Here is a 57,671-nt window from a genome sequence, read left to right as displayed (position 1 = left end):
TCTCTGCAGTATTTTTAAGTCCAGTGGGGCCATTTTTTACAGCAGGGGGTGAACGTTTATTTATTCCATTTGGTTTACACCATGTATGGAACGTTTTGTTTAGATTCACTGAAGCGGGTGGGACTTATATTATTGATGGCCAAACCTTTGTTGGTGTTGTCCCTGCATTAACTGAAGTACTATTTAACCAAGGCCCGGATAGCGAATATTGGGCGATGATGCCAAGTTTGACTCGCTTTATGGCGCAGCAACAAATGTTGGTTACATTGTTCCTATTCCCTGCAATTGCGCTTGCTATATATAAAACATCGAAGAAAGAAAACCGCGCAGAAGTGAAATCCATGCTTGTCACCATGGTATTAACGGCAATGCTTGGTAACGTCACTGAGCCACTCGAATTTACCTTCGTATTCATTGCGCCATTACTGTATTTAATTTATGCCATTATTGTCGGTATCGGTGCGGTGTTACTTTCATTGGCTGAGGTCGGTATCGGTTATATTCGTGGAACCGTCTTTGATTTTACTATCTTTGGGCTGCTGTACGAGCACACTAACTGGATCTTCCTTGTTATTATCGGCAGCTGTTTAGCCGTCGTCACTTACTTTATTTTCTACTGGGCAATTATTAAATTTGATATTAAAACTCCTGGTCGTGAAGAATCTAGTAATCTGAAAAATACCTTAATTAAAGAAAAACGATATGGCGAAATCGCAGAAATTTTAATCCAAGCATTAGGTGGAAAACAAAATATTCGTAATGTAGACAACTGTATTACTCGTATGCGTATTGATGTTGGAGAAGTTAACCAAATTGATAAAGATTTAATGTTGGAATCAGGATGTACCGCATTCTTCTTTCCATCGGCAAACCACGTCCATGTCGTATATGGACCAAAGGTTGAGTTCGTTCGCAATGCTGTTGATGAAGCAATGAAGAAATAAAGAAGGGATACGAAATGAGAGCATTATACGATTCTAAAAGTAAAACTATCGATGACCGTGGAATTAAAGACTTATTGTCTGATGAAGCAAAATATTCTACTTGGTTAATGTTTGAATCCATGTTGGCCCAAGCTCAAGCTGAACTGGGATTTATTCCTCAATCAGCGGCAAATGAAATTAAAGAAAAGGCCGTAATCGAAAATATCGATTTTGAAGAAATGAGCCGTATTTACCAGAAAATAGGTCATGGCTTTGTACCTTTCTTAAAAGTTTTAGTGAATGCTTGCTCTGAGGAAAGTGGTAAATATATCCATTATGGAATTACCACACAAAATATTCAGCAAAGTTCACAGCTGTATATGATGAAAACCGTACACCATAAATTTATGTTGTTACTGGGTGAAATTATCGAAAACTTGGCGGATTTAGCTGAAAGAACCAAACATATGGTGATGCCGGGAAGAACGCATGGACGCCATGCAATCCCGATAACCTACGGCTATAAAGTTTCAGTGTGGATCAGTGACTTTATTGACTGTTATCAGCGGATGCAAGAGTGTGAAAAACGCGTTTTCACTATCATGATGGGTGGTGCAGTCGGTGCATTTAACTCGATGCCTGGTGTTGGTATGGCGGTACAAAAGCGTGTCGCTGAGCTGGTGGGGATGGAAGCCATGGAAGTACCCTCCAGAAATTTGAGTACCCATAAGCTTGAATATATGGCAAATTTAGCGTTAATGGCGAATATTTGCCATAAAATCGGCGAAGAGGTCTATAGCACGACGTTAGAAGAAATTGCAGAAGTTTCTGAAGGGTTTACCAAAGGAACAGTAGGCAGTAGTACTATGCCACATAAAATAAACCCGAAACTGGCAAAGGGAATTATCGCTAACTCGCAGAAATTATATTCCTTACCAAGTGTTGGTATGTATTCCGCGGTAAGGCCTTATGAAGGTGATAGTAGTTCTTATATGTTATTTGATGGGTTAATCGAAGAAGCTTTGGAATTAACCACTGAAATTTTATTAAGAACTGAGGAGCTTTCGAGGACGATTGTGCCACATGAAGAGAGAATGCTTCATAATGTATTGAGAAATAAAGGTCTTGATAATACTGAATATGTCATGATGAAGATGGCGGAAAAATTAGGTAAAGATAAAGCTCATTCCCTTCTGTATGAAGAAGCCATTAAAACGGCAGCGGATGGGGAGGATTTCTACACTAATTTAACCAAAAATAGTGTGATATCAGCAGCGTTCAGTAATGACGAAATTAAAGCCATGCTCGACCCGAGGTCTTATATTGGCTTATCTGTCGAAATTGCTGAAAAAGAAGCAAAACGTGGATTAGCAATTGCCCAAGAAATTAAGCAACAATATCAATAGGTATTTTTAGTATATTATATAAAAATATTTAAAATAAAGGCCTATCTATTATATAAATAGGCCTTTATTTGTTTATTCGCCAGCGAGTGCTCTTGGGAATAATAAATTATTTTCTAGGTTAATATGATTCATTAAGTCATCAATCAATTCATTGATACCATTATACAATACACGCCAGGTAGTACAGGCTTCTGGTGGTGGTGTGACATTATCGGTAATGCCTTTAATGGCCTCTAAGATATCACCAGCATCATCATGTTCTTGTTCCATCACGCTAATTGGCGCTGCTGCATTTCGACCCATCCCGTTTTTTATCATAGGGAATAAAACGCGTTCCTCTTTCATCATATGGCTAGTTAATTCTTCCAGTAATGCTTCTAAGTATTTTGATAAACCTTTTGGCACGCTTGGCTTATTTGCATGAACGCGTTCAACTTTTTGTGCTTGTAAAATAAGCTCAGGTAATTGTTCTCTATGCCTATCATGATAGCGAACAATGATAAAATCGATAATTTCACCGAGCGGAGCTTTACGCCAGTCTTTTTCTAACGTTTCTGTGGCTAATTTAGCTAATTGGCTTTCTAATAGGTCTATATCTAAATTTAATTTTTCTGCACTGCGGCTGAGTGTCTGTTTTCCACCACAACAGTAATCCATATTATATTGGCGGAATAAAGAAGAGGCTCTAGGAATAGATAATGCGAGTTGTCCAAGTGTTTTATCTCTAAATTGCATATGAGGTATCCTCTAAAAAATCATAAAATTCTGATGCTATTTTGTTAGTTAATTTATGCAGGTAATGCCCATTGGCGAGCAATATTACGTCCATACTCACGGCAGTCATCTAATGTTTTTGTGTCTGGTTTCCATTTTGCTTTTAAAGATAATGCGGTATCAAAACCGGCATCCATCAAACGTGTTTGAACACGATCAACAGCGCCACCATTCCAGCCAAAACTCCCAAAAGCAGCGGCTTTTTTATTTAAAAAACGTAAGCCAGTAATTTCTTCAAGCATACCTGCTATTTTGGGCATCATGACATTATTCATGGTTGAGGTACCGACTAATGCAGCCTTGGAGCGAAAAACATGAGTAATAATGTCGTTTTTATCACTGCGTGCAACGTTAAATATTTTAACTGCGACATTAGGGTCGGCCTCATTGATGCCTTGAGCGATTGCATCCGCCATTAAACGGGTATTATTTGACATGGTATCGTAGAAAATAGTGATGCGATCTTCTTGGTAATCTGCTGCCCACTTCAAATATAATTCAATGATTTGATTTGGGTTATTACGCCATACTACCCCGTGTGACGTGGCTATCATATCGACAGGTAGGTTAAAGCCTAAAATTTCATTTATTTTTGGCATTACTAAGCGGCTAAATGGTGTAAGAATATTGGCATAGTAGCGTTGGCATTGCTCAAATAATTCATTTTGGTCGACCTCATCATTAAATAATCGCTCATCACAATAGTGCTGCCCGAAAGCATCATTACTAAAAAGCACTGCATCTTCAGTAAAATAAGTCATCATACTGTCAGGCCAATGTAGCATTGGAGTTTCAATGAAAATCAATTGCTTATTGTTACCTATATCGAGCGTATCGCCTGTTTTAACGATCTTAAAATTCCACTCAGGGTGGTGGTGGTGACCATTTATTGAATCAATAGCATTGGCGGTGCAATAGATCGGGGTATTAGGAATAAAGCGCATTAATTCAGTTAGTGCACCAGCATGATCTTCTTCTGCGTGGTTAATCACGATATAGTCAATATCATTTAAATCAATTTGTGAGCGTAAGTTTTCAACAAATTCACGACTAAATTTATGATCGACAGTATCAATAAGGACATTTTTTTCTTCGCGGATTAAATAGCTATTATAACTACTCCCCTTTAATGTTTTATATTCAGTACCATGAAAATCACGTACTTCCCAATCACGTTGACCCACCCAATGAATATTATTTTTTACATGAATCGCCATATTAATTTTATCCTGTATTTTTTAAAGTATAGGAATATATAATCAATATTCATGCCAACATTTAATACATTGATTTTTAAATAAATTTAAATAAATATTTTTAATTTATAGTCATAATGACTGTATCAATAATCGTCATTATGACTATAATTATTGTCAAATTGACTATGGGGAGTAGATCATGGGTTTTTCTGTTGAAGCATTAGCAAAGATTGCAATAGAATTACAAGATGGTATGGAACATGCGGATCGGTTTCAGCGTTTAATTACCACATTAAGGCAATCATTAGGGTGCGATGCTTGTGCGTTATTGCGCTATGAACCAGGTCAATTTATTCCCTTAGCAATTGATGGATTAATGGCTGATGTTTTAGGTCGCCGATTCTTTTTGGCGGGGCACCCTCGGCTTGAAGCAATTGCAAGAGCTGGCGATGTAGTACGTTTTCCTGCGGATAGCCAGCTTCCTGATCCATACGATGGGTTAATTCCTCATCATCAGCACTTAAAAGTCCATGCTTGTGTCGGTTTACCTTTGTATGCGGGGCAAAATCTTATTGGTGCATTAACATTAGATGGTATGGAACCTGACCAATTCGATGCATTTAATAATGAGTCACTTAGGTTAATTGCTGCATTAGCTGCCGGGGCATTAAATAATGCATTACTTATTGAACAGCTTGAAAACCAAAATATATTGTCGAGTAAACCTATACGATTTAAACCGTCAGGAGAAACCGAAATCATCGGTTTATCTCTTCGTATGCAGCAACTAAAAAAGGAAATCGATATTGTTGCTGCGTCAGAATTAAATGTTCTGGTTAGCGGAGAAACGGGAACAGGAAAAGAATTAGTTGTTAAATCCATTCATGAAAAATCCCTTCGAGCAGATCATCCTCTTATTTATTTAAACTGTGCGGCATTACCTGAGAGTGTGGCAGAAAGTGAATTATTCGGCCATGTTAAAGGGGCTTTTACGGGAGCAATTAGTCACCGTAGTGGTAAATTTGAAATGGCAGATAATGGCACTTTATTTTTAGATGAAATTGGAGAGTTATCATTAGCATTACAGGCAAAATTACTGCGAGTATTGCAATATGGTGATATTCAACGTGTTGGTGATGATCGCAGTTTACGCGTTAATGTCCGTGTATTAGCGGCAACTAATCGTGATCTACGCGAAGAAGTATTAGAGGGGCGGTTTAGGGCAGATTTATTCCATCGTTTAAGCGTATTTCCTCTATTTGTTCCCCCATTAAAGGAACGTGGTGAAGATATTATTTTATTAGCTGGATATTTTTGTGAGCAATATCGTCAGCGTTTTGGTTTATCTAGTGTGGTGCTGAGTTCTTCATTACAACGGTATTTACTCAACTATTCATGGCCAGGAAATGTACGTGAATTGGAACATGCGATTCATCGTGCCGTTGTCCTTGCTCGTGCCTCAATTGACACTGGTGATATTATCTTACAGCCTCAATTTTTTATCTTTGATAACAATGAGTACGAGTTTACGGAAACCTCAAAGAAAGTAATACCATTAACTAAAAACTTACGTGAAGCAACAGATGACTTTCAGCGTAAAGTCATTACACAAGTACTGGAACAAAACCATCATAATTGGTCTGCATGCGCTAGAGAATTATCTTTAGATATTGCTAACTTACATCGACTAGCTAAACGATTAGGCCTGAAATAAAGTATTAAGGGCATCGTAATGTTGCCCTTAGGATCTTAATTTTTTAATCCTTTAATAATTAGCTGTAGCCCGTCAGCAAATCTAACATCGTAGTTATTAGCAAACAACATTTCTTTAGCTTCCCATGTATAGGGATATTTATCTTTAGATAATTGGTTAAACTCAGATTCTTTGTTGATTAAATCACTGTCTGCTGAAAAGGTGGAAGCTTGTTGCTCGATACAACAACCTAAAATGAAATAAAATACGGTCATAGTGCAACTAGCTGCTTTCTCTGCAGATATTCCTGTCTGCATAAAAGTTTTGATCAAAGCATTATTAATGCGTAGTACATTGTTAGAAATAACATATGTTCCAGCAAAAACGCGAGCCCCATCTCTGTGCTGCAGTAATGCATTTCTTAGTTGCGATGTGATTTCAATAAGGTTGGTTACCCAATCACTGCGATATGGAAAATCCACAGCCACCATTGCCACAATATGGTCAGCCATACCTTCGAGTAAAGCCTGCTTGTTACTAAAATGCCAATATAGTGATGCGGCCTTAATATTTAGCGCATCAGCAAGCTTCCGCATGGTTAACCCTTCTATTCCTTCTGTATTAAGTAGGGTCAATGCTGTTTCAAGTACTTGTAAACGTGTGATTTTTGGAGTTCTCATTAATAATTCTCATTTAGCACTTTATTATCTAACAGTGTTAGTTTAACATACTTTATCAGCCTAACGTTGTTAGATTGATGATGTTATTTATTCTATTGAAAATATTTAATAGGGTTACTGAGTGGGATTGAGGTTAGTCCAATGACAACAAAAAAAGCGAACACTTTTTCACAAAAGATAATTTTTCTCACGCCTTGGCTTAGCGTGTTATGCATTGGTTGTTTAATTTTTTTGACGACTTTAAATTGGGGGCAATGGCAAGGTAGTCGACGTTATCAAGAATCAAATAATGCTTATATTAAAGCGGACTCAGCGATATTAAAATCACGAATGACAGGCTATGTTTCTCGTATCTTAGTTGATGATTACCAATTTGTTCGACACGGCGATGTCATAGCAGAAATTAATAATCAAGAAGAGCGTTTCAAGCAAGAGATCGCGCAAGCTAATTACCAAAAAGCTCAACAGCAATTAAGTAATTTAGCCAATGAAATTAAAGAACAAGACCTTACTGTTGAAATGCTATTGAATCGTTATCAAGCAGCAACTATTGAAGTGCAACAAATGAAACGGAGCCCATTACTGCGAAAATCATTAATTAATAGTGGGGCGATCACTCAGCAAAATTATTTGGATGCTAATTCGGATTTACAGCGGTTAATTAAGTTAGAGCTGGCAGCGAAAGCACAGTGGGAACAGGCGAAACAGTCACGGCATGTATTAAATCAGCAAGAAAAAATACGAATTGCTGAACGAGATGTGGCTTTGGCAAATTTCAAACAAGCAGAGACACAAGTCTCCTATGCGACCATTACAGCTCCGTTTGATGGGCAACTTAATAAAGTGAAATTAAATATTGGTAGCCTCGTGACTCCAGGAACAGAAATTGTCACTGTGACACCCAATAAAATCCCTTACATTATTGCTAATTTAAAAGAAACCCAACTCAAAAATGTTTATACGGGGCAAACTGTTTCTGTTTCGGTTGATGCCTTTCCTGACGTTATATTTAAAGGGGTTGTGCGTGATATTGGCGCACAAAGCAGTGGCGAGTCAGCATTAATTCCTGCTGATAATAGCAGCGGGAATTTTACTAAAGTTGTTCAACGCATCCCTGTTTATATTAATTTTTTATCTGGGCAGAATAATTTAACACGACTCCGCCCAGGTATGTCCGTGGTTGTTAATATCGATACTCAAAGTACGGATAAAAAAGGTGAATAAGATGTTTGCCAACTTATTTCAAGGAACAAAGGAAATAAGACCCTTGTTAGCGGTGGTTTCTGTATTTTTAGGTGCTATTTTGTCAACATTATTTATTCGTATGTTTTCCCTTTCATTGGCAGATATTCGAGGAGTATTTGCACTCGATGTGCAAGAGGGAACATGGCTAAATATTGCTTTAAATGCTGCACAATTAGCGAGTATGACATTAACACCTTGGTTTATGGTGGTATTTGGTGCAGAAAGAATACTCATGGCGACGAGTGCTACTCTATTAGGTATTTTTTGCTGTTTTCCTTTCATTGCAGGGAATTATGGGCTAGCAGAGTTATTAGTGGTACATAGTATTATTGGATTTAATTTAGGCGTTTATTTACCCATGACAATTTCCTTAGCGCTAAGGAATTTACAACCGAGTATGTGGTTAATTGTCATGGCGGCTTATAGCTTAAGAGTTTCTCTAGGAATGGATGTTGGAGTTGGGGTATCAGGAGCATTTATTGACATTATTGGGTGGCAATGGCTGTATTGGGGATGTGCATTTTTTACTGTATTTATTTTTATATTGGCATGGAAAGGGCTACCGTTAAGTGAGATTAATCAGGCGCTATACGCTCAAACAGATTGGGGAGGAATGATACTTAAAATTTGTAGTTTATTGTTACTGTATGTTGGCGTTGTTCAGGGGGAAACCTTAGGCTGGAGTGACTCTGGATTTATTATTTCTAGCCTAGTTAGCAGTGTTATTTTATTTGGCATTTTTATGATACGAGCCTTATATTTTGATAATACCTTTGCTCACCCACGTTGGTTAACAAATCGCAATTTATGTATTTGTTTTATTATTGCGTGTTTATACGGGGTTTTAATGCTAGCTAATTCCTTGTTTATTCCATCATTTTTATCTTCTATTGGCGGATTAAAATCATATCAAATTGGTGAAATTACCAATTTTGCGTTTATCGTCTATTTATTGTTTAGCCCCGTGGCAGTCTGGCTTGCCAAACGTATTGATGCACGATTATTGATGATCGTTGGCGTGGTTTTTATTGGGTACAGCTGTGTACTAGGAATGCAGCTGGATTATCAATGGAGGATTGATGAATTTGTTCCCTTATTGACGATACAATCCATTGGCGAGTGCTTGGTGTTAATTGGTTTGATTTCCTCATTTGTTGTGAATATGCAGCCACAATTTGCATTACATTTAGGTGCCTATGTTTCAATTGCAAGAGTATTAATGCCAGCTTTAGCTGGCGCACTAATGAACACGTATTTACGCATTACATTTGATGGATCTTTCGATGCAAAGCGTGCATTAGTTCAAACTGGTGAAGCTAAGTTAAGTTCTCATACCACAAGTATTGATATATTGTCTTTAGTGACTCGAGAAGCCCATGTAGGGGCATTTATTAATGGCTTTAATCTGACACTTGTTATTGCCATTGCTGTACTTGTGCTTATTTTATTTTTAAAACCTGCACCACCAAATAATATCGTGCCATCTACAGCATGATTGTGGCATGAAGTCTGGCTTTATTTTTGGCAATATCCCTTTTTTATATAGTGTTTCACATATTTATCGAGTTGCTCAAGCTCTTCATTATCACTTTCGTTACGCTGTAAATGCCGAAAGAGAGTGGCTATTTTCTTCAAATCAAAACGATTTTGTTGAATACGTTTTTCAAGTGCAATAAGGGCTCTCTTCTTTGATGCATGATGTGCAAATTGCTTGTGTACAATAAGTAGGTATAACCAAATACTTTGCCGAGTAATAAAAAAATCGAATATCGGTGAGTCAGGAAGATTTGCTTTTTTTGCTAGCAATAACCCACTAAATAAACGGTGCATAAATTGGGTTGTGGAGGGCTTATTTCCTTGAGTCAAGGTTGTGATTCCCTGTTTAAATTGTTGCTCAGAGAGATACATTAACTGCTGGTAGCGTTTGGTCGGGTTGGTTGGGTAAACCCACGCGAAAGCGGCCATTGCAACTAATGGGCCTGAAACTATCGCAATAGCATTACCTATGCTTTGAGGGAATGAAAGCGAAAAAGGATAAGATGGTTGCAGTAAAATCAACGAAACCATGATGTAATCAAAAGCAATTAAAATTAGGCGGTTATGGGAAAAAATGATAACGCCGCTAATAATCACAGGAATAATGAAAAAGGTCATCTGCCATGATGAAGAGGTAAAGGGCCATAAGCACCATGTACAGATTAACGCGGCAATAGCACCAAATAATTGCCCTGTAAAAATATTTTTCATGAATCTTGCGGGGTAATCAAGGGAAGCAAATAGCGCCAACATCACCGACATACCGAGTGTGAGATAAGCCAAAGCTTGCCACTGTGTCCATAGCCATAACAAGCCAACTACAGCGATTGCCATAAATGAACGGGCAAAGGCATGCCACGCTGAAATTTTATCTTGGTGGAGTTTTAATTTGTCGGTTTTATTTATCTTCTTGATTGATTTACCAAAAGTAGCATAGTAAAGCGGGACTAACAGCATTTTAAGTACCCCATTAGGGCACAGTGACAAAATGTGTTTCCATTGAGTATCAGTTGGCTCTTGCGCAGGAAAATAAAAGGGAGCAATAGATTGGTATTTATCTAAATGTAATAATATTTGGCTTTGTATCATGAGTTTTTGCCGCGCTTTAGCAACTTGTTTGCGGTGGTAATGCCAGCCGATGCGGTTAGTCTCTAGAATTTCCTCATAACTTGTCATCACTTGCCAGAGTTGGTCAATTTCCTGTGACTTAATTGTTTTTTTTCTCTCAAGTGTGTGATGCAAAATTTGATAAAACAGCGTATCAACTTGGTTTTTAAGTGTAATAACAGGTTCTTGTTCACGTTTTGGTGTAAATAAAAAATTGAAAACCACCGCAGAAAGAACGCCAACAAGGATAGTCCATAGCCGATCCCATGCAACCATAAACAGGCTATCTGTAATGTGGACACTTAGCATGCTGACCATGACCGCTGAATAACCAGCTAAAAAGGTACCATAGGCCACAAAGCCTTTTTGCAGTTGACCAATACCGCTACATGCTCCTAACCATAATGCCAGCCCTACGATAAATAATAGCGGGTTGATAATGTGTAGTTGAATTAATATGATGCCAACTAGCACGCCAATGACTGTTCCTGCGAAACGCCACCAACTTTTTTCCAGTAAATTTTCACGCCAAGGCTGGGCTGAAGCCCAGACAGTCATGGCTGCCCATTGAGGGTGAACCAACTCTAAATATTGTGCGATAAACAGCGCGGAAATTGATGCACAAGCAGTAATGGCAGCAAAACGAAAGCGTGCTAGGTTAAATCCTAAGGAATTCAGTAACGTTATTATTTGTGACATAGAATATGAGTAAATTTGGCGTGTTAAAAAGGTATTTAGTTGATAAAATCAACTAAAATCAGGGTGATTATTAACTAATTAGTTGATAAAATCAACTAAAGAGGGGCTATGCGTACTGAACAGGCTCGAGTATTTGGGGTGATTAGCCGAGCAGCTCACCATTATATGAAATGGATGGGGGAGCCTTATGGTATCAATGCCATTGAGTGTTTGATGATTTTACATATTGATCAGTATGATGCATCGACACTAGAGCAGATCACAAAAGCTATGGTTGTGGATAAATCCGTGACGACTCGAGGTGTGAGCAAATTTTTAGCTAAGGGGTGGGTTGCCAAAACGAATAGCTTAGTTGATAAACGGGTTTATCATGTTTCGTTGACATCACTTGGCAAAATGATTGTGAATGAGTTAAATTCTAAACTAAATAAGTGGAATGATTATTTAGCGGCGGACTTACCAGAACAAGAGGCAGAACAGTTATTTAGCTCACTAGAAAGTTTGGCGAAACGAGCGATTGAAAGCTCGATAGCCGATTTCCCACATTTATTAGAAGAACCCAATGAGTGAAGCTTAATAACCAACTTGGCAACGTTAAGGATTTCGAGCTGGTTTGAGTGCCGGTAAATATAATTCCCCATTAAGAGGGGATAGAATATTTTTAATTAGTTTTGGTGGAATGAGTGTTGCTATTGCTGAATAGCAGCTACAGGAAGTAATACTATTTCAGATAAATTCTCAGGTATTGGACTAAGCTTATTACTCATCATGATTAATTCACCATCTTTTTCAACTCTGGCACTCATTCCTAAGGTATATCGTTTGGATTGAAATTCTTCAGGAAGAGCAACTGTAAATGCGATACTACGTCCAGCACTTTGTGTTTTAAAACTGTAATCCAGATTAGACTTTGCATTATTTTCATTCTGTTGTATTGACGTCAACGACAGCGTGATTGTAGCATTTTCAGGAATATCGTAAGAATGCGAATAAATATTACCATTGATATGGTAAGTGGGAGTTTGTGTAAAATAACTCATTAAATTATTGCTACAAGCGGATAGCATGAAAGCTATAAAAAGTACGAATAATGAAATAAAGTATTTTTTTGAAAAATTGGGACTAATATTTAACATTATATTTTCTCTTTAGCGAAATCTAATTATAGTGATGAGCGAATAAACATCTTCTGGAAAAAATATCGCATATAGGTGTAAATGCTTTTTTTTGTATCATGTTTAGAAAGTGTCGGCATTTCTGATTTTTCCCCTGTATATAAAATACCAATTCGAGGTAAAGTCATAATTAAATTTTCATCAAGCTCGACTTTTTTAAAGGACTGGCGCAGTTGTCTGACAAGCTTGTAATAGCTACTTTCCGTTACGATAGTGCCTCTCTTTTCCCAAATTTCATACATGACTTCTCTTTTACTATTTGTTTTTATTAGTAATAATTTTAGTAAGCATGATTCATTTTCAGAAAGGTTAATAACTTTTTTTTCGCGAGAAAGTGTCCGTTTTAGTGGGTCATATACGACATGCCCGGACAAGAGAACCATTGATTCTTTTTCACTATAGTCAATGTTATCCATGAAACTTTGTACTGTTGATAAATCGGTCATAATTTATATCTATCCTGATTGTTGATGAAATGTATTTCAATATAAAAAACGAACTCAGATAAAATATATAAAAATAAAATCGTTTTTTGATATTGAACTCATGTTTTTCGATGAGATGAATTTAAACAATATTTACCGGCGGCATATATCAATTTTTATTTGTATTTTTTATATTTGTTGATTTTTGTCAAAAAAATAGGCTTAGAATATTAAAAAAACATACTAAGCCTATAAATATTAGTCGGAGAATGAAAAATATATGGTAAAAGAAATGATGAGAATAAATATTAGATTATTAGCTCGTCTTCCTCCCCATCGTTACCTTCCAAGCTAATATTAGTCATATTATGACGAAGTTGGTTGCTAAGAGGAGCGCTCATCAAACTGATAGCCATATAATGGCTGAGTGAGCGATTAAATTTTTTATTTAATGAAACTAACTCAGGGTCACTTGATGATTGTAATATTTGACTAACACCGGAAATAAAGTTTTGTTTTTCATCTCTTCCCAATGTAATCATCGTCTTAAATACGTGAGAAAAAAATATTTTTTTATCTTCTTTTGATTTAAGTTCATCAATAAACTTGCTAATTTTATTTTTTTCTTTAGGGGATAACTCTATTTTTTTACTATCCATATTTTTTTCCTGCCATAATGAAGTCATTTTATTTTGAATATTTTCAGGGGGGATTTGAGATCCGCTGTGTTGAAGATTGATAGCCTTAGTTTGTAGATTAGTCAGCATCTTTATGCTCTTCCGATATTGAATTTATTGTAGTTATTAAGTTTTGATAGACCTTTTTATGCATTTTTAAAATTTGGCATTGTGTTGGAACAGAAAATACATGAGGAAAAATATTTTTAGAGGCGGTAATAGGGGAAAAATAGGTAATTTTATTATCAACCTCTAAGGCGATTGTATTATCAGCAGCAGTTGACAGTTTCATATCAGAACCGCTTTGGGCAATACGAGCTTGCATTCTCGTTGGTAGATGTAATGTGGTATTTGCCACTTTTGCATATTGCTTTTCAAAATAAGCAGCAACCATTTCTTGTAGCTCATTATTACCAAAAATGTCATTCAATATTTTCATCAGCTGTTCTTTGCTGTGACTGATATTTTCTTGGTACTGAATTTCACTAGTTTCTAGTACGTGAATAAAGTCAGTTAATAGTTGTTTAATACCGTCGTTATAACCTTGCTGATAAGCTGTTTGGTAAATATTTTCTTGCTGTTGCTTCGCATGTTGATAATACGTACTCGCTTTTTTTGAGCTTGTTGAGTGACGTTTTTGTGGTATCTATCCGCGCTTAATGCGTGATATTTGATCAAAACTTTCTCAGACATTGTCTGTTTAACATTCAGGAGTGTTTTCTCTGACATAACGGCATGTCTCTTCAATAGTATTCCAAGGTAGCATCGTTTTTACTGATGAGGGTATAAGTTGCTGAGTTTCAAGGCTAAACATATATTTAGCTCGAAGGGTATAAGCGGTGCCAAAGGGGGCTAAACACATCAATAATTGTTGTGCCCCAAGGGCAGTTAATACCTGTGGTGAAGTTGTAGGTTGATTTTCTGATTGCCAAAGTGGGCGGCTCAAGCGTGTATGTAAGACACGATATTTGGAAAGTTCAACCCACCAAGGAAGCGGTTCAGCGTGTAACAAAACCCCTAAACCTAACGCTACCTCCGGTAATAAAGCCCAATGTTCAGATAATATTTTGGGTAACAAGGGCGTTTTCTCGTTAGGTAAAGGCAATGAGTATTGCTGAATCAATTGCTGGTTATGTTTACGTTGCAGTATAGGAGGAAAGTCGTTATATCCAACCCCATTAAAATCACTATGGAAATAGCTGCCTGGAGCGAGAAAAATATTTTCTTGTGCAATAAGTAGATTATTCAGCGTAGCCATCAACAGGTTTCTCCGCCAAATTAGTAACTGATTTAGTGTTACTTAGCTGTCGCCACAGCAATAATAAAATAGCCAAAAGAATGACCATCGCAGCAATAATTGAGCTGATTATGACTGGGTTAAATGTATGTTCAGGCTCAGGCTTAACTTGATATTGCAACGGCGGGCGATTGACGACCACGACTGAGACATTATCGTAATTTGCTTCAGCAAAACTGTTCGTTAGAAACAGTTTAATCTTATGCATCATCATTTGGGGGTCTTCACTCCCAGAATAGGTCACCAAGCTGGAAACATTTTGCATTTGCTTAGTCGGATTATTGCCATTTAATGGATAACTAACATGCACACGTGCGTTAATAATATCAGGGATGGTAAGTAGCGATTGCTCAAGGCGCTGTTCAATTAAAGAAAGCAAGCGGGTACGTTCTGCCTGTGGTGAGGCCACTAAAGAGTCACCAGGAAATGCTTGGATAATTTCCACGGGTTCTTTTGAGGGCAGGTTATATTGGCGTAGTAAATCTACCGCAATAACAAAGTCACTTGGTTGAACACGAATGGAATCTCCGTTTTTATTATCTTGTTTACGCGTAGCCTCAACACCATGCTCTTGGAGTATGGCTAATACCTCGTTACTTTGTCTTTGGCTTAAATGACTGAGTAATAATTGGTTATCACACCCCATTAATAAACCAACAAAACTAATTAAGATAAATTTTTTTAAAATATTCATGGTTTATTGAGCTTTTAAAACGGTATCAATCGCAGAAACACTTTTATGTGTTAGTGTGCTAATCATATTCATAGCAAGGCTGTATTTACCGACACGATTTTGAAATTGTAGTAATTGAACTGGGTTACTTGGGTCAATGCTATTGACACTATTCATTAATGCAGTTCTTTCTTGGCTCGTTGATGCGCTGTATTCTGCAAAAAGCTCTTTAACTTTATCGGCAATGGGGATTGATGACGGTATCTCTGAGGCTATCTCTGTGGAATTTATCATCGATAAATTTGAAGTAATAGGCGACATAATGTATTTCCTAAGTGAAGGTAGAGCATCATCGTGAATGATGCTCTATTGAATATTAAACGTTACGAATAAGAGCTTGGTCAGTATCTTTAATGGATTTCATAAAGTTACTTTGTAATTGACGCGCCATATTATAATTACCACTCATAGCGGTGATTTTCGCCAATACCAGTGGGTTATCGACTTCTAAACTGGCATCGGCAAGAATTGTATTTAACTCATCGCCAAATTGTTTCGCTTTATCGCTAATACTGGCCGAAGTACGATAGATCATACCCATATTATTTTTGCTAGTACCTAAATTTTCTAGAGCGGATGCAATCCATTTTCCATCGGCATCTAAACCTGGAATTACTGCCATATTTTGTTTCCTCTTTATTTGAAAAACTATATTAATTAACGGGTTGTTAATTAAAAATTGATTGAATTAAAAAACCAATGGTTATTGCCTAATAAAATATAGCCGTTAGCATTGGTGACAAATGATTTACCTACAAGCTCATTATTGGCAAGGGAGATTGAGAATTGAATATGATTATCTCCCCATTGCTTATAAAATGAATTTGTGAAGTTAATTAAAGAAGCAGTTTGATTGTCATTTAAACTGTCTTTTATGATAAAGATAACTTTCTTATCTTTAGTTATTTTACGCCATTTAACATTACTTTCTGTTAATCCCAACTCTGCTTTTTGTAATAATTCACCAAAGCTGATCTTTTTTATTTCACTTTTTATATAGCAACTAAAATAGCTAGAAAGTAACTTATCAATATTTTTTTCTTCATTAATTAAATTGTTGTTATCTATAGTCACGATTATTGGTTTGCATGGATTGGTAAGCTCTACCTTTAATGTGTCTGGTACTATTTCAATAAGTTTATTTTCAATTTCTTGTTCAAGCTTATTTACTATTTTAATTGAGAATTTTTCATTGTATTTAGCTTTAACTAGGCGCTGCATACTCCAATCAGAGTCACGCTGTGTTTTTACTAGGATAAGGCTTTCATTACTAGTACCTTGGGTTACGATAACGGAATATTGACTACCTTGAAGTATTTGCTCTAATGCTTTTACTTTTTTCTCGGTGCTTTGTGCTGGAATATATTGGAATATAGTGTAAACAATAAATATTGAAAATAAAGTCAAGAAAAAGACCAACATAGTTTGTTTATTAAAAAGGCTTGATTTTTGTTTAGCTGGTTTTTTTACTTTAGCTTTAACGATAGATAATGAATTTTCAGCCTCTGAAATCTGTAAGGTTTCAGGTATTTGAGGGCGTTGCCACTCAGTATCCTGCATTTTGATCACAATAGGAAAAATATCCGCTAAAAGCAGCTGCTGAAAAACAATAGGGATCTCGGTACTTAATCCATTATCATTTAGTTGAATGGCTAGACCACTTTCAGAGTGTTGACTTGCAGTAATAATTGAAAATTCGCAGGCAGTGCCATCGCTTGGAATGGAGTAGGTTGTGAAACCATCATCATTGATGTCAGTTTTATAATCTAAGCCGTTATCAATGATAATCAGATTGCTATCTGTATTAACCATTAATTCTTGGCCGCTCATTGGGCCGCTAGCAATTTTTACTATACATGTGCGGCTATTTGTATCACTCATAAAGATAATCTCATGGAATTAAATTCATTTTATTATGGATTGGCTGGTTCTCGTTATTGGTGGCAAGTAAATCAATAAATGTTTTTATTGTCAGTTGAATTGATCTTATTCATTCACACCTTTAGCTTGTAATAGAAAGTATGAATGATTCCTGAGTATTCCCTTGAGGCTTTTTTTCTTATCGCTCACTCTGTGTACACAACATTACGTGGATAAGGCCTATATATAATGTCAAATAAAGATATTGCAACATTATTAGAAAGTAGAGGCTGTGATTTTTCATTACAAGACAAATTGGTCTTGGCTATACCGAAAAGAGTCACAACGCCTTTTATTTATAAATCTATATATTCAAATTTAAATATTTTGATAGAACGTCAGGCTATATTTATTTGCCAAGAAAATGAATGGAATGCGCTAGATAAGTCAAATTGGAAGTTATACTCAATGGATTTATCAGAATTAGTCGAAATTTTAGCAGTTATTGATACCGCAATGGGGCAAGCATTCCTTGCGCAAAAGAAAAAGCTGGAAGCCGATGAAAATAACAATAATGAATATATCGAATTAATTGAAGACTTTTCATTAATGGTATCAATCAAAAATGTAGTGATTGATTTAATTATTAGAAATCATCCTGTATTTGATAGCTGGTGCGAAATACTCAGGCGGTACGAAGCCTATGGAATGATGCGATTTATTCTCTCTTCAGCTCAAGAGAATAAAAACGTCAATATTAATCAGTTATGTGCACGTTATGGTATATCAGCTTCTTATTTTAGACAGCTTTATCGAGAAAATTTTAATAAAACGGCAAAGCGGAAAATTATGAGTGTGCGGATGGCCAATGCAATTCTACAGCTAATTGAAAGTGATGATTCAATATTAGATGTAGGGCTTGAAGCGGGTTATTGTTCAGCATCTCATTTTACTAATGATATTAAAAAAGAGTTAGGCCTAACACCATCAGAAATTAGGCATATTGGAGCAACATTATATGAGCAGTAAAAAAAATCGAGTGTTAGGTTTAACACTGTTTTTACTGAGTATGAATTTCTATTCGGCCCAAGCAGAAATTATTGTGGCAGAACCAGTTACACAGTCAAAAAACCACGATACCTTTGTCGCAAATAATATTGCGGTGGGTAAGGTTTTTGATGCGGTCGCAGAGCGTTTAAATAAACCGATTATTCTGAGCAAATTAGCCGCTCAAAAAAAAGTAACTGGTAATTTTAATTTGGCTAATGCAGATGAAATGTTTAAAGCATTAACTCGGCGAATTGCATTAGTGTGGTATGACGATGGTGCGAGTATTTATATTTACGATAATAGTGAAATGCGTAGCGCAATTATTCCAACAAATAATGTCAGTAGTAACCAGCTGCTTAATTATATTCAACGAAATGGAATTTATGATTCGCGGTTTCCTGTACGTTCACAAGAAGGTGAACGGTTATTATTTGTTTCGGGTCCGCCACTGTATATTGAACTAATTAAAGCCGCATCTTTATATCTTGCAGAACAGATTAGGAAAGAGGAGCTATCTAGTGGCGAAGTGGCTATTATTCCATTAAAACACGCATCAGTAACGGATAGAAGTTATTCATTACGTGGCCAAAACATTACGATCCCTGGTTTATTAACAGTCATTAATTCTTTGTTTAAACAGGGAGCTTCACCAGATGAAATATTACATATTCAACCACCACCAACACCAATTAATCCAACAGGAGATTCGATAGACGAATTAATGGATGCACCAATTAGTGATTCACCATCTTCAGGGAATAAGCCGATGATGGTAACAAAAAAACCGTCTAACAGCGCTTTTTCTTTGGTAGCACACCCTGATAGCAATAGCTTGATCGTTAAAGGTAGCCAAGAGCAAATTCGTTATGTTCGGCAGTTAGTTGATACCTTAGATATGCGCCGTCGCCAAGTGGAATTATCACTTTGGATAATCGATATTACACGTTCTGAATTAGATAATTTAGGGGTTAATTGGGAAGTCGGTACTTTTAGTACTGGAACGGGTTCGGTTTCGTTTAATCGCAGCACATTGTCAAATAGCCAGCAATTTTTACTGCAAATTGATGCGTTAAATAAAAGTGGTAATGGACATATTGTTTCTCGCCCTGTCCTGTTAACTCAAGAAAATATTCCTGCGTTATTTGATAATAACACGAGTTTTTATGCGAAGTTACAAGGCGAACGTATTGCAACTCTTGAGCAGGTGACTTATGGAACCATGGTGAGTGTAATGCCGCGTATTTCTACCGGTAATAACGTTGAAATGGAAGTCAATATTGAAGATGGTGCAGAAAATCGCGATAGCATGGGTAAAACATCCAGCGTAGAAGGGTTACCTGCCGTTAACAGAACCAGTATTAACACAGTTGCGCGTATTGCAAAAGACAGTAGTTTGCTTATCGGTGGCTATACACGTGAGCAGTATGTTGAAAATGAAAGCAAAATTCCTTTTTTAGGCGATCTTCCTTATGTGGGAGGGTTATTTAGTCATTCATCGACTAATCAACAGAAGATGGTTCGGTTATTTTTAATCCAGCCGCGTTTATTGGATGAAAATGAAGGATGGGATGGGCGACAATTTTCTGAAAAGACGCGGATCACCACCCATGATAGCCAGTTGCACGGTACGGTCCAATTTCTTCAACAATACATGAGTGAGTCATGGCAATAACACCACTGAGTTTTAATAACCGTTTTTCAGTTAATACTCAAAACAAAAGTCGTGCACCTGTGAGTAGCAGTAGTGATGATTCCGATGAAGTAGCACGTGGTGCTGGTGTCATTGATAGCTCTAGTGAATATGCATCGATGTCGATGTTAGCGGCAAGCCATGTACGCCGAGGAAGTTCTAAAAAGGGCAGTGAAGAAGAATGGATGCAGTTTGCCGAACGCATTTTGGATAAAGATGCAGATGACAAAGTATTGCATATCGAAGGCTTGCTTAATAAGCAACTGATGACACCAAAACAATTACGGGCATTTTTATTGCAGTTTTTTACTGATCCCAGTGATTTACTAATGGTACTTGCTGCATTAATTAATCGTAAAAAATTAAAAAAAGAACAAATTGAAAGTCTTGAAGCTTTAGAACAATTATTACAAGCGGAAGATACCAAGCGTCATGCACAAGCAGGGGTTAATGTTGCATTAATCGCAAAAGCTTTCGCTGAAAAATTACATTCCAGTGCTGGGAATTTGCGCTCGCTGTACCGTGAATTTATCAGCTATGACGGGCCTGTTATTTACTTATATGAACAATGGGTCGAAGAAATGGAAATTCAAGAGCGTGAGAATATGATGCGTTATCTTGGACGAGCACTAGCTTGTGATTTGCAAGCGTTACCATTAGGCGACTTAAATATTAGTGAGTTTGGAAGTTTTTTTAATCGTGTTGGTCGGTTACGAGAACTGCAATCTTTAGATTATGTATTCTGCCAGCAATTCTTTCAATCTGGTTTTTTTCGGCTCAATGAAAAATCAAACAAATCAAAAATTGAAAAAGAGCTTAGTCAATTATTTACCCATGGTATTCGTAGCCAAGTTGGTTTTGAAATAGCGATTATGGCTTTTATTTCTGAAAAACTGAAAGTGATGACTTCGGATATGTGTGGCAGGTTTTTACAACTGTTATTACTAGCTTTCGCAGTTATTCCGATCAATGTCTTTCAGTCAATGGAAGCACGAGACGAACTTATTGAACAATTAAAAGAACTCATGGACCAAATTATGGTGCAAGAGCAAATACTACACCGACAGCCATAGTGTGATAGGAAAATTATCCCATGAAAAGTATAACCGGATTTTTATTACAAATCCGTAATCGTCCAGAATTGATGGTATTAGTTATCATGGTAATGGTTATTGCGATGTTGATCATTCCATTGCCAACTATATTAGTCGATTTATTAATTGGCTTAAATATTATGATATCCGTGCTTATTTTTATGAGCTCTTTTTATATAACTCGGGTATTAAATTTTCAATCATTTCCCTCTATTTTATTAATTAGTACATTGTTTAGATTGGCTCTATCAATTAGTACCAGTCGTTTAATTCTATTAGAAGCAGATGCAGGGGATATTATCGCCACGTTCGGTGAATTTGTTATTCAGGATAACTTAGTCGTTGGTATGGTGGTATTTGCGATTGTCACCATTGTACAGTTCATTGTTATTACGAAAGGTTCTGAACGTATTGCTGAAGTCGCAGCTCGTTTTTCCCTTGATGCGATGCCTGGTAAACAAATGAGTATTGATGCGGATTTACGCGCTGGTGTGATTGATGAGGCGACAGTTAAAGAGAAGCGAGGCGATCTTGAAAAAGAGAGCCAGTTATTTGGTTCTTTCGATGGTGCGATGAAATTCATTAAAGGGGATGCGATTGCGGGTATTATCATCATTTTTGTTAACTTAATTGGTGGCATATCTGTTGGTACAGCTCAGCAAGGCATGGATGTTTCAACTGCACTAAATACGTTTTCCCTATTAACTATTGGTGATGGTTTAGTCGCTCAAATTCCTGCATTACTCATTTCTATCAGTGCTGGTTTTATTGTGACTCGAGTAGGCGGTAACGATAAGAACCTAGGTGAAAATATTGTTTCAGAGTTATTTGCGAATGACTTCACGATTTTAATTACAGCATTTATTGTGCTTTCTATGGGTTTTTTGCCTGGTTTTCCAACCATTATATTTTTACTACTATCAGGGCTTCTTATTGGGTTATTTGCTTTCAGGTATTTTAAAAAGCAAAAAAATAAGCAAAAACCAGTTAAGGGTGAAGCTGAAATCATTAATCCAGATGTGACAGAAGGTGAAACTCAAAGAGAAAATAGTGCTATTGAAGATGAATATATTCCAGAAACATTACCGATTATTATTTCTGTTAATCAAAAATATAAAAAACATTTAGAGGATAATAAATTTTTATCCAGAATGAAAAAAGATATTTTTATTCGTTATGGATATAGAGTTCCAGATGTTGCGATAAATTATTCACCGATTGTTCCTGACAATAAAATAGTGGTATTAATTAATGAGATTAAGGCTGGAGAATATGATATCTATTTCCATGGGTATCGTTTACTGACTATCAATGATGAACCTGAATACCTTGGTATGTCATTGACTAAATTTACGGATGAATATGGTTCAGTGAGCACGTGGTTTGAACAAAAGGATTTACCTAACATTGAACAGCTGGGTTTAATGGCTCGAGACGATGTGACAGAAGCCATTGATTGTGTCAGTACTTTGTTGCTGAGATTTATTAATGAATTTTTTGGTATTCAAGAAACGAAAAATTTACTTGATGACCTTGAAAGAAAGTACCCAGAATTACTAAAAGAATGTTATCGCCATGCCACGGTACAAAAAGTCACCGAAGTTTTTCAACGCTTATTAATGGAAAAAATATCAGTTCGTAATATGAAATTGATTATTGAAACTTTAGTGCAGTGGGTACCAAAAGAAAAAGACAGTTTAATGTTAGTCGAGCACGTAAGAAGTTCAATGGCTCGCTATATTTCATCTCGTTTTTCTGTCGATGGGCGCTTGAATGTCCTCATGATTAACTCAGAGTTAGAAGATACGATACGTCAAGGGATTAGGCAGGCTTCTGGTGGAGTGTATTTGCATCTTGAACCCGAAAAAACCAATGAGTTGATACAGGCAGCAGAACTTGCTTTAGAAAATAGTTTTTTATCAGTTAGGGATGTGAACATTTTAGTGCCTGTTGATATCCGTCGTTTTGTCAAAAAAATCTTAGAAGGCCGTTTCCCTGAGTTAGAAGTACTTTCTTTTAATGAAGTTTCTGAAATGGTCAAGGTCAATGTGGTTAAAACCATATAATCAAAAAATCGGCTTTATTAACAAATAAAGCAACTGAATTCAATATAATTAAATATGTTGAATAATTAAAATATATTCAAAATATAAGGATTACCTAATGAAGTATAGATTTGTAGAAATGCTTAATGAGTATTTAAACACCATGGGACGCAGCGATCTGGTTAACTCACAGTTAGATTGTCATTCTAATATTCAGTTTGAAATGCATGGTTTTGCTGAAATTAATATTGACCTATCTACAGACGATATTATCATTTGGTGTAGTTTAGATAATTGTAACTATAGCCATTTAGATGCGGTTAGTGCCTCCGTATTAAAATCATTATTAGAATATCCGCCAAATAATTTTTATCCAGGCCAACCGGCATTGAATATTGTGGATGATGCTTATGTTCTTTCTGCTGTTTTAAAAGTATCAGCTTTAAATAATATTAAATTGTTTTCAGATAGTTTGGAAGAATTCTTTGAGCGTGCAAATGAACTTAACAGCCTAATTTCTTAATCGATTATGAAGTTATTTGATCTCTGCGCGCATCCTGCGCGCATTCATGGATGCCTAATTGAAGCGCCTTTACACGGTGTTTTTATTGGTGAAATTTGTTTTATCGAACGTTCTCTTACGCAGCCCGATATTATTGCGAAAGCGCAGGTTGTTGGTTTTAAAGAGGGGCTCACGGTACTGAGTTTAATAGGCCGCGCACAAGGTTTAACGCGAGAAGTGGTTATTCGACCGAGCGGTTACCCGTTTGTTTTTGAAGTGGGTGAACATTTGGCGGGTAAAATTTTTAATGCTGCAGGAGAACAAGTTGGTGCGTTGTGCGAAGACCTTGCTGAGCCAATGTTGCTCAATACGAAATTATTGCGTATTGATAGCCCTCCGGTGAGTGTTACGCAAAGACGGCCTGTTGCTGAGCCGATGGTAACAGGGGTACGTGCCATTGATAGTTTACTGACATGTGGCTTAGGTCAGCGTATTGGTATTTTCGCTGCCGCAGGTAGCGGTAAAACCTCATTAATGAACATGATTATCAACCATGCTCATGCGGATATTCATGTCGTTGCTTTAATTGGTGAGCGAGGTCGAGAGGTTATTGAATTTATTGAAGAATTAAAAGAGTCACCTCATGCAGCACAGACTATTTTAATTTATGCGACTTCAGATAGCCCACCAATTGAGCGATGTAACGCAGCGTTACTTGCCACTACGATTGCTGAATATTTTCGTGACTGTGGGCGTAATGTGCTGTTGTATGTTGATTCAATGACTCGATATGCGCGAGCTTTGCGAGACGTGGCTTTGGCAACTGGAGAGCTACCGGCAAGGCGTGGCTACCCTGCCTCTGTTTTTGAACAGCTTCCTATGTTGTTGGAGCGTCCAGGACAACTAAAACATGGCTCGATTACGGCTTTTTACACGGTATTATTAGAAAGCGAAGAGGAAGCGGACCCGATTGGTGATGAAATTCGCTCAATTCTGGATGGCCATATTTATTTGAGCCACAAATTAGCAGGGCGTGGGCATTATCCTGCGATTGATATCTTACACAGTATTAGCCGTGTATTCCAAAAAGTAACAACGCCAGAGCATCGCCGGTGTGCAATTGATTTGCGCGATATGATCTCAAGGCTTGAACAGATTCAGCTTTACCTTGAACTAGGTGAATATCAACGTGGTGAAAGTCATGAAAATGATCGAGCTTTAGATAAAAAAGAGCAAATTGAAGGTTTCTTAAAACAAGCCATGGATGAGCCGATGAATTTCGACAACATGTTAAATATTCTCAATGAATTGGCATCTTAATGATTTCTAATTTATTGGTTTTAACTGAGCGACGTTTTGACCGGACATTACAAGAACAATCGCAATTAAATTCAATAATAAAGCAACAGCAACAACAATGTATGGATATTCGCCAGCGTATTTTAGTTCTGGCGACACAGACTGCATCTTATGAAAAATCAGAAGAATTAAGCCGAACTGCTTTTTGGGAAAGACAGCGATTGAAGGCTGCGGTTCTAGCCGAAATTGCCCAATTTGAATTTCAAATAGAAACCATAACAGTTGAAATATCAAAAAATAAAATACTGCAGTCTGAAATTGCTAAACGTGCATTCATTTTACGTAATAAGTGCGAGAAATTCCGAAATTATCTCAAGCAGCAACGTATAGCAAGAAGGTTAAAATCAGAACTTCAGCAACAAAATGAAATTGAGGAGTTATTCGTACATGTCAGTAATAAAAGCGAGCTCAAATGACAAAGTACCTCATGTAGTTATCGAGGGAGAAGCAATACCATCAATATATAGTTCCACTGAATTTAGTCATCAAAATATAACAAAAAAAATGGCGAAAGCAGTGAGTGACAAAAATATGGTGAAGTTGTTCAGTCATAAAGATCAAAATCAGCAAAAGGATATATCTATTTTGCTACCGGTAGCCCTTTCTTCTATGCAGCAAGTATCGCAATTGAGCGACTTAGCTAAGGGACTTATTACTTGGAAAGAAAACGTATATATTGGTGAAGGCATCCTAACGGCAGGCCAAAATAAAGAATTAAATATTACAGAAGCTGAGCCGTTAATACTTCATGATGTATTAACGGAAGATAATAGCTTAGATATTAACTCATTGTCTCATTTGATGGCTTCGGGGAAATCCCAAAATGTAGGTGAATTAATTGTAGATAATAATGAAAATATTAGCTTACAGGATAGCTCTCTTATTACCTCTCAGGTTGAGATTCCCCATAATTTAGTGGCGAATATAAATTTTAACATTGATTCAGTGGCTCATTTGACGACTACACGCCAAGCCGAAAAAATGGATGAATTAGTCGTAGGTAATAATAAAAATATTAGCTTACAGGGAGAACTATGGATTGAGGACCAGATTAAAATTCCTCATAATCTCGCGGTAGATAATGATATTAATCACATTACTAGCACACCTACCGTTGACAATAATCTGCCAGCGACGTCGATTATTTCAGTTGAACAAAATATTGCTGATGAAGATGAAACTCCGTTGTTTAACACGATGATGGTTGGTTTTCCATTACAGAATATCCCGCCGCGAGCAAAGGGAAAAGTTAGCGATAATTCAGTTCAATACGAAAAAAATAAATTTCAATTAAGTGGGACGACTCAGCTCAATGTAGAAAGTTCGTTGGCGGAGTTAGCGTCTAAGAATACTTTAAGGCCGACATTAAAACAGTTAAAACCACAGATAAAAACTGAACAACCACATATGGAACATGCAGCAAAAACCGTAATTAAACCCGTAAATCCACAGGAAATTGGTCAAGAGCTATTAAAGCCAATTCATCATCGACCAATTAGTTCATCTGATACCACTTCATTAAATATGTCCTCACGAACAAATAACCGATTGAAAGATGGGGCATTAAAAAATAATTCTTCCCTTCTGGGGCAGCAGTTAGTATCCCATCAGGTGGATGATCAACAGGGTATTAAGCAAGGTATTAAAGATAATAACGCTCATCATGTTGACACTCAGCTTGAGCTCGTTTTTGCAGAAAATGAACCCTTTATGCTGCCCGCTGTATCACAGGGAACCAACGCGTTAGATAATAATAAACAGATTTCATTATCTGAAAATCCTACACATTATTTTGCTAATGAAGCGCAAGCGCCGGCGACATCTTCACAAATTTTATCTGTAGAAGAAATAGATTCTTCTAGCAATATCATAGCGACAACATTAAATGAAGCGATGCGGCCATCTGCACCACTACAGGCTGCACAACAGAAGCAAGAAGTTCATAAAATGCCGGAACTCATGGAAAATAATCCATTTTTAAGTGAAGGCAAACAGCCAAAATCAACGGGGCGCAGTCTCATTTATACCTTTAATCAGTGGCAAAGTAGCCCATCAGTGACATTTGAATTGGCATCTAAAGGGGAGTTCATTGCTTCGACAGCGAGCCGAGACGTCCAGTTGGCATTGAATGAAAATAAACATTTATTGAACCATGAAAGCAGCGTGCAGATCCGACGTGAAGATGAACGCCAGCAGCAGCGAAACCGACAGCAGCATGACCAACAGCAAGAAGAAGATTAATTATGTTGAAGATTCGACGGATCAGTTCTCAAGAAAAGCAACTTAAAATTTGGCAGCAGTGTTACTCAATTAATACACAAATAAAGCAATCTAGCCGCAGTATTCGTTATTTCCAATTATCACTAGTGAGTGAAACACAGAAAATAAACGCATTAGTTGCAGTTGAAAGTTGGTGTCATTATCGTTGGCCTAAACTCGTTCATTATGCATGGAATTTATTATCAACCAATCAGTTATGCGAATTATTTGCCTCTGAATATATCGGAATTACATTTTTCTCCCAGGATTTCCGTTGTGAATCTGTCGAGATAGTTGATGATATGCGTATTAACTACCAGCCTTGGTTAATCGTTAAGGAGACTAACCTTGGGGAAGTATTATTAGCAGAGCCAATTGAAGGCTTAGAAAAAAAACAACAAACGAGTCAGATAGTTGGCCATTTAAAATTGCAAGCTGATTGGATATTGGGATATAGCTATATTAGCGCCAAACTTTTGCAAACCATAGAATTACGAGATGTGCTGAGTATCCAACAATTACAGTTAAATATGTCTGTTACAGGACAGACATTAGCACGATATCAAAAGCAAGAAGAAGGACTATTTATGATTGAAGAATTAGTGGCGCCAGAAGATGAAAGTGAATGTGTACTTCCTGAAGAAAATGAAGTGCAAGAAGCGGTACGTCCCTTTAATGTAAAAGATATGAATATTAAATTAACCTTTGTTTTAGGCCATACCGATATTACTGTTGATGAGCTTTCAAAGATGGAGCCTGGTTATATTTATTCTATTGGTGAAAATAAAGAACGTGAAGTTAAAGTTTATGCCAACAAACAACTTATAGCAGAAGGGGAACTTATTTATATTGGCAATAGTGATGAGCTAGGGTTAGAAATCACACATATTGTGAGTTTAGGTGATAAAAGAGTTTAATATGCCAACAATACCAGAAGGAATTCCATTATTAGTCATTATCGCCTTTTCAACATTATTGCCATTTATTATTGCTGCGGGCACTTGTTATTTAAAAATCTCGATTGTATTAATTATGGTACGTAATGCGATGGGGGTTCAACAAGTTCCTTCTACCATGGTATTAAATGGTATAGCGTTGCTACTTTCTATTTTCGTTATGATGCCAGTATTACAGGATGTGAATAATCATATGCGTCAAGAAAGTGTTGATTTTAGTAATGCAGAGTCAATTGAACACTTTGTTGATAACGGGTTAGGTGGCTATAAGTCTTACTTAAAAAAATATTCAGACCCTGAGTTAGTCACTTTTTTTGAATCAATACAACAGGGTCGAAGTGAAGCAGAAGTCAGTGCTGATGAAGCTGAAGCAACATTATTTTCTTTATTACCAGCTTATGCATTAAGCGAAATTAAATCGGCTTTTGAAATTGGTTTTTATATTTACTTGCCTTTTGTGGTCGTCGATTTGGTTATTTCCAGCATTTTATTGGCACTTGGGATGATGATGATGAGCCCAGTAACAATTTCGATTCCAGTTAAATTAATCCTATTTGTTGCTATTGATGGTTGGGCGCTAATCTCTAAAGGGCTGGTGATGCAGTACATTGAATTAGCGCAGCATTAAAGCGGAAAACACGATGGATCAGATAGTTTATTTAAGTAATAAAACGATGTTATTGATCGTAATATTATCGGCAATACCGGTTATTGTCGCGACCTCTGTAGGACTATTAGTGGGGTTATTGCAAACAGTTACTCAGCTCCAGGAACAAACACTCCCTTTTGGAATAAAGCTGTTATCTGTTTTTGGCTCACTTTTTATGATCTCTGGTTGGTTATCCGATAAGGTCATCAATTTTGCATTAGAGACTTTAACCGCAGCCATCCCTGCAATTGGGTTGTTCGGATGAATCAGGAAATGCTATCGCTGATGTCCTCACTCTATTTTGTTTTTCAAGAGGGGTTGATAAAAATAGCGTTAGCTTGGCTGAGAATTGCGCCAGTCATGTTTTTACTTCCTTTTTTAAGTAATAAACTGCTCAATGGCGGAATTATTAAAAACTGTGTGGTGACGTATATTGCATTGGGTTTATGGCCTTTTTTTTCTTCCCCTGAAATACAATGGGATGAAATTAACCTCGTTGATGTGTTCATCTATGAAATTTCGATTGGGCTCGTATTAGCATTGATATTAGCTTTACCTTTTATGATAGCCAATGTTATTGGCGAGTTAATTGATACACAGCGTGGTGAAACGATTAGTAGTATTGTTGACCCAGCGAGTGGCTCAGAAGCATCAGAATTGGCCGTTTTATTAAATCATATTACTTGTATGGTTTTTTTAGCCCAAGGTGGGATGTATCAGCTTGCTAATATATTTGCACAAAGTTATCAGTTATTACCATTTGCTCATGGGTTTACGTCATTTAATAGCCTTCCTTTAGGGGAGTGGTTAAATAAAATGGTCGTTAACGGCATTATTTTGACGGCACCAATATTAGTGACATTATTTATTACAGAGGTCGCTCTAGGGTTATATTCCCGTTTTTGCCCGCAATTAAATGCATTTTCGTTATCTTTGGCAATAAAATCAATCATCGCTTTTTGTGTATTTTTACTTTATTTTCATAATGAAGTTCCAGATATATTAGTGAATATGATTTCAATTTCACCGCTACGAGATATCTTTATTTCCTCTTAATTTCTACGAGTATAAATATGGCTGAAAAAACAGAAAAGCCTACCGATAAAAAAATTAAGGACTCAGCGAAAAAAGGGCAAAGTTTTAAAAGCAAAGATAGTGTTGCAGCAATTGTTCTAGTAGTAAGTGCATTTGTGATTGAAGGGCTTTCTAGTTTATATGAGCTTGGTGGGTTAATGCGTAAAATATTTTTACATCCAACGGATATAAAAATTGATGCATTACTTTGGCAATTTTTTACTGTCTTTTTAAGTGTTGTTTTACCAGTGCTATTTGCTTGCTTTTTATCGGGTGCGATTATCTCTTTATTACAGAGTCGTTTTAGGTTAGCCAGCGAAGCAATAAAGCTGGATTTCACTAAATTAAACCCAATAGCAGGGTTTAAAAAAATATTCTCAATGAATTCGTTAAAAGAATTGATTAAGGCCATTTTGTATTTAATTGTCTTTATTGTTTCAACATTGGTCTTTTTTATTATTTGGCGAAAAGATATTTTTATGCTCTACAGAACGATGATAAACGGAATGATTAGTCAATGGGTTAGCCTGTGTATAACATTTATTGTCGTTTTTCTTGCGGTCGCTCTTATAATTATATTAGTTGACGCAATAGCTGAATTCTTTTTGTATATTAAAAACTTAAAAATGGAAAAACAAGAGGTCAAAAAGGAATACAAAGATAATGAGGGGGACCCTCATATCAAAAGTGCACGTCGAGGAATGCATCAGGAATTACTATCCGAAGAGGTTAAAAATAATGTTCGTAATTCAACATTCGTAATGGCAAACCCAACACATATTGCATTACTTATTTATTATGATTCGAATATTGCGCCATTACCTTTTCTGTTCTCTAAAAGTAAAGGTTCACAAGCAAAAGCAATTGTTAAATATGCTGAGGAACAAGGTGTTCCTGTTATTAGAGATATCGTTCTAGCAAGACAAATATGGCGATCATATAAAACGGATAGTTTTATCGATGAAAAAGGATTAGAGGATGTTATGCAAATAATATCATGGGTCGTCCGTATCGAATTAGTAAAAATGGGCATCGATATTGATAAAGCATTAGAAAAAATTGCGGAGAATGAGTCACATTCACAAGGCGGTAAAAATATTAACTAATTATTTATTATTTTAATCGTTTTTTTAAAGAAACAATCAAATCGGTTAATTATGATGCAAACATAAAGTATGCATCATGTATTACACATCAACAATAAGGGAAATATATGAATAATACTGAAACAGAGAACTTTCAGAGTTCGGATATGGAAGAATTGCTGGATAATATTACTTCAGCATTAATGGATGGTGCCACTTATAAAGATATTCACGGTATTCCACAGAGTACAATGGATGGTATTTATTCCTATGCATACGAATTTTATCAACAAGGTAAATTAAAAGAGGCGGAAACCTTTTTTCGATTTTTAAGTATCTATGATTTCTATAATACAGATTATGTGATGGGGCTTGCGGCTGTCTATCAATTAACGAAACGATATGACAAAGCAACCGAATTATATGCCTTAGCATTTGTATTAGCGAAAAATGATTACCGCCCACTATTTCATGCGGGGAAATGTAATTTAATGATGAAAAAAAGTAGTGCGGCGATTCATTGTTTTGAAAGTGTTGTAAAAAATAGTACCGATGCGGATTTAAAAAATAAGTCACAAACTTATTTAACCGCACTGGAAAAAAATCTAGAGAAGACAAGTTCAGATAATAAAAAACCTAATATAGAGTAGAGAAAATTATATGGTTCAAATTACCAATTCAAGTAATGAGCGAATAAATAATATTCATACCTTTCTACAAGGCAGTAATCCCATTGGATTAGGGGATGAATGCATCAAGGCAGTACTGGCTTTGGAAATGGCGTGCGAGGAATTAACGTCAGCTGAGCAGGTTAAGCGTAGCCGTATTGAAAATGCACCGCAGCTACCTGCGCCCAAAAATAATCTGTCCGTTATGTTCAAAGCAGCAGCGGCAAAAGAGGAAAAATTATCACTACAGGAAGAGGGGTTTAATGCGACTTCAGTTCTTGTTGGGAGTCTTTCAACATTACGTCAATTATTACATGAAGGGAATATTAGTGGGCTGGCTAATCGTCTTAAATTGATGAATATAGAATCAGATGCACTGAAAGAAAAAGGAAATAATTTATTAAACTCTTTTGCAAATAATACGAATCAAGCCAGTGCGCTTAATAACGAAGTTAGCGTTTTAAAACAAGAGCGTGCTGAAAGTAAAGTACGTTTAGCAAACCTCCAGTCTCAGCAAGGTGGGAACCAAGAGAAGATTAAGCAGCAAATTACGACAGAAAAAACAAAAATTACAAATTTGAACACGCAAATTGATGACTTGCTTGAGTTAGCGGGTAAATATGCGCAAGACGCAGATAAAGATGCCAAAAAACTCAATCAATTTGTAGATGCTACGCCACGCCACGTTGATATTGATGGCGAAAAATGGGAAAGCACCTTAGCGCTATTAACCATGTTGACTGCGCAGCTTAAAAAATCGATGAACGAAGATTCGATTCGTAATATGAAAGAGCAAGAAGAAGTCATGGCAACAATCAATGAAGCTTCTCGCAAAGATTCAGATAAAAAAGCTAAAGAGGCGGATGAAGCGCAGCGTAAAGCTGATGAAGCCAATAAAGCGGCCTCTTGCGCGAGTAAAATTTTTAGCTATGTGATGCTGGCTGTGTCTGTGATTGCTACGGTTGCTACCTTTGGTGCCGCTGCACCATTAGCAATTGCAGTCGCTGCGGTTGGTATTGCTATCTCAGTCGCTGATATTGTGCTGGAAGAAACTGGGCAAAGTAGCTTGATGCAAATGTTGGCCACCGAAATTTCTAGTGCTGTCACTGATATGCTGATCAATTTTGGTGTCTCAGAAGAAAAAGCGAAACAGATTGGCAGTATTGTTGGAATGATTGTGGCAGCAATCGCATTTTTAGCTCTCTCATTAGCGTCAATGTCATCTTTTGTTAAGAACATCGCCAATGTTGCCAGTAACGCAGTAAAGACGCTTGCTAAAAACGCAGGGACTTTATTGAAAAGTATTATTAAATCGCTGCCAAGTAGTTTGACTAATGCCTTAGGCAATATTGCGAATGGTGCAGGGAAGGTCGGAAAATCGGCGGATGATATGGTCACGCTCACTAAATTTACCAAGTTAGCCGATAGCATTGATGATTTACAGCAAGCAGTAAAAACCACGACGAAAGTCGCGCAAAAAGCCGATGACATGAAAGACATTGTGAAGGCGGCCGATAAAGTGTCAGACCAAGCTGACAATATTACGGATATCACCAAAGCTTCAGATAAAGCCGTAAATACGGTTAAAACACAAAGTGTTGCAGCGGCTCGTCTTGAAGTGGGTATGAAGGGAACCGGAGCGGTATTGACGGTAGCTAATACGGCAACCTCAGGGGGGCTGAATTTACATGCAGCAGGTCAAATTCGAGATATGAAAGAAATGCTTGCAGGCATGATGCTTAACAGTGAAACCATTCAAGCCTTAGATGAGCTATTAAAAAATTTATTGAAATCTATGTCGCAAAATTACGAACAATTCGAAGAAATGTTTAGTGGCATGCTTGCGTCGTTAAATCAATCCGGCCAAACGAAAGCCAATATGCTGAAAACAGCTCGCTTTGCATAGTTAATATAGGAATTTATCAAATGAGTTTTAATATTCAATCAGAATCAAGTAAGCCAGTTTTACTTCACAAGCCTATCAGCTTTGGTAGCGTTTCCTCAACAACTAACAGCAATACAAAAGCAGCAGAGATGCCTGCACTGCAGGGTGTGCAATTAAATGATGTGCATACCATGGCACTAGGGTCTGAGATGGCGATGGATAAGCCATCATTAAAAATGATTCAATTTTCAATGCAAGATGACCAAATGCTTGCCGAAATTTCGTCGTTAACGAACTCCGATAAACTAGCCATATTGGATGATCTCCATGCATTTCGCATGTTGACACCAGAAAGTATCCAGCAGGCAATCAGTAAAGTGTTAACTGAAGAAAAAAGCCATATTGAACAGTTAGTTGAAGATGCTCAATTACCAGATGAAGCTGATTTGAAACAGATATCCCAAGCTATCCAAGCCATGATTGCGGGTAGCTTCCTCAAAGATTCAGCTTCTGAGCAAGTTGAAGGTGGTAATGGTAATAAAGACCAAGAGTCTATTGGTAGTATTAAGAACAACACGTTTGTTGGCATTATTAGTAATGACTTATTGGTGGAGTTGTCGAAAATTATTCGCAAAGTGATGGCAGAGATCAATATTTCAGATCGCCGTATCAATGCGGATTTTCTGCAATTAAATGCCAAAATGGTACAAGCTTCCGCGGATTCAACGGTTCGTGAAGGTAAAGAAGCCTTTAAAGGAGCTCTGATGGGCTTTGTTACCTCTCTTGCGATTACAGCGGCAGGTAGTGGTTTCCAAGCAAGAGGACTACGCCAACAACAGAAGTCAATTAACAATAATCTGGTGGCTGGAAATCAAAATATCAGTGGCGCTAGTCAGTTATCCGGATTAAATGGCAAAGTCGGGAGTGACTCAATGAAGTCGAAGACGTTGAGTTTGACGGGCAAAGATGGCTCGACAGTGACACTGAGTAACCAAGCTTCGCAAAGCCAAAAAAACCTTTCAAGCCAAAGAGTTGAAGAGGCAGGTAGGCGTACAAGAGATTTGGGAGTATCGCAGCATGAGAAGCACGAGCAAGTCATGAATAAAACGCGCGTACAAATGGGCGTGGCAGATCAAGTTTCTCGAATGTCAGATAATGCGGGTCAGCTAGCGACAACGTCAAACCAAGTCAATGTGAAATCGGCCGAAGCGGACAAAATGATTGAACAATCAGTGGCGGATACGGCACGTTCAATTTACGCAGATAAAGACAAACAAATCGACAAAAGCCAAGACCTTATGAAACAAATACAGGAACACCTGCGTGAAATTCGGGAAGGTATCTTAAGAACAGTACAAAGCGTGGTGAGAGGCTAAAGAATGGATATTACATCCCCTTCTCGTCCAGATAACGTTTCTCACTTTTCGCCGTTGGCGACATTGGTACCAACAGCGCAAGCACACCTCCCCCTTCTGGGGAGGGATATTACTTTTGATGAGTCACTTATGCCTCATCAGCAAGCGCTGGATGTGTTCCGACAGATGCAATATAGCGCGCCGGAAGAGATTTACCAGCAACGACCACACAATGATTCCCCTGAAAATATACAGCTTAAGGCAAGGATGCTGATACGTGAAAATAAGCGTGCGAATGATGGCTATGAGGAGATTAAAGCTCTCAGAAGTACGAAAAGTGTGAAGACTCTCGAAGATGGTCGCTCGCATATTAAAGGGGTATCTGGAGTGATTGATAATATTCATACGAATTATCAAAAAAATATGGAGATTTAGTTAAAGCATCAACCCAATATATGCAAGATATGAATATCATGGTCAGTAAATTATCCCGTTATATAGAGGCAGGTGAAAATGGTAAAATCCATATTAAATTAGAAGATACTTTAAGGGTAATGGATGAAATAGTTGCAAAATATTCGGGTACGAGTGTAATTAATGAGGTTGATGGGGGTACAAAAGAATTAAAAGAGCTGAGAAAAGAGTTCGATCTGTCTAGAGAACGCATAGAGACATTAAAAAAGAATGATGAGGAATTTTTTTTGAATTCATGAATTTATCGGATTTGTCAAAAAAAATAAAGGCAGCGGTGCAGAAACTTAACCTTAAATCTGTTGGTGAATATTTCGGTAAATGGAAACCTGATTTTGATAATGCTACGCCATTAATGAGAATAACAGGTACTGAGCAAGAGTATACTTTTTGGGAAAAAAAGCTTTCTGAACAGGGATTCATTGTTGAAAGAATGAAGGGTGAGCTTTATATATTTCCTGATTTGAAACCAGTCAAAGAAATTTTTTATGCACTGAATCACTCTTCGGCAACTTGGAATGAAGAGGGAAGTGATATTTCATCCCAAGAGTTTCAAAGCTTACAATCAGCAGTTGATAGCCAAAAAAATACCATTAATAGTTCCGTATCTCGTTTATTAGAAACCTTTCGGCAAGATAATAGTCATTTTGAAACGTTAACTCAGTTACTGGTTCAATTATATAAAGATTTGCAACAATATAATAATGGTTACGTCAATATGTAATAGCGGAATTTAATTTTCCTCTATTCTCTATATTTATCAATAAGGAGGAGCGATGATTATAAATAAAAATATAACGACACCAATTGTAAAAAATTCATTACCTTTATCTAATCAAAACAATAAATCATTTTTAAATAATATAAATTCAGTTAATAATGTAGGACAAGAAGCACATTTCCCTGTCAAAGAACAGGGTATTGATAAAACATTTAATATTTCAGGTAAAAGTGAAGAGTTACATTTGAGTAACCAGAAATTACAGGCGAATATAATTAAATCACTATTATGTGAAAAATATCCTGATATAAGTTTAGATATGATAACCAAAGCCCTAGATTTGGGTCATAGTGGCAATCTTCAAGGACAAAAGTTGCAGTATCAACCTGAAAATGCTCTCATTATTTTGACATTATTAACTCCGAAGGAAATTAAGGATTCAAAGGTATTAGACTGTGCGGCAAATCTTATTAAGCAGTTAAACAATTGCAATAATGATAAAAACTTTAAGCAGGTATTGAAATCACCGCAAAAAGCCCTTGAATCAGAGCTTTTTGATAATGCTTTGAGCTCCAATAATATTGATGATCTGACTCAACGTTTCGTAGATAAGTATGTTAAACCTGCTATTAAAGAGAAATTAACACCTTTTTTATCTGAGAAAACTATCGAAGAATTACCGATAGAGTATTTATTCGACACTTCTCTTCAGGAAACCAAAAAAGAGTTAATTATGGAAGCGAAAAACCAGCTGATAAAACATAAAGTTGATAAATCAGTTGATAGACTCTTGCAGTTTCATAATATATTTTCGGCATTGGAACAACAAATAGAAATTATGGGGCAGTTAAGTGTTTCTATAAATATGGATGGCAATACTGAGAATAGTGTAACAACAAGTCCTGTGAAAAATATCAAACCAGAAGATACTGTGGATAGTGGTACGGACTCCGTTATTTCGTCAAATGGTTCAGATCCTGCATCTTCTAAATCAACCGTGAATAATTACGTCATTAACAATTACTATTCGATGCCAAAAGAATTGGTCACGGTAAATAACGAAGGAATCGAAACGAGCCAGTTTGAAAATAAAACTGTTGATAGCCACACACCTGAGTCGGTACAAAAAAATAATCCTGAAGACAATGAAAATAAAGCCAGCATGCCTCGGTTTAAAAGTACGTTAGATATTCCCCAAATTAATAACGAGCAACCAGCGGTATTAACTGGAAATGCATTGGAAAATAGCCGTTCTTCGGCTAATGAATTGCGCCAAAGCATTCTGGGCAGTTCACGAGACCCATCTGCACAAGGTCGTAGCATGCCATCAGTACCTGCGGAGTCTAAGCTTAATCTTGATATTAACGCTTTTCAGCCTAAATCAATGGTGTCAGCAGGGCGATTCGAACCCGTTGAAATCGCTGACAAGATGACAGGTGAAAAGAAAAGAAGCTGGCAAGCTAAAGCGCCGGAAGAAAAAAACATCACCTTATCAAGCCATGGGGCACTAACCCGTAACCAAGCCGAAAAGGAACGTTATGCGAATGGGCCGATAACGCCAGGGACGGAAAGAATGGGCGTTCCCAATAATATCAACTCGTTCAGCAACCGTTTTAAATCGGCAGAAATTGTTGATGAGGCGACAGGGAAAACAAAGACAACATGGAAGTTATCTGACCAAAAAACAAGTCAACCAGTCACGTTAACAGAGAAAGGAGCACTAACCCGTAACCAAGTCGAAAAAGATCGTTATGGAAGTGGCCCGATAGCATCAGGAACCGAGAAAATGGGCATTCCTAACAATACCAACACGTTTAGTAACCGATTTAAACCCGCAGAGATTGTTGATGAAGTAACGGGAAAAACGAAAAAAACGTGGCAGTTATCTGATGAGAAAACAAGTCAAACAGTCACGTTAACAGAGATGGGGGCGTTAACCCGTAATCAAGCAGATAAAGAACGCTACAACGATAATGCTACCCGTTCTGAAAAAGGTTAAGAGATGACAGCACAGAGTTTAGTTCAGCAACAATGGGTAGAAAATCAAATTAAGGAAATTCGTACTTATTCGGGGATCACCAAGCCTTTTACTATGGATTCAGCCCTAATCAGAGATTTACATATTGATTCACTGGAAATGTTAGAGTTAATAACGGCTATCGAACAGTATACAGGGCAACCAATTAACGATGAAGTTTGGATGAAATGGTATAACTTACGGGATATTACCGAGTACCTATTGAGTGTTAAATAAACAGATAAAGCCACGGTATTTATTCGAACGTGGCTTTTATTTTTAAGCTTTTTTTATTTATTTCCTATCGAATTATTGCCATCACATAAAATTCATATTTTTGTCATCAAGTGATAACGCTCACAAAATAGCATACCCTCGTTTGCTTAATTCTACGCGCGTAGACTATCCTTTAAGTAAATAAAAAACGCCAGTTAGATTTTTTGATTAATAGGCTTTGCGCCAACACCAAGGGTTTATCACTATGGCTACACAATTAAATATCGAGGCGAGTCAACAAGCTGCGCAAGAACGGCTGAGTACGCCAGAAGGAAAAAAAGATTTCCGTCGGGCGATTTTTTCTTGTTGGTTAGGCACAACCATGGAATATGCAGACTTTGCTCTCTATGGTTTAGCGGCAGGTATTATTTTCGGTGATGTTTTCTTCCCAGATGCAACACCGATTATGGCACTGTTATCCAGTTTTGCCGCCTATTCAGTCGGGTTTATCGCACGTCCAATAGGTGCATTATTTTTTGGTTGGTTAGGAGATAAACATGGCCGAAAAATGGTCATGGTGATTACGATTGCATTGATGGGGTTATCGACAACCCTTATTGGTGCGATACCCAGCCATGCACAAATTGGTGTTTGGGCGCCGGTTTGTTTGGTTATCTTGCGGTTTGCCCAAGGCTTAGGTGCGGGAGCTGAACTATCCGGTGGGACTGTGATGCTAGGTGAATACGCCCCCGTAAAACGCCGTGGCTTGGTCTCTTCGATTATTGCATTAGGCTCCAACAGTGGAACATTATTGGCCTCGATGATTTGGCTGATAGTGTTACAAATGGATAAAGAAAGCCTGATGTCGTGGGGATGGCGTATTCCTTTCCTTGGCAGTATTTTGATCGCCTTGGCCGCGTTATTTATTCGTCAACATATGCGCGAAACACCTGTTTTTGAAAGGCAAAAAGAGCAGCTTGCTGAAGAACGTCGCCTTGCATTGGAATCTGATGCAGTGGCTCATCCTGTTGATAACCGCTCATTTTGGCAAAAAACGCGTGCGTTTTGGACAATGGTCGGGTTACGTATTGGCGAAAACGGCCCATCTTATCTTGCTCAAGGTTTTATCATCGGTTATGTGACGAAGATATTGCTGGTGGATAAATCCGTACCGACAACCGCGGTTTTGATAGCGTCAATTCTTGGGTTTGCCATTATTCCATTTGCAGGTTGGCTATCAGATAGATTTGGGCGTCGTATTGTTTATCGCTGGTTTTGCTTTTTACTGATGTTGTATGCAGTACCTGCTTTCATGTTATTAGACTCTCGTGAGCCAATGATTGTTATTCCAACTATTGTGGTTGGCATGGGGTTAGCATCTCTGGGGATTTTCGGGGTACAAGCGGCTTGGGGGGTTGAGTTATTTGGTGTGCGTAATCGCTATACTAAAATGGCGTTTGCTAAAGAACTTGGCTCTATTTTATCCGGTGGTACGGCTCCATTAGTGGCATCTGCATTGTTGTCTTGGACAGGTCAGTGGTGGCCGATAGCCGTTTATTTTATTGCAATGGCAAGTATTGGCTTAGTAACCACATTCTTTGCACCAGAAACGCGAGGTCGAGACTTAAACCTGCCTGAAGATGCGATATAAGTGAGCAGGGTTGTATATAAAAATCAGAGTGGCTGCTATTCTTTGGCAACGTCATGTTGGAAAAAGGAACTGCTGGGTGTCTGATACGAATGACCATAAAGTGACGCGGGTAGATGTTGCCCGCGAAGCCAGAACCTCGGTTGCGGTAGTCAGTTATGTGATTAACAATGGCCCGCGTCCTGTTGCAGAGGCAACACGGCAAAAGGTGTTAGCAGCAATTAAAAAAACGGGGTATCGGCCAAATGGTATTGCGAAAGCCCTTGCATCTGGCAGTACGCAAACTTATGGGCTAGTGATCCCCGATATTTCTAACCCGTTTTTAGCTTCTATTGCTCATGCCTTGCAGCGAGAAGCGTTTAAATATGGGCATGTTTTGTTGCTGGGTGATGCGGGGGATTCTCGGGCTCGTGAAAAAGAACTGATTAATAACCTTTTGCTCAGGCAAGTTGAAGGCCTCATTTATACCAGTGTTGACCGGCATCCCTATGTTGATTTAATTCAGTCGTCAGGCACGCCTTGTGTGATGCTTGATAGGATTGAAGCCACAGAAGGGATCAGTACCATTCAAGTGAATGAAAAGCTCGCAGCCTATAAAATTACGCGTCATCTCATTAAGCATGGCTATCAAAATATTGGCATTATTTGCGGCCCGAATGAGATGCTCAACACTCAAGACCGCTTAAATGGTTGGAAAACTGCGCTGACAGAAGCGGATTTAACGATACAACAAAAATGGATTTTATCGGGGGAATATACCCGTGATTGGGGTTACCAAGCAATCTATCAAATGAGAGAAGAAGGCTTCCCTGAGGCCATTTTTGCCACGAATGAATTACAAGCGTTTGGCTGTCTAAAAGCTTTAGCGGAATTAAAATTACGTGTACCAGAAGACATTGCACTGGTGTGTTTTAATGGGACCGTGCAATCAGAATATACCGTTCCAACTCTCACAACTGTTCGCCAGCCTGTTGATAAAATAGCGCAAAAAGCGATACACATCTTACAAAATTGGCCGCAAAAAGAAGCCATCTGTGAAGTGGAATTTGAATTACAAATCGGGCACTCATGCGGGTGCTGATGATTGATTATTTCAGGGAAATTTATGCGTTTAATTATAGATTGCGACCCCGGTAATGGGGTTGCAGGCGCCAATGTTGATGATGGGCTCGCACTTGCGCTTGCCATCGCCGCGCCTGAAATTCAGCTCGAGATGATCACGACGGTTTCAGGGAATACGCCCAGTGAAATCGGGTTCAATGTCGCCAGTCATTTAGTGAGTTCGTTGGGTGAAAACATTCCTGTCTATCGGGGGGCATCATCTGCTTTGGTTGAGGCCAGCGCGCCGTGGCGTGAGTTGCTCGATAATGGTGCTGAGCGGGCACAACTTCAGCACCTGTGGGATGGTCTCCCATCAGTACCGTGTTTACCAAAATCTATCCCAGAAGCGGCACTGCGTATGGGGGAGTTGGTGTGCCAGAACCCAAAACAAATTACTATCGTTGCGATTGGCCCGTTAACCAATATCGCGATGGCACTGCAATTGTTCCCTGAAATGGCACAAAACGTGGCGCAAATTGTCATTATGGGCGCGGTTTTTAATGTCCCAGGTTATGTTAAAGATACAAACTTTGGCCTTGATCCTGAAGCGGCTCATGCGGTATTGAGTAGTGGGGTTAACATTACCTTAGTGCCAATGGATGTGACTGTGCAAACGCAGATGGTGCACAGTGATCTCGACAGGTTTGCTTCATTACAGTCCCCCCTTAGCCAATTTCTGGTGAGCACGATGCGCCCGTGGATTGATTATTCACGAGCCACAAGGCAGCTGCCCGGATGCTGGATCCACGATGTGCTTACTGTGGCATGGTTACTCGATAAAAGTATTGCCACTTATGAGAAAAAGCAGGTGGGAATAGAGCTACAAGGTGCACTGCGAGGCAAAAGTTTTTACTATGATGCTTTGCGCTTGCGCATTGGCATACCAGCACCAACCACAGAGCCTATTACCGTATTGCAATCGGTGGATAATCAGCGCCTGCTCGATTTGATTTTTCAATCGATTAGTCGATATTCGCCAAAATCGGTATAGACGAAATAGAGAAATAGCGCCATTAGGCGCTATTTTTTTATCACTTATCACTTATCACTATGAGGCGGACTTTGACATTATTCCGTGAGCAAGCTTTCCTTTATGGAAAGTCGCATAACGTGGTGAAATGCGTGCGACGGCCTCTGCGGAACAAGATGCATCAAGCAGCACAAAGCTGGCATCATCCCCTTTAGCTGGCCACACTTGTTGGCCTTTTTCATCTAACGGCAAAATATTACCAGTTGCGATAGCCAGTGAACGGGACAGTGATAACTCATCAGGGCGAGTGTAGAGCTGCGCGTACAAATTGGCTTTTTCTAGCATGTCACCTAGGCCAAAGGGCGACCAATGGTCAATCACGCTATCCGTTCCGGTCATCACAAATACCCCATTTTTATTTAGAGTTTTCAGTGGCATATGCAGTGTGCCAATCGGGACGGTTGAGGCGATAGTGATTTGCTGCTCAGCCAATTGTTTCGCCGTTTTCTCTGCTTGTTCAGGGTTTAATGTTGCCAATGCAAAGGCATGGCTGATGGTCACTTTACCGCGCAAGCTGCGGTTTTCATCTACCGTTTTAATCATATAATCGATAGCAGCAACGCCAGCGGGACTCGTTTCATGTAAATGAATATCCACGCCTTTGTTGTAGTCCAATGCAATTTGGAACATCGAATCGAGAGACTTTTCCATCGCGCTATCCACATTGGTTGGGTCTAAACCACCAACGTAATGAGCACCTGCTTGCATGGCTTCACGCATTAACCCTTCTGACTTGGAATGTAATAAACCATGTTGTGGAAAGGCGACGATTTCGCAAGTTAGATCTTGTTGGTGTTCTCCAAGCACTTTTTGTAAGGCTTCTAAATTTTTCAGGCCGGAAACGGGTTCGATATTACAATGGCTTCGAGCAATGGTCGATCCTTGGGATTGGATCAGCGCGATCAGCGCATTGGCTCTTTCTTCAGTGAAAGGTTGTAATTCAGGTAGCAATTTTTGCTCTAAAGCGATCATATCCATAATCGTTTTACCTTCACGTGACTGTGGCGCTTGCCATGGCCCACCATAGAAGGTTTTATCGAGGTGGATATGCATGTCGCGAAAGGCCGGTAGCATCAGTTTGCCTTGCGCACTATAGGCATTTAATGTGCCATCTGCATGTTGTTTATTGGGTAAAACAGCCGCAATTTTACCGTCACGGATTTCTACGGTATGTAAGGCGGTTTGGGTGCCGGCGACCGTCGAATCATGGTAATTAAAACCCGTTTCGAGTAACACGTCATCGAGGTAATAATGTTTATCCGTGATACTGGATTGGCCTGCTGTTTGGCTAGCTTGGCTTTGGGCGGAGGCAAAGCCCGATACCGCACCAAATAAAGTACAAGCGGCGGCGACTTTAGCACTGGTGGAAAGGAACTCTCTTCTGCCGGATGATTTTTCTGCTTTCATAGAAACTCCTAGTGATATCCATTTACTGCCGAATTTCCTGTTATTAAGCGATACGTATCCACCCAGATCGTCATCAAACGATCTGAGAGATACTGCAGTTTGCGACTAACAAAAAACTCGCATGATCCAGATTATAGAAACTTACCCTTGAACAATATGGGTTCCGGTTTCACCGCGTAAGGCTTCTGGTAGTTTTTCAGGGGTGGTGATGATCACTCGTTTACCGCCGTTGGCAATAAACGATAGGCTGGCTTCAATCTTGGGTAACATGCTACCCGCAGGGAAATGACCTTCTTCCATGTAGCGTTGCATGTCGCTGGTGGTGGTTTCGCCAAGTGCTTTTTGTTCAGGTTTGCCGAAGTGAATGCAGACTTTTTCGACACCAGTGGTGATAATTAAAATATCGGCATTGAGCTCTTTCGCCAACAAGGTTGTTGATAGGTCTTTATCAATCACCGCATCAACACTTTTGTAGCCACCATTGCCGTTATCAATGACTGGAATACCACCGCCACCTGCGGCAACCACCACATAATTGTGTTCTGTTAAGGTGCGGATCGCTTGTGATTCAACGACACGTTTTGGTTCAGGGGAAGCCACCACACGACGGTAACCGCGGCCAGAGTCTTCAACAAAATGCCAGTTTGGGTTTTCTTGCTGTAATTGCTGAGCCTGTTGCTCTGTAAAAAATGCCCCAATCGGCTTGGTTGGTGCGCTAAAGTTTGGGTCATTTTTATCTACTTCAACTTGCGTCACTACCGTAATCGCTTGGCGGTTATGGCGTTTTGCTAAGACGTTAGTCAAAGCTTGTTGAACTAAATAGCCAATTCCACCTTGAGTATCTGCCACACAGTTAGCCAGCGGTGTTAAAGGTAAACCTTCGGTTTCGTGTGCAATCTCTGCACGGCGCAAATCTAATCCAACTTGAGGTCCATTTCCATGGGTCAAAACAATGTTGTAATTGCCTTCAAGCATGTCACTAATGTGGTGTGCAACTTCTTGAACGGCTTTTTCTTGAGCTTCGATAGACTGGCTGTTGTTATCTTTGATAATACTGTTGCCCCCGATGGCAACAACCACGAGTTCTTTCATTGTTAATGTTTCCTGAGACAGAGATTTAGCTGATAGTAGGTGTACAGCGCACACCTACTATCAAAGGTTGGCTTGGTTACACTGACTTACTGAGTTTCTCAGATTTTTCAGCTTGTTGTTCTTCCACCGATTTCCGGCTGTCTAAAAAGTGTTTGAGTACAAATAAAGCTGCCATCATGAGGTATGCATAAACAAACATCAAGGTTGAACCAGTAGCAATTCCGACCGCTGGGGAGTGAATAATTCCGAAGAATACTAATATTGCTCCCGCGGCAGCAGCAATGGCTCCACGCAGTGGTTGATTGAGGATAGCAAAGATAGCAATACAGCCCCACAGCATACTGGCTAAAGGTGCTCCGTTACCTAAATGAACCAGACCTTGGTAATAAACCCCTTTGTGTAGCAAGGTTTCAACCCCAATAGCACTCGCAGAGGTGCCTGCTGCGCCCATAACACTATTAACCATCGTCAATGCCCAGTTAGCAATCCATGGGAATAGACAGATAAAGATAACGGGAACTTCAATTTTTGGTGTTTCTCGCACAACTTGGTTGGCGGTGACGACCCCGATAAACACCAGTATTGGTACGATAGCGGTCATTGGAATGATAGCTAACATGAAGGCACCGATACCGAATAGTGGTACGATAAACATAGTGATACCGGACGCTAATGTATAACCCACGCTTGCCCCCATGGCTTTCCAACCTGCGTGACCTACGTAAACAGTGACAGGGAATGGGTTACCCATAAAACAGCCAACTGTAGACGATAAACCGTTAGCTAACATGACTTTACGCGTATTGTATTCATCACCTGCAGCATGCGCACTTTCGATATTTTCCAGGTCGAAGATATAGTTTGCTAAACCCAGTGGCACCGCTGATGCTAAGTACGGCAGAGCGTGTGGTAGGCCTTGGAAGAAACTATCAATATGAATACCCGGTGGGTTAAAGCCAAAAGAGGCCATTGAGTCTTTGATAGCTTCAGCACTTTGTAGGCCTGAAACCCATGCCAGTACCGTACCTGCAATCAGTAGTAATAAGCCAGTTGGCACACGAGCAAAAATCGGTTTTTTACCAAACCAGTTAATGAAGATTAATAACAGCACAATGAATGAAACCGTTGGTGCTTCAAACGCTTGCAGCATTGGGTTCATCGCCAGTAACAGTAATCCTAACCCAGACAAACAGGATAACAGTACGGTGCGAGGGATCATCTTACGGATGGTTTCACCTAAGAAAGAACCACCGACGAGGATCATCGATTCAACAAAACACCAAACCAGCGCGATTTGGATCGCAAATTCCGCATTCTGTGTGGTTTGGTAGACCGGCATGATAACTAAGAACGTCACTGTAAAGATAGAAGGCGCACTCGGCCCTGATGGTAAAGCGGTGACGTCATTGCGCCCGGTTTGCTTTATCATTTGCTGGCCAAAGTAAGCATAGCTCACACTGGCAAGTAAAACAGCGAAACCAAAGGCGGGCGCAATTCGGCCGTAAACAATTTCAGATGGGATGCCGACAACGAAAATTAACAGGCCCATCATGGTGAGTAGGTTGGTTAGGTTATTGGTCATTAAGCCGAAGTAGGCGGCCAAATCCCCACGTTTCCACTTGATTTTGAATATACTCATTTTAAGTATTCCCCTGTATACCCGTCATACTTTGAGCCACAGCTGTGTTGGCCGTTCTCGGCTACTCAGGTCACATACTGGTGTATGCTCCCTGAGATATCCTCGCTTGCCGCCTTGCTGCAACTCAAATTATTTAGGGTATACACTCTAGAGGGTGTATATCAGGATATTCAAAGTTGCAGTTTATCTGTGCTGCTGAATAATTAGGGTATTCGTTTTATTTTTATTGCCCAACTTTAGTCGGGCGTTATTTTTTATTACTGAAAACTAAGCGTATTTCTGTGCGTAAGACAGCATGGCCTTTTCAAAGCAATCAAACGGCGGGTGAACAATACCTGCGCCAATCATACCGATACCTGCATCTTTATGGGCAATCGCGGTGTTGATAACCGGTAGAATGCCGCTGGCAGAAACTTTTGTGATATCAATGGCGGTAGGGATACCCATAAAGCCCAATAATGGAATAGTAACATTCGGGTTTTCACCTAACGTGATTTCACGCATTTGGCGAGAGAAATCGACCGCTTCTTCAACTGTACCGCCAACCAGTGCCACGATAGCCGGTGCGGTTGCCATCGCAAATCCACCAATACCGTAGGTTTCTGTGATAGCGGAGTCACCGATATCTAAACCAGAGTCTTCTGGTTTGTAGCCCGCAAACATTGGCCCGATAACTTGCTGAGAAGGACCTGTGAACCATTGACCTGGTAACCCACTGATACGTAAACCAAATTCATAGCCATTACGTGCCATTGTTGTAACAACGGTGCTGTATTCGATGCCATGAGCCGCATCCATTGATGCTTTACACATCGCCATCCACGTTGGTCCGGAGAAGTAATCGCTGCTTGCAACAAAATCAAACACTTCTTTTTGTTGCGCAACAGAGAAATCAGTTTGAATGATCCCTGTTGTAAGCGCTTGGATAAGTAAGGTTGTTCCTGCATTGTTACGGTTATGACACTCATCACCCATATGCAGTGCTTGCGCAAGCATCAAGCGTAGGTCGATTTCACCAACGATTTTCATTGCGTCGCGTAGCATTGGGCCTAAAACATCACGCATCCAATTTAAACGATCGATGACGCTTTGGTCGTTGGCACCCATGCGCAGAATTTTTGCCATTTGCTCACTGAGGTTAGTAAACGCGCGGTTACCATAGGTTTTATTTTCAACAATGTGCATGAACATCGATGCAGAAGTGACACCAGCCATCGAGCCAACACAATCATGTTCATGGCAAGGGGAGAAAATGATTTCACCTGAAGCTGCAACGCGCTCTGCATCGGCTAAATCTTTTGCCAAGCCTTCGAAAACCAGCGCACCAGTCACCGCACCTTTCATTGCTCCACACATATCTTTCCAAGCGACAGGTGGGCCAGCGTGCAGGATAGTATTTTTGGTCATGCCGGGAACGACATTAATCGCTTGGTCGTAACCAATTAACACAGGTTGAGATTGAATAATACGCTCAAGGGCTTGGGCGTTAGCAGCCGCAATTTTTTCTTGTAGTGCGGCATTACCTTCAATTTGGTCAAGGGCGCGAATAACCGCAACGTTGCCTTGTCCTGGAGGCGTCCAGTTTAAATGCGTGACCGGAACATGTTGTTTTTTCAGATCATCACTGAACATTTCGATGCCAACGTTGATGACATTTAATGGCTGCTTAAATAATGAAGTCATTATGCTTTCTCCCCTTTCCATACAAACTCACGCCCTAATAAACCGGTATTGGTGCTGCTACTTGCCCAGATGACTCCAGCATCTGTTAGCATTTTGACTTGCGCATCCATCGATGGGGTGTCTTGGTCAGTGCCCAGTACATAGCCTAAAATTTCTAATTCACGACCATCTTGTTTGGCGATGTTCTTCGCTTCTTTAATCGCATCAATCATCACACCCACAGGGTCTTCATGAGAACCAAAGCCTAAAACAAAGTCCATCATGACCACGCCCACTTCAGGGTCGCGAGCTTCTTGCAGTAAACGTTCAATACGGTTGGTTGGGTCGATCATTGGATGAGGTTTACCGTTGGTAAAGTCGTCATCACCAAAATCGAGGAAGGTGTGTGCAATACTTTTATTGAGATCTTTTAAGCGATAGTCAGGGTTTGGCTGAATATTGCTATAAACATCATCATATTTTTCCAATGCGGCAAACATCGCTTCATCACATAGCGTTCCACCGCAGAATAAGCCACGAATGTATTTCTGCTCAGGCTTCAGTTTGGCTCTAACTTCATCAATTAGCGGTAAATTGAGCGGGTGTAAATCTAAATCTTCTTTGCGAATACCGGTTAATAGAACGGCTTTCAGTGCCGCTTCTTTGGTGCTTTGGGCGAAGGTTAAACCCGGTTTGTCTTCTGGCAGTGGTTGGCTACCTAAGAAGCACACAACAACAGGTTTATGGCATTTTTCCGCTTGCTCTAGCACTTTTTTAGCTACGCTAGGGGCTGGTGGCTTAGAAATCAGTGCGATAACTTGGGTTTCATCATCGGCATCGAGCATTTTTAGTGCATCAATCATCATGATACCGCCAATTTTTTCGCTTAAATCGCGACCACCAGTACCAATTAATTGAGAAACACCTGCACCAAATTCGTGAATACGGACGCTGAGTTCTTGGCTACCCGTACCGGATGCACCGATGATACCAATGCTGCCACGGCGTACATCGTTACCAAAGCACAGCGCAGTTCCATTGATAATGGCAGTTCCGCAGTCTGGGCCCATCATCAGCAAGCCTTTCTTGCTAGCAAGCTGTTTGAGCGCGAGTTCATCTTCAATGGAGACGTTATCGGAAAACAGCATAACGTTGAGGTCATTTTCTAGTGCAATGCGCGCTTCACGGGCTGCAAACTGACCGTTCACTGAAATGACGGCAAGGTTGGCATCTGGGATATGTGTTTTCGCTGAATTAATAGTGGCATATTTAGCTTCATGCTGCCCGCCACCTTGGTTTTTCTTATTAAATAACTCTTCGATAGCAATTAATGTGGCTTCGTTAGCATCATCGCTTGGGCCTTTAATGACAATCATTAAATCGCCATTTTTGGCCTCTTCTAATTCAGGTGTTAGTAACCCTAAATTACGTAAAACGCCTTTGTTCATCTCTGTTGCCATCGCGACAAACGCTTGTTCGACATTGTCGAGCTGATTGGCTTTTGTCGAAATAGACATCAGTGATACGGAATCAAAATAGGTATTCTTTTTTATGACAACTTTAGTCGACATAGTTTTCTCCGAAATAATGGGTGATATACAGGGCATCTCGCAAGCCAAATAGCATGTCGCTGCCAGAACTCGACCCGATATTTAAAATCTCTAAAAATTGTGGATAAATATTGGTTTCTTTCGCATCAACTAATGATTGAATTAATTGCTGCATATTTTCGCGATATTCTCGGTTTAATGCTTTTTCTAATGTGATGGCACTGATTGGTGTCGTTTGGCCTAGGCTTTGGGTTATTCCCTTAAAAAATTCAGGGTAAAAAGTGGCAACCGGATGACCGATTAATAATAAAAATGCCATTAACCCAACTAAGTAATCATCTCCTGAAGGAGTTAGCCCGATACCCAATCCAACAAACTGGCGGATCACATAAACAATATTTTCTTTATCTTTCTTAATTATTGATTCAATCAATTCAGAGCGTAATTGAACCAATTGCTTCGTCATAGAGAGATAAAAAAAATTATCTCCCTGATATTTAAATAGAGAGCTTTTATTTTCAGTTAAAATTAAATCCAAACTACTTATTTGTTTTTCGATATATAATAAATAACTTGGTTTTTTCAGTTTGTTATCATTAAAGTTGATAACTGGTTGCTGCCATTCTTTGCATAAAGAAAATGATAATAAATAATTATTACCAACCAATATTTCTTTATCTAATAAATTAATGGACTCTCCCTCTTTAATATCGAAAAGAGAAAAGTCTTTATTGATTAATCGGCAACTATTTGGAGCATTATCTAACTGAGAACAAAGCAATGTATAAAGTACATTATCAATAGAAAAGTTAATGGCTTTATTAAATACTTGTTCTATCGTTCCTTGGGGGGAGGGCTGATGCAACAGATTGAGAAAATGTGTATCAGCCGTTAACCCGTATAACCTTTGCCGATGAGATATGGATGCGTTCACATGCCTCCTTATCCTATTTAGAGTCTATGATTTCGCTATGCCCCTGCTGCAATCAGTAACTCAGCAATCTCGCTGTAGCCTTTTTCGTGTGCTAACTCTAATGGTTTTTTACCATATTTATCCGTCATATGAGGGTTCGCACCGTGGTCTAATAGCAATTTAACGATTTGCTGCTGTTTTTCACCGCCATCATTTAACACGATAGCTTCTAATAGTGGTGTCCAACCAACAAAGTTGGTGTGATTGACATTAATATCGGTTTTTTCAAGTAGTTCGCGAACAATTTCCACGTGGCCTTTTTCGCTGGCTGGTGTAATTCCCACGCCACCAAAACGGGTTAATAAGTCTAAATTTGGTTTTGCAGGTAAGACAATGCGTAATAAAGTGAGGTCATTATTAAGACAGCTTAATAAAAAAGGGTTAAAACAAGTTTGGTCTTGTTTATTAATATCGGCCCCTGCATTAATGAGGAAAGAGACACATTCATAATGTTTGTTTAGGCTTGCATTAACAATCGCAGTACGACCTTGGCGGTTAGTGATATTAATATCCACACCTTTTTCGAGACAACTTTTTAATAACTCTAATTGCCCTTGTTCAGCTGCGGTTAAAAAATCGTGAGCGAGAGTACTGGCTATCATCATTTCCCCTTAGGTTGGTTTATTGCTATCACCAACATAGATAAAGACAATTTAAAGATTATTTATGATGGTTAGAGCATAGCAATTGTCATTAATAAAAAGAATCCATTTAAATTTAATTCATCAATGAGGCGTTTGATTATTGAATTTAATTCAATAATCCACCTTTTTTGTGCGTGTGAGCATCCTTTTTTAGCGTTTTTTGATGATTTACGGCTATTTTGTGGCCCAAACTGTGTGATTTTTTTTGTTAATTAAAATCGAAAACCATGATTTACTCAGTTCTGTGATAGACATCAAATTGGAAGTTTTTAATTTGTTAAATTTGTAATTTTATTGATCGCGACTGTATCGAATGTTAATACTTAGTTTGTCTATTTAATTCAATAATATTAGGTATTTCGAATATTAATAGTGACGTTAAAGGTAGGGTTTTTACTTGGGAAAAATGCATATCAAATTTAATCTATTCCAGTTGTTAATAATTCTGTTAAGCTATAAAAATATGCTCGAAAAATAATCTGATTTTTACGTTATTGAATTTTATTCACATAAAAACATGATTTGTCTAAATTTTAAACATTTTTGGCGGTGGGTATGAACTCAATTTTTACGGAAGAAAACTTACTGACTTACACAACAGCGGCGAAGTTTGCGAGTTTTAGTAAAGCAGCGGAAGAATTAGGCGTGACCACCTCTGCGGTGAGCTATACCATCAAACGTATTGAAACCTATTTAGATGTCGCGTTATTTATTCGTAATACCCGTAATATTGAACTCACAGAAGCAGGGTATTATTTTTATCGCAAAGCAACCGACTTGCTCAATAATTTCCATTCTATTCAAAAAAGTATTTATTCCATTGAGCAAGGGATTGAAGCGCGGGTACGTATCTGTATTAATCAGTTATTATATACGCCGTATCATACAGCTAAGTTATTGCAAATATTAAAAAAACAGTTTGCTACCTGCCACATCACTGTGACAACAGAGGTGTATAATGGGGTTTGGGATGCCATTATTAATAACCATGCAGATATTGCGATTGGTGCTCCGGGTACGTTGATGGATGGCGGTGGAATTGACTACACTGAAATCGGTGCGATTCACTGGCAATTTGCTATCGCTGCCACACACCCATTGGCACTGATGCCAGAGCCCATCGCTGAGAGCCAGCTGCGCCTTTATCCCAATATTATGGTGGAAGATACCGCACATACCATTAATAAGCGGGTGGGTTGGCTGTTACATGGGCAAGAAGCCATTCAAGTACCTGATTTTAATACTAAATGCCAGTGTCAGATATTAGGTGAAGGGATTGGGTTTTTACCCGATTACATGATCAAAGACCATGTTAAACATGGTTTGTTGGTAACAAAACAAATTCAGAACCCACGACAAGATTCCCATATGCTATTAGCCACACAACATTCGGCTACTGGGCTTGTGACGCAGTGGATCCGTAAAGAATTTGGCGAAAAGGGGGTTCTAGCAGAGCTCTACAGCGATCTCCTAAAACCCATCAATTAGTCTTATTGGCTAGCGACATCAAGGGCTTTATCGATAGCATCGGGGATCACAGAACCGTGGTTTTTGCCGTCGAATAACCTAAATTCACAGTGCCTTTGGTGGTTTGCAATCTCAGTGCAAACTTGGCGTGTGCTAATCCAACTTTTGCGCGCTTGGTAATTTTGCACTTGTTCAGCGCTCAGTTTGGATAAATCAGGGCTCTCTTCTAAACCGCCTAAAGTCACAAACAGGGGGGAAGCCGTTTGTTTAGCTGTCAGCTTCGCTAAATCCACCATACTTCCTTTACCCCACCATAATGACGGGCTGGCAGAAACATAAAACTGAAAATCATCCGGTTGTTGTTGGTACGCCATCAAGGTAAATAATCCACCAAATGAATGGCCAAATAGGGTTTGCTTGCTTTTATCAATAGGAAACTGTTGTTCTGCCCATGGGCGAATAGTGTCAGTTAAAAACTGGTATAGCGCAGGGGAACCGCCCCCTTGTTTAAAATCGTCACCCGCAACAGGGGGAGTATAGTCGTGAGTACGCCATGCTTTTGGAAAGGCTTCATCGATGGGGTAACCAATCCCAATAATAATCGGTAGTTTATCCGCTGGCAGCTTTTCAACTGCGCGATTAACCGCTTTGGGGTATAAACCATTACCATCAAGCATATACAGGATAGGGCGCTGTGCGGTGACATTATAGGGTACTGCACTGTAAATGCGCAGCGCACGGTCACCGTAAGTCATATCCGTTTGTTGGATATCATAAAATTGGCCGACTGTTTTATCCAAGGGTGGAATAGTCTGGCTTGGGCGGGAAAATGCGGAATTGGTCATACACAGCAATATGCCACTTAATATGATTTTATTCATTTATTGAGTCTATTTAAGGGTTTTGAGGGTATACCTGAAACAGGCACACCCTCAGAGCTAATTAGAAGCTAACGTTTACGTTCGCCCAATAACGGCGTCCGTCTTCAACATCCCAGTTGCCACCTTTCTCATCAATCTTAGGCCCTTTTTCATTACCAATATTTAATACTGCAAAGTTTAGTTTGGTATTTTTAAATAATTGGTAGGTTGCGCCCACATCCATGGTGGTATAACCGCTACGATAGCGAGCACCAGAATGACTATTCCTTTGTGCAGCCCAGATTTGTTTACCCTCATAGTGAGCACGGGTATACAACGTCAGGTCTTCATTGAAGTTCCAATCTAGTTTTGCATTGGCTAAGTGTTTTGGTGTTTTATCTAATGGGTATCCTTTCAAGGAGGTTCCATTTCTTAGTTTTTCATCATCACTTTTACGTTCGGAATCAGTATAAGTGTAGTTTAAGTTAAGGCTCCAATCTTGTGCAAGAGGTATACCCGTTGCAACCTCGACTCCTTTAATGTTGGCTTTACCAACATTGTCATATTGGTAGATAATCAGGCCTGTACTAGCTTCTTCTTTATTAGTCGTATAGCTCGTTAATTTATTTTTAAAATCGGTATTAAAGAAAGTTAAGCTCGCATTAAAGCCTGACTCATGGTTATAGGCAATACTGATTTCTTCACTGACACTTTTTTCTGGTTTGAGGTCTGGATTACCATAAATAACACCTTTACCACCTTGAGTAGAGGTGCCATAGCCTTTACTGATTTCACGCAATGTAGGCGCACGGAAAGCAGAAGAAACTCCTCCTTTGATGGTGATTTCATCCGTTAAATAATAAACGGCATAACCACGAGGGTTCCAGTGATTACCATAAGTTTCATGGTGGTCTAAACGTAATCCACCCGTTAGAATAAGATCCTCGGTTGCGGTAAATTCGTTTTCAACAAACAGCGCGGATTGGTCAACACTCATACTGTTATTTTCAAACTTTCCTTCTGAAACCAGTGAGCTATCTTTGAGTTTTGAGTATTGATATTGGCCACCGACTGTTAAGATGTTATCGGGTAAAAATGCGATCACTTTACCATCTACAACCGTATTGGTAATTTCAGGGACACGAACTTCATAGCCTCCTTCCCATTTTCCTGTTTTTTCATTCAATTCTTGTGATTTAGTATGTCGTTTGGTTTGTTCTTGATAAACACTAAATTCTGTATTGAAATTGTCCCATTCACCTTTATAAGTCAACGCGGCGTGGTTACGGTTATTATGTATCTCTGATTTGGGGTTTTTCTGCGCACCAGCACGGTTGGCATACTCATCAATAGATTTACCTGGAGTTTCACTCCTTTCCTGCGTGGTTCTACCCGCTTCTAATAAGAAGGTTTGGTTTTCCATTGGGGTAAAGGTCAGTTTTGCCGTTAAGCTTTTATTGTCTTTTTTATGATGCCCTCCAATTATCTTATCTTCCTGACGATAATCACCACCACCATACAATTGCAGACCAAGTTTATCTTGAATTAATGGACCGGACAGGTAGAAATTACCGTCGGTTGAATTACCGCTATCACTGTTTTCTTGGATAATCGCACCCGTTGTGACGCTGCCGTGCCATTCATTGGTCACTTTTTTAGTGATGATATTGATAACACCACCCATCGCATCGGAACCATACAGGGAGGACATAGGCCCACGGATCACTTCGATGCGTTCAATCGCTTCGACAGGTGGCATAAAGCCCGCTTCAAAGCCACCGCTGCCATTTGGACGTGATTCACGGCTGTTTTGACGGCGCCCATCGACCAATATCAGCGTGTATTCGCCGGGTAAGCCACGGATATTAATATCTTGTTTGTTTGCAGCACCAACGATACTCACCCCTTCCACGTCTTTCACGGCGTCGGCGAGGTCACGGACAGGTTTATTTTGTAATTGGTCTGCACTGATCACGGTCACGCTAGCAGGGGCATCACGCAGTTGTTGCGAGAAGCCTGATGCACTGACGACCATGGTATCTGTTTTATTGTCTGCTGCTGTAGCACTAAATGAAGATAAAGCCGCACAAACACCGGCGGCAATAAGGGTGTAGTGATATTGCGAAGTCATAGTTATCCCTAGTAAATATAAATGAGAATGATAATTATATTGTTTGCGAATACTATCACTAAAACATATCAAAAATAAATAATGAGCTAGCTAATTTATGAGCAATATTTGATCTCAGCTAAGAATTTTCACCTACGATGTTTTCCCCTTTTACGACTTTTGCCAAGCTTAACGAAAAATTAAGGTTTAACTTTGGTTTATGGTGTTTGGCTGTGCGTGAATTTACTCTAGCGCCAACATTCACTAGAAAAATTTGAGTTATATGAAATACACATTTTTAGCCATTTTATGCAGTTTTATTATGATGGTCGCTCATGGGGTACAAGCAGAGGAAATACGCTTAAGTGTGACTCATCCGCAAAAAATTAAGGTTGCGGATGTGGTTAGCCTCCCAGGTCAATTTGTGGCGAGAAATGAAATTTCTATCGGTTCTCCATTGCAACAGCAAATCGTGACCGCGGTATTCGTGGAAGAAGGCGAATGGGTGGAGAAAGGCCAATTACTGGCGACGCTAGAATCGCCAATTCAAAGCGCGGGTGTCCAACAATTAAAAGCCGAAATTGATAAAGCAGCCGCTTACATTAAGCAACAAGAGGCTTTAAGTGCCCAATCACAAAGTGAATTACAGCGTTTGTCTCCGCTCGCCAAAACGGGCGTGATCTCTGCGAATGATTTTAATAAAGCTAAGTCAGAAACGGCTGCACAACATGCGCTATTAGCGGCAAGTCGTGCAGAGTTACGCCAATTGCAAGCGCAATTAAGGCGCGAACAAAGCCAAGAAGATAAAGCAAAAATCATTGCACCCGTTGCTGGTGTTATCAGTGAGCGCCATGCAATGAGTGGTACGTTATCGGATAACGCTTTGTTATTTAAACTAATCGAAAATAATGAGTTAGAGTTCGAAGCGCTTGCACACCCATCAGAATTGGCTCGTATTGTGGGGAGCAATCCTGTCACTATCCAAATTCACGACAATAAAGCAGTTTCGGGCAAATTTCGTTTTTTAGCACCGAAAATTGAGGCATTAACCCAGTTAGGGAAAATTAGAGTGACGCTGACTGACCCAATTAAATCGATGAGGCTGGGAGAAACTGGCACCATGCGTTATACAAATTCACCTAGTGAATATATATCACTGCCTTATAGTGCGATTCGCACGGAACCAGATGGTCAGCGTTTTATTTTTAGTGTGGTAAATGATGGGCGCGTGGTCAAACAACCTGTCCAAATAGGTAAAATTCAGCAGGGTAATGTTGAAATATTAAGCCCATTAAAGACCAATCTGGATGTGGTGACTTATGCTCAGGCCTTTTTATCAGAAGATGATAAAGTTGTGCCAGTAAGGGCACCGCAATGAAACTACAAATGTCATCTTGGGCGATTACCCGCCCAATTCCCACCATTGTGATTTTTTTAGCCCTGACAATTGCAGGGATATTTTCCTTTAACCAGTTACCCGTGACGGCAAACCCGGTGATCACCTTTCCGATTGTGACGGTAACGGTAACACAGGATGGTTCATCACCGACAGAATTAGAAAATGCCGTTACCAAGCGGGTTGAACGCGCTGTTTCTGGGATACCCGGTATCCGCCATATTAGCTCATCGATTAGTGAAGGTGCAACGACGACAACCATTGAATTTGATTTAAGTGTTGATGCCCATGTCGCGACTAACGATGTACGAGAGCAAATAGGGCAAATTCGAGGGGAATTGCCGCAAACAATCGACGAGCCGCTAATTAACCGTATCGATGTCGAAGGTGGAGCGATTTTACGTTATGCCGTTTCATCAGAAACTGAATCTATCGCAGATTTGTCTTGGTTTGTGGATGACACCGTGAGTAAGCAGTTGATTACTGTTCCAGGAGTACAAAAGGTCAGCCGATTAGGGGATACAGAGCGAGTTGTTCGCATTGAGCCGGACGCAAATAAACTTGCGG

Annotated in this window: 54 protein-coding genes and 1 pseudogene (2 of these 55 cut by a window edge); 33 read left to right on the top strand and 22 right to left on the bottom strand. The window is 39.1% G+C overall.

Translation table 11 applies throughout. The features are described 5' to 3' along the window. Both PSE60_RS16930 and PSE60_RS16925 read left to right on the top strand, forming a co-directional pair. Positions 1-944, top strand: partial view of a PTS transporter subunit EIIC gene (locus PSE60_RS16930; RefSeq protein WP_004266208.1) — the 3' portion only. Its footprint begins 613 nt before the window's first position; 944 of the gene's 1,557 nt are visible here — the last part of the coding sequence; the start codon falls outside the window, past its left edge; the stop codon is at positions 942-944. Between the two features lie 14 nt (positions 945-958). Continuing rightward, a complete protein-coding gene (locus tag PSE60_RS16925) occupies positions 959-2,329 on the top strand; it encodes a class-II fumarase/aspartase family protein (RefSeq protein ID WP_210840323.1) in 1,371 nt (456 codons plus the stop codon). A 72-nt stretch (positions 2,330-2,401) separates the two neighbouring features. On the opposite strand, the gene ytfE is transcribed toward PSE60_RS16925, so the two are convergent. Further along, entirely contained in the window at positions 2,402-3,064 is a 663-nt protein-coding gene (gene ytfE, locus PSE60_RS16920; protein WP_210840322.1) for an iron-sulfur cluster repair protein YtfE, read from the bottom strand. Between the two features lie 62 nt (positions 3,065-3,126). Continuing rightward, positions 3,127-4,320, bottom strand: a pseudogene (gene norV, locus PSE60_RS16915) (anaerobic nitric oxide reductase flavorubredoxin); the annotation flags it as partial. A 181-nt stretch (positions 4,321-4,501) separates the two neighbouring features. On the opposite strand from norV, the gene norR reads away from it, so the two are divergent. After that, positions 4,502-6,016 carry a nitric oxide reductase transcriptional regulator NorR gene (gene norR, locus PSE60_RS16910; RefSeq protein WP_272666202.1) on the top strand — a complete coding sequence of 505 codons (1,515 nt, stop codon included), beginning with the start codon at positions 4,502-4,504 and terminating at the stop codon, positions 6,014-6,016. Between the two features lie 35 nt (positions 6,017-6,051). On the opposite strand, the gene PSE60_RS16905 is transcribed toward norR, so the two are convergent. Further along, positions 6,052-6,675: a TetR/AcrR family transcriptional regulator C-terminal domain-containing protein gene (locus PSE60_RS16905; RefSeq protein WP_272666201.1), complete on the bottom strand. Its 624-nt coding sequence runs from the start codon at positions 6,673-6,675 to the stop codon at positions 6,052-6,054. Positions 6,676-6,816: 141 nt separating this feature from the next. Between PSE60_RS16905 and PSE60_RS16900 the strand changes: the two genes are divergently transcribed. Both PSE60_RS16900 and PSE60_RS16895 read left to right on the top strand, forming a co-directional pair. Further along, the gene (locus PSE60_RS16900; RefSeq protein ID WP_272666200.1) at positions 6,817-7,899 is read left to right on the top strand and encodes an HlyD family secretion protein; all 1,083 of its coding nucleotides are present in this window, start codon (positions 6,817-6,819) and stop codon (positions 7,897-7,899) included. Between the two features lies 1 nt (position 7,900). Continuing rightward, positions 7,901-9,415, top strand: a complete 1,515-nt coding sequence (locus PSE60_RS16895; RefSeq protein WP_272666199.1) for an MFS transporter — start codon at positions 7,901-7,903, stop codon at positions 9,413-9,415. A 20-nt stretch (positions 9,416-9,435) separates the two neighbouring features. On the opposite strand, the gene PSE60_RS16890 is transcribed toward PSE60_RS16895, so the two are convergent. Then, positions 9,436-11,262, bottom strand: coding sequence for an FUSC family protein (locus tag PSE60_RS16890; RefSeq protein WP_272666198.1), 1,827 nt, complete (start codon positions 11,260-11,262; stop codon positions 9,436-9,438). Positions 11,263-11,370: 108 nt separating this feature from the next. On the opposite strand from PSE60_RS16890, the gene PSE60_RS16885 reads away from it, so the two are divergent. Then, positions 11,371-11,832: a MarR family winged helix-turn-helix transcriptional regulator gene (locus tag PSE60_RS16885; RefSeq protein WP_272666197.1), complete on the top strand. Its 462-nt coding sequence runs from the start codon at positions 11,371-11,373 to the stop codon at positions 11,830-11,832. A gap of 119 nt (positions 11,833-11,951) precedes the next feature. On the opposite strand, the gene PSE60_RS16880 is transcribed toward PSE60_RS16885, so the two are convergent. The 9 genes from PSE60_RS16880 to PSE60_RS16840 all read right to left on the bottom strand — a co-directional run bounded on the left by PSE60_RS16880 (position 11,952) and on the right by PSE60_RS16840 (position 17,450). Beyond that, the gene (locus tag PSE60_RS16880) at positions 11,952-12,398 is read right to left on the bottom strand and encodes a YbaY family lipoprotein (protein ID WP_272666196.1); all 447 of its coding nucleotides are present in this window, start codon (positions 12,396-12,398) and stop codon (positions 11,952-11,954) included. Between the two features lie 26 nt (positions 12,399-12,424). Next, positions 12,425-12,853, bottom strand: a complete 429-nt coding sequence (locus PSE60_RS16875) for a winged helix-turn-helix domain-containing protein (protein ID WP_272666206.1) — start codon at positions 12,851-12,853, stop codon at positions 12,425-12,427. 317 nt (positions 12,854-13,170) lie between these two features. After that, complete coding sequence (locus tag PSE60_RS16870; protein WP_272666195.1) at positions 13,171-13,629, bottom strand: hypothetical protein; 459 nt, start codon at positions 13,627-13,629, stop codon at positions 13,171-13,173. Then, positions 13,619-13,978 carry a hypothetical protein gene (locus tag PSE60_RS16865; RefSeq protein WP_272666194.1) on the bottom strand — a complete coding sequence of 120 codons (360 nt, stop codon included), beginning with the start codon at positions 13,976-13,978 and terminating at the stop codon, positions 13,619-13,621. The genes PSE60_RS16870 and PSE60_RS16865 overlap by 11 nt, the downstream gene beginning before the upstream one ends. A gap of 261 nt (positions 13,979-14,239) precedes the next feature. Continuing rightward, positions 14,240-14,797 carry a hypothetical protein gene (locus tag PSE60_RS16860; RefSeq protein ID WP_272666193.1) on the bottom strand — a complete coding sequence of 186 codons (558 nt, stop codon included), beginning with the start codon at positions 14,795-14,797 and terminating at the stop codon, positions 14,240-14,242. Further along, positions 14,781-15,530 (bottom strand): type III secretion system inner membrane ring lipoprotein SctJ, encoded by a 750-nt coding sequence (gene sctJ / locus PSE60_RS16855; RefSeq protein WP_272666192.1) that lies wholly within the window; start codon positions 15,528-15,530, stop codon positions 14,781-14,783. The genes PSE60_RS16860 and sctJ overlap by 17 nt, the downstream gene beginning before the upstream one ends. 3 nt (positions 15,531-15,533) lie before the next feature. Further along, positions 15,534-15,830 (bottom strand): type III secretion system inner rod subunit SctI, encoded by a 297-nt coding sequence (sctI, locus tag PSE60_RS16850; protein WP_272666191.1) that lies wholly within the window; start codon positions 15,828-15,830, stop codon positions 15,534-15,536. 55 nt (positions 15,831-15,885) lie between these two features. Beyond that, positions 15,886-16,191, bottom strand: a complete 306-nt coding sequence (locus PSE60_RS16845) for an EscF/YscF/HrpA family type III secretion system needle major subunit (protein WP_272666189.1) — start codon at positions 16,189-16,191, stop codon at positions 15,886-15,888. A gap of 50 nt (positions 16,192-16,241) precedes the next feature. Continuing rightward, a complete protein-coding gene (locus PSE60_RS16840) occupies positions 16,242-17,450 on the bottom strand; it encodes a PrgH/EprH family type III secretion apparatus protein (RefSeq protein WP_272666188.1) in 1,209 nt (402 codons plus the stop codon). A 228-nt stretch (positions 17,451-17,678) separates the two neighbouring features. Here PSE60_RS16840 and PSE60_RS16835 point away from each other — a divergent pair, with 228 nt between their 5' ends. The 24 genes from PSE60_RS16835 to PSE60_RS16720 all read left to right on the top strand — a co-directional run bounded on the left by PSE60_RS16835 (position 17,679) and on the right by PSE60_RS16720 (position 42,265). Further along, positions 17,679-18,458: a helix-turn-helix domain-containing protein gene (locus PSE60_RS16835; protein ID WP_272666187.1), complete on the top strand. Its 780-nt coding sequence runs from the start codon at positions 17,679-17,681 to the stop codon at positions 18,456-18,458. Then, positions 18,448-20,151 (top strand): type III secretion system outer membrane ring subunit SctC, encoded by a 1,704-nt coding sequence (gene sctC / locus PSE60_RS16830; RefSeq protein WP_272666186.1) that lies wholly within the window; start codon positions 18,448-18,450, stop codon positions 20,149-20,151. Before PSE60_RS16835 ends, sctC begins: the two co-directional genes overlap by 11 nt. After that, the gene (sctW, locus tag PSE60_RS16825) at positions 20,142-21,242 is read left to right on the top strand and encodes a type III secretion system gatekeeper subunit SctW (RefSeq protein ID WP_272666185.1); all 1,101 of its coding nucleotides are present in this window, start codon (positions 20,142-20,144) and stop codon (positions 21,240-21,242) included. Before sctC ends, sctW begins: the two co-directional genes overlap by 10 nt. A gap of 20 nt (positions 21,243-21,262) precedes the next feature. Beyond that, a complete protein-coding gene (locus tag PSE60_RS16820; RefSeq protein ID WP_272666184.1) occupies positions 21,263-23,329 on the top strand; it encodes an EscV/YscV/HrcV family type III secretion system export apparatus protein in 2,067 nt (688 codons plus the stop codon). A 97-nt stretch (positions 23,330-23,426) separates the two neighbouring features. After that, a complete protein-coding gene (locus tag PSE60_RS16815; protein ID WP_272666183.1) occupies positions 23,427-23,831 on the top strand; it encodes a type III secretion system protein in 405 nt (134 codons plus the stop codon). 6 nt (positions 23,832-23,837) lie between these two features. Continuing rightward, entirely contained in the window at positions 23,838-25,130 is a 1,293-nt protein-coding gene (sctN, locus tag PSE60_RS16810) for a type III secretion system ATPase SctN (RefSeq protein WP_272666182.1), read from the top strand. Then, positions 25,130-25,585 (top strand): hypothetical protein, encoded by a 456-nt coding sequence (locus PSE60_RS16805; protein ID WP_272666181.1) that lies wholly within the window; start codon positions 25,130-25,132, stop codon positions 25,583-25,585. Before sctN ends, PSE60_RS16805 begins: the two co-directional genes overlap by 1 nt. Next, positions 25,557-27,410 carry a SpaN/EivJ family type III secretion system needle length determinant gene (locus PSE60_RS16800; protein WP_272666180.1) on the top strand — a complete coding sequence of 618 codons (1,854 nt, stop codon included), beginning with the start codon at positions 25,557-25,559 and terminating at the stop codon, positions 27,408-27,410. Before PSE60_RS16805 ends, PSE60_RS16800 begins: the two co-directional genes overlap by 29 nt. A 2-nt stretch (positions 27,411-27,412) precedes the next feature. Further along, the gene (locus PSE60_RS16795; RefSeq protein WP_272666178.1) at positions 27,413-28,345 is read left to right on the top strand and encodes a FliM/FliN family flagellar motor switch protein; all 933 of its coding nucleotides are present in this window, start codon (positions 27,413-27,415) and stop codon (positions 28,343-28,345) included. Positions 28,346-28,355: 10 nt separating this feature from the next. Further along, positions 28,356-29,012: an EscR/YscR/HrcR family type III secretion system export apparatus protein gene (locus tag PSE60_RS16790; RefSeq protein ID WP_272666205.1), complete on the top strand. Its 657-nt coding sequence runs from the start codon at positions 28,356-28,358 to the stop codon at positions 29,010-29,012. A gap of 13 nt (positions 29,013-29,025) precedes the next feature. Further along, on the top strand, positions 29,026-29,298 hold the full coding sequence (sctS, locus tag PSE60_RS16785; protein WP_210837882.1) for a type III secretion system export apparatus subunit SctS: 273 nt from the start codon (positions 29,026-29,028) through the stop codon (positions 29,296-29,298). Further along, positions 29,295-30,089: a type III secretion system export apparatus subunit SctT gene (sctT, locus tag PSE60_RS16780; RefSeq protein WP_272666175.1), complete on the top strand. Its 795-nt coding sequence runs from the start codon at positions 29,295-29,297 to the stop codon at positions 30,087-30,089. The genes sctS and sctT overlap by 4 nt, the downstream gene beginning before the upstream one ends. A gap of 17 nt (positions 30,090-30,106) precedes the next feature. After that, the gene (locus PSE60_RS16775) at positions 30,107-31,213 is read left to right on the top strand and encodes an EscU/YscU/HrcU family type III secretion system export apparatus switch protein (protein WP_272666173.1); all 1,107 of its coding nucleotides are present in this window, start codon (positions 30,107-30,109) and stop codon (positions 31,211-31,213) included. A 107-nt stretch (positions 31,214-31,320) separates the two neighbouring features. Further along, positions 31,321-31,842, top strand: coding sequence for a type III secretion system translocator chaperone SicA (gene sicA / locus PSE60_RS16770; protein ID WP_272666171.1), 522 nt, complete (start codon positions 31,321-31,323; stop codon positions 31,840-31,842). A gap of 10 nt (positions 31,843-31,852) precedes the next feature. Then, the gene (sctE, locus tag PSE60_RS16765) at positions 31,853-33,766 is read left to right on the top strand and encodes a type III secretion system translocon subunit SctE (RefSeq protein WP_272666169.1); all 1,914 of its coding nucleotides are present in this window, start codon (positions 31,853-31,855) and stop codon (positions 33,764-33,766) included. 20 nt (positions 33,767-33,786) lie between these two features. After that, on the top strand, positions 33,787-35,121 hold the full coding sequence (locus PSE60_RS16760; protein ID WP_272666167.1) for a type III secretion target, IpaC/SipC family protein: 1,335 nt from the start codon (positions 33,787-33,789) through the stop codon (positions 35,119-35,121). A 3-nt stretch (positions 35,122-35,124) separates the two neighbouring features. Further along, positions 35,125-35,535 carry a hypothetical protein gene (locus tag PSE60_RS16755; RefSeq protein ID WP_272666165.1) on the top strand — a complete coding sequence of 137 codons (411 nt, stop codon included), beginning with the start codon at positions 35,125-35,127 and terminating at the stop codon, positions 35,533-35,535. Positions 35,536-35,573: 38 nt separating this feature from the next. Beyond that, complete coding sequence (locus PSE60_RS16750; RefSeq protein ID WP_272666163.1) at positions 35,574-35,813, top strand: hypothetical protein; 240 nt, start codon at positions 35,574-35,576, stop codon at positions 35,811-35,813. After that, on the top strand, positions 35,810-36,295 hold the full coding sequence (locus PSE60_RS16745) for a hypothetical protein (RefSeq protein WP_272666161.1): 486 nt from the start codon (positions 35,810-35,812) through the stop codon (positions 36,293-36,295). Before PSE60_RS16750 ends, PSE60_RS16745 begins: the two co-directional genes overlap by 4 nt. A 52-nt stretch (positions 36,296-36,347) precedes the next feature. Next, positions 36,348-38,291 (top strand): hypothetical protein, encoded by a 1,944-nt coding sequence (locus tag PSE60_RS16740; protein ID WP_272666159.1) that lies wholly within the window; start codon positions 36,348-36,350, stop codon positions 38,289-38,291. 3 nt (positions 38,292-38,294) lie between these two features. Continuing rightward, positions 38,295-38,546: an acyl carrier protein gene (locus tag PSE60_RS16735; protein WP_272666157.1), complete on the top strand. Its 252-nt coding sequence runs from the start codon at positions 38,295-38,297 to the stop codon at positions 38,544-38,546. 244 nt (positions 38,547-38,790) lie between these two features. Beyond that, positions 38,791-40,176 carry an MFS transporter gene (locus PSE60_RS16730; RefSeq protein WP_272666156.1) on the top strand — a complete coding sequence of 462 codons (1,386 nt, stop codon included), beginning with the start codon at positions 38,791-38,793 and terminating at the stop codon, positions 40,174-40,176. A 76-nt stretch (positions 40,177-40,252) separates the two neighbouring features. Beyond that, complete coding sequence (locus PSE60_RS16725) at positions 40,253-41,254, top strand: LacI family DNA-binding transcriptional regulator (protein WP_272666154.1); 1,002 nt, start codon at positions 40,253-40,255, stop codon at positions 41,252-41,254. Positions 41,255-41,278: 24 nt separating this feature from the next. Continuing rightward, entirely contained in the window at positions 41,279-42,265 is a 987-nt protein-coding gene (locus PSE60_RS16720) for a nucleoside hydrolase (protein ID WP_272666153.1), read from the top strand. A 57-nt stretch (positions 42,266-42,322) separates the two neighbouring features. Here PSE60_RS16720 and PSE60_RS16715 read toward each other — a convergent pair whose 3' ends face one another. From PSE60_RS16715 to PSE60_RS16685, 7 genes are all read right to left on the bottom strand, one after another. Then, positions 42,323-43,711, bottom strand: a complete 1,389-nt coding sequence (locus PSE60_RS16715) for an amidohydrolase family protein (protein WP_272666151.1) — start codon at positions 43,709-43,711, stop codon at positions 42,323-42,325. Between the two features lie 141 nt (positions 43,712-43,852). Continuing rightward, entirely contained in the window at positions 43,853-44,803 is a 951-nt protein-coding gene (arcC, locus tag PSE60_RS16710) for a carbamate kinase (RefSeq protein ID WP_272666149.1), read from the bottom strand. A gap of 76 nt (positions 44,804-44,879) precedes the next feature. Then, entirely contained in the window at positions 44,880-46,442 is a 1,563-nt protein-coding gene (locus PSE60_RS16705) for a xanthine permease (RefSeq protein WP_272666147.1), read from the bottom strand. 267 nt (positions 46,443-46,709) lie between these two features. After that, positions 46,710-48,125 carry a DUF1116 domain-containing protein gene (locus PSE60_RS16700; RefSeq protein WP_109912345.1) on the bottom strand — a complete coding sequence of 472 codons (1,416 nt, stop codon included), beginning with the start codon at positions 48,123-48,125 and terminating at the stop codon, positions 46,710-46,712. Beyond that, on the bottom strand, positions 48,125-49,675 hold the full coding sequence (gene fdrA / locus PSE60_RS16695) for an acyl-CoA synthetase FdrA (protein ID WP_272666145.1): 1,551 nt from the start codon (positions 49,673-49,675) through the stop codon (positions 48,125-48,127). Before fdrA ends, PSE60_RS16700 begins: the two co-directional genes overlap by 1 nt. Further along, a complete protein-coding gene (locus tag PSE60_RS16690; RefSeq protein WP_272666143.1) occupies positions 49,665-50,588 on the bottom strand; it encodes a DUF2877 domain-containing protein in 924 nt (307 codons plus the stop codon). The genes fdrA and PSE60_RS16690 overlap by 11 nt, the downstream gene beginning before the upstream one ends. A 35-nt stretch (positions 50,589-50,623) precedes the next feature. After that, positions 50,624-51,229 (bottom strand): ankyrin repeat domain-containing protein, encoded by a 606-nt coding sequence (locus PSE60_RS16685; protein WP_272666142.1) that lies wholly within the window; start codon positions 51,227-51,229, stop codon positions 50,624-50,626. A 597-nt stretch (positions 51,230-51,826) separates the two neighbouring features. Between PSE60_RS16685 and PSE60_RS16680 the strand changes: the two genes are divergently transcribed. Continuing rightward, on the top strand, positions 51,827-52,759 hold the full coding sequence (locus PSE60_RS16680) for a LysR substrate-binding domain-containing protein (RefSeq protein ID WP_109912354.1): 933 nt from the start codon (positions 51,827-51,829) through the stop codon (positions 52,757-52,759). Positions 52,760-52,761: 2 nt separating this feature from the next. Here PSE60_RS16680 and PSE60_RS16675 read toward each other — a convergent pair whose 3' ends face one another. Together PSE60_RS16675 and PSE60_RS16670 are read right to left on the bottom strand one after the other, a co-directional pair. Next, entirely contained in the window at positions 52,762-53,619 is an 858-nt protein-coding gene (locus PSE60_RS16675; RefSeq protein ID WP_272666140.1) for an alpha/beta hydrolase, read from the bottom strand. 61 nt (positions 53,620-53,680) lie between these two features. Beyond that, positions 53,681-55,729: a TonB-dependent receptor domain-containing protein gene (locus PSE60_RS16670; RefSeq protein WP_272666139.1), complete on the bottom strand. Its 2,049-nt coding sequence runs from the start codon at positions 55,727-55,729 to the stop codon at positions 53,681-53,683. Between the two features lie 262 nt (positions 55,730-55,991). On the opposite strand from PSE60_RS16670, the gene PSE60_RS16665 reads away from it, so the two are divergent. Both PSE60_RS16665 and PSE60_RS16660 read left to right on the top strand, forming a co-directional pair. After that, positions 55,992-57,086, top strand: coding sequence for an efflux RND transporter periplasmic adaptor subunit (locus PSE60_RS16665; protein WP_272666136.1), 1,095 nt, complete (start codon positions 55,992-55,994; stop codon positions 57,084-57,086). Further along, positions 57,083-57,671, top strand: partial view of an efflux RND transporter permease subunit gene (locus PSE60_RS16660; protein WP_272666135.1) — the 5' end (the start) only. 2,498 nt of this gene lie beyond the right edge of the window; 589 of the gene's 3,087 nt are visible here — the first part of the coding sequence; its start codon is at positions 57,083-57,085; its stop codon lies beyond the right edge, outside the window. The genes PSE60_RS16665 and PSE60_RS16660 overlap by 4 nt, the downstream gene beginning before the upstream one ends.

The sequence above is a fragment of the Providencia sp. PROV174 genome (assembly GCF_028480685.1).
GTDB classification, from domain to species: Bacteria; Pseudomonadota; Gammaproteobacteria; order Enterobacterales; family Enterobacteriaceae; genus Providencia; species Providencia rettgeri.
The sequence above is the reverse complement of the archived record's forward strand: the minus strand, read 5'-3'. Positions and strand labels throughout refer to the sequence as shown.

Coding starts and splice junctions, on each gene's coding strand:
- PSE60_RS16925 (WP_210840323.1), top strand. CDS start 959: ATGAGAGCATTATACGATTCTAAAAGTAAAACTATCGATGACCGTGGA.
- ytfE (WP_210840322.1), bottom strand. CDS start 3,064: ATGCAATTTAGAGATAAAACACTTGGACAACTCGCATTATCTATTCCT.
- norR (WP_272666202.1), top strand. CDS start 4,502: ATGGGTTTTTCTGTTGAAGCATTAGCAAAGATTGCAATAGAATTACAA.
- PSE60_RS16905 (WP_272666201.1), bottom strand. CDS start 6,675: ATGAGAACTCCAAAAATCACACGTTTACAAGTACTTGAAACAGCATTG.
- PSE60_RS16900 (WP_272666200.1), top strand. CDS start 6,817: ATGACAACAAAAAAAGCGAACACTTTTTCACAAAAGATAATTTTTCTC.
- PSE60_RS16895 (WP_272666199.1), top strand. CDS start 7,901: ATGTTTGCCAACTTATTTCAAGGAACAAAGGAAATAAGACCCTTGTTA.
- PSE60_RS16890 (WP_272666198.1), bottom strand. CDS start 11,262: ATGTCACAAATAATAACGTTACTGAATTCCTTAGGATTTAACCTAGCA.
- PSE60_RS16885 (WP_272666197.1), top strand. CDS start 11,371: ATGCGTACTGAACAGGCTCGAGTATTTGGGGTGATTAGCCGAGCAGCT.
- PSE60_RS16880 (WP_272666196.1), bottom strand. CDS start 12,398: ATGTTAAATATTAGTCCCAATTTTTCAAAAAAATACTTTATTTCATTA.
- PSE60_RS16875 (WP_272666206.1), bottom strand. CDS start 12,853: ATGGATAACATTGACTATAGTGAAAAAGAATCAATGGTTCTCTTGTCC.
- PSE60_RS16870 (WP_272666195.1), bottom strand. CDS start 13,629: ATGCTGACTAATCTACAAACTAAGGCTATCAATCTTCAACACAGCGGA.
- PSE60_RS16865 (WP_272666194.1), bottom strand. CDS start 13,978: ATGAAAATATTGAATGACATTTTTGGTAATAATGAGCTACAAGAAATG.
- PSE60_RS16860 (WP_272666193.1), bottom strand. CDS start 14,797: ATGGCTACGCTGAATAATCTACTTATTGCACAAGAAAATATTTTTCTC.
- sctJ (WP_272666192.1), bottom strand. CDS start 15,530: ATGAATATTTTAAAAAAATTTATCTTAATTAGTTTTGTTGGTTTATTA.
- sctI (WP_272666191.1), bottom strand. CDS start 15,830: ATGTCGCCTATTACTTCAAATTTATCGATGATAAATTCCACAGAGATA.
- PSE60_RS16845 (WP_272666189.1), bottom strand. CDS start 16,191: ATGGCAGTAATTCCAGGTTTAGATGCCGATGGAAAATGGATTGCATCC.
- PSE60_RS16840 (WP_272666188.1), bottom strand. CDS start 17,450: ATGAGTGATACAAATAGCCGCACATGTATAGTAAAAATTGCTAGCGGC.
- PSE60_RS16835 (WP_272666187.1), top strand. CDS start 17,679: ATGTCAAATAAAGATATTGCAACATTATTAGAAAGTAGAGGCTGTGAT.
- sctC (WP_272666186.1), top strand. CDS start 18,448: ATGAGCAGTAAAAAAAATCGAGTGTTAGGTTTAACACTGTTTTTACTG.
- sctW (WP_272666185.1), top strand. CDS start 20,142: ATGGCAATAACACCACTGAGTTTTAATAACCGTTTTTCAGTTAATACT.
- PSE60_RS16820 (WP_272666184.1), top strand. CDS start 21,263: ATGAAAAGTATAACCGGATTTTTATTACAAATCCGTAATCGTCCAGAA.
- PSE60_RS16815 (WP_272666183.1), top strand. CDS start 23,427: ATGAAGTATAGATTTGTAGAAATGCTTAATGAGTATTTAAACACCATG.
- sctN (WP_272666182.1), top strand. CDS start 23,838: ATGAAGTTATTTGATCTCTGCGCGCATCCTGCGCGCATTCATGGATGC.
- PSE60_RS16805 (WP_272666181.1), top strand. CDS start 25,130: ATGATTTCTAATTTATTGGTTTTAACTGAGCGACGTTTTGACCGGACA.
- PSE60_RS16800 (WP_272666180.1), top strand. CDS start 25,557: ATGTCAGTAATAAAAGCGAGCTCAAATGACAAAGTACCTCATGTAGTT.
- PSE60_RS16795 (WP_272666178.1), top strand. CDS start 27,413: ATGTTGAAGATTCGACGGATCAGTTCTCAAGAAAAGCAACTTAAAATT.
- sctS (WP_210837882.1), top strand. CDS start 29,026: ATGGATCAGATAGTTTATTTAAGTAATAAAACGATGTTATTGATCGTA.
- sctT (WP_272666175.1), top strand. CDS start 29,295: ATGAATCAGGAAATGCTATCGCTGATGTCCTCACTCTATTTTGTTTTT.
- PSE60_RS16775 (WP_272666173.1), top strand. CDS start 30,107: ATGGCTGAAAAAACAGAAAAGCCTACCGATAAAAAAATTAAGGACTCA.
- sicA (WP_272666171.1), top strand. CDS start 31,321: ATGAATAATACTGAAACAGAGAACTTTCAGAGTTCGGATATGGAAGAA.
- sctE (WP_272666169.1), top strand. CDS start 31,853: ATGGTTCAAATTACCAATTCAAGTAATGAGCGAATAAATAATATTCAT.
- PSE60_RS16760 (WP_272666167.1), top strand. CDS start 33,787: ATGAGTTTTAATATTCAATCAGAATCAAGTAAGCCAGTTTTACTTCAC.
- PSE60_RS16755 (WP_272666165.1), top strand. CDS start 35,125: ATGGATATTACATCCCCTTCTCGTCCAGATAACGTTTCTCACTTTTCG.
- PSE60_RS16750 (WP_272666163.1), top strand. CDS start 35,574: ATGGTCAGTAAATTATCCCGTTATATAGAGGCAGGTGAAAATGGTAAA.
- PSE60_RS16745 (WP_272666161.1), top strand. CDS start 35,810: ATGAATTTATCGGATTTGTCAAAAAAAATAAAGGCAGCGGTGCAGAAA.
- PSE60_RS16740 (WP_272666159.1), top strand. CDS start 36,348: ATGATTATAAATAAAAATATAACGACACCAATTGTAAAAAATTCATTA.
- PSE60_RS16735 (WP_272666157.1), top strand. CDS start 38,295: ATGACAGCACAGAGTTTAGTTCAGCAACAATGGGTAGAAAATCAAATT.
- PSE60_RS16730 (WP_272666156.1), top strand. CDS start 38,791: ATGGCTACACAATTAAATATCGAGGCGAGTCAACAAGCTGCGCAAGAA.
- PSE60_RS16720 (WP_272666153.1), top strand. CDS start 41,279: ATGCGTTTAATTATAGATTGCGACCCCGGTAATGGGGTTGCAGGCGCC.
- PSE60_RS16715 (WP_272666151.1), bottom strand. CDS start 43,711: ATGAAAGCAGAAAAATCATCCGGCAGAAGAGAGTTCCTTTCCACCAGT.
- arcC (WP_272666149.1), bottom strand. CDS start 44,803: ATGAAAGAACTCGTGGTTGTTGCCATCGGGGGCAACAGTATTATCAAA.
- PSE60_RS16705 (WP_272666147.1), bottom strand. CDS start 46,442: ATGAGTATATTCAAAATCAAGTGGAAACGTGGGGATTTGGCCGCCTAC.
- PSE60_RS16700 (WP_109912345.1), bottom strand. CDS start 48,125: ATGACTTCATTATTTAAGCAGCCATTAAATGTCATCAACGTTGGCATC.
- fdrA (WP_272666145.1), bottom strand. CDS start 49,675: ATGTCGACTAAAGTTGTCATAAAAAAGAATACCTATTTTGATTCCGTA.
- PSE60_RS16685 (WP_272666142.1), bottom strand. CDS start 51,229: ATGATAGCCAGTACTCTCGCTCACGATTTTTTAACCGCAGCTGAACAA.
- PSE60_RS16680 (WP_109912354.1), top strand. CDS start 51,827: ATGAACTCAATTTTTACGGAAGAAAACTTACTGACTTACACAACAGCG.
- PSE60_RS16675 (WP_272666140.1), bottom strand. CDS start 53,619: ATGAATAAAATCATATTAAGTGGCATATTGCTGTGTATGACCAATTCC.
- PSE60_RS16670 (WP_272666139.1), bottom strand. CDS start 55,729: ATGACTTCGCAATATCACTACACCCTTATTGCCGCCGGTGTTTGTGCG.
- PSE60_RS16665 (WP_272666136.1), top strand. CDS start 55,992: ATGAAATACACATTTTTAGCCATTTTATGCAGTTTTATTATGATGGTC.